At 47.8% G+C, this 57,671-nt stretch carries 45 protein-coding genes, 1 other RNA gene, 1 pseudogene and 1 riboswitch (1 of these 48 only partly in view); of the genes and pseudogenes, 21 read left to right on the top strand and 26 right to left on the bottom strand.

Going from position 1 to position 57,671, the window contains the following annotated elements:
- Together Q4488_RS00260 and Q4488_RS00265 are read right to left on the bottom strand one after the other, a co-directional pair.
- Positions 1–562 carry the 5' portion of a M18 family aminopeptidase gene (locus Q4488_RS00260; protein ID WP_303578655.1) on the bottom strand. Its footprint begins 734 nt before the window's first position, so only the first 562 of its 1,296 coding nucleotides appear in the window; its start codon is at positions 560–562; its stop codon lies beyond the left edge, outside the window.
- Positions 562–1,086 carry an FKBP-type peptidyl-prolyl cis-trans isomerase gene (locus Q4488_RS00265; protein ID WP_303578437.1) on the bottom strand — a complete coding sequence of 175 codons (525 nt, stop codon included), beginning with the start codon at positions 1,084–1,086 and terminating at the stop codon, positions 562–564. Before Q4488_RS00265 ends, Q4488_RS00260 begins: the two co-directional genes overlap by 1 nt.
- 164 nt (positions 1,087–1,250) lie before the next feature.
- Here Q4488_RS00265 and Q4488_RS00270 point away from each other — a divergent pair, with 164 nt between their 5' ends.
- Positions 1,251–3,335: a carboxy terminal-processing peptidase gene (locus tag Q4488_RS00270; protein ID WP_303578438.1), complete on the top strand. Its 2,085-nt coding sequence runs from the start codon at positions 1,251–1,253 to the stop codon at positions 3,333–3,335.
- A 19-nt stretch (positions 3,336–3,354) separates the two neighbouring features.
- On the top strand, positions 3,355–4,119 hold the full coding sequence (locus Q4488_RS00275; RefSeq protein ID WP_303578439.1) for a hypothetical protein: 765 nt from the start codon (positions 3,355–3,357) through the stop codon (positions 4,117–4,119).
- 224 nt (positions 4,120–4,343) lie between these two features.
- Here the strand turns inward: Q4488_RS00275 and Q4488_RS00280 are convergent, their stop codons facing one another.
- From Q4488_RS00280 to dnaX, 6 genes are all read right to left on the bottom strand, one after another.
- On the bottom strand, positions 4,344–4,784 hold the full coding sequence (locus Q4488_RS00280) for a YcgN family cysteine cluster protein (protein ID WP_303578440.1): 441 nt from the start codon (positions 4,782–4,784) through the stop codon (positions 4,344–4,346).
- Positions 4,784–5,074 carry a YcgL domain-containing protein gene (locus Q4488_RS00285; RefSeq protein ID WP_303578441.1) on the bottom strand — a complete coding sequence of 97 codons (291 nt, stop codon included), beginning with the start codon at positions 5,072–5,074 and terminating at the stop codon, positions 4,784–4,786. The genes Q4488_RS00280 and Q4488_RS00285 overlap by 1 nt, the downstream gene beginning before the upstream one ends.
- Before the next feature lie 31 nt (positions 5,075–5,105).
- Complete coding sequence (rnd, locus tag Q4488_RS00290; RefSeq protein ID WP_303578442.1) at positions 5,106–6,278, bottom strand: ribonuclease D; 1,173 nt, start codon at positions 6,276–6,278, stop codon at positions 5,106–5,108.
- A 7-nt stretch (positions 6,279–6,285) separates the two neighbouring features.
- Positions 6,286–6,885 carry a recombination mediator RecR gene (gene recR, locus Q4488_RS00295; protein WP_303578443.1) on the bottom strand — a complete coding sequence of 200 codons (600 nt, stop codon included), beginning with the start codon at positions 6,883–6,885 and terminating at the stop codon, positions 6,286–6,288.
- Positions 6,886–6,898: 13 nt separating this feature from the next.
- Positions 6,899–7,225: a YbaB/EbfC family nucleoid-associated protein gene (locus Q4488_RS00300; protein ID WP_303578444.1), complete on the bottom strand. Its 327-nt coding sequence runs from the start codon at positions 7,223–7,225 to the stop codon at positions 6,899–6,901.
- Positions 7,226–7,291: 66 nt separating this feature from the next.
- The gene (gene dnaX / locus Q4488_RS00305) at positions 7,292–9,337 is read right to left on the bottom strand and encodes a DNA polymerase III subunit gamma/tau (RefSeq protein ID WP_303578445.1); all 2,046 of its coding nucleotides are present in this window, start codon (positions 9,335–9,337) and stop codon (positions 7,292–7,294) included.
- Positions 9,338–9,552: 215 nt separating this feature from the next.
- Between dnaX and Q4488_RS00310 the strand changes: the two genes are divergently transcribed.
- Entirely contained in the window at positions 9,553–9,735 is a 183-nt protein-coding gene (locus Q4488_RS00310) for a hypothetical protein (protein ID WP_303578446.1), read from the top strand.
- A 254-nt stretch (positions 9,736–9,989) separates the two neighbouring features.
- On the opposite strand, the gene Q4488_RS00315 is transcribed toward Q4488_RS00310, so the two are convergent.
- Complete coding sequence (locus Q4488_RS00315) at positions 9,990–10,544, bottom strand: porin family protein (protein ID WP_303578447.1); 555 nt, start codon at positions 10,542–10,544, stop codon at positions 9,990–9,992.
- 288 nt (positions 10,545–10,832) lie between these two features.
- Here Q4488_RS00315 and Q4488_RS00320 point away from each other — a divergent pair, with 288 nt between their 5' ends.
- From Q4488_RS00320 to Q4488_RS00350, 7 genes are all read left to right on the top strand, one after another.
- Positions 10,833–12,281 (top strand): COG3014 family protein, encoded by a 1,449-nt coding sequence (locus Q4488_RS00320; protein ID WP_303578448.1) that lies wholly within the window; start codon positions 10,833–10,835, stop codon positions 12,279–12,281.
- Between the two features lie 14 nt (positions 12,282–12,295).
- Positions 12,296–12,709, top strand: coding sequence for a DUF1425 domain-containing protein (locus Q4488_RS00325; protein WP_303578449.1), 414 nt, complete (start codon positions 12,296–12,298; stop codon positions 12,707–12,709).
- Positions 12,706–13,329 (top strand): penicillin-binding protein activator LpoB, encoded by a 624-nt coding sequence (gene lpoB / locus Q4488_RS00330; protein ID WP_303578450.1) that lies wholly within the window; start codon positions 12,706–12,708, stop codon positions 13,327–13,329. The genes Q4488_RS00325 and lpoB overlap by 4 nt, the downstream gene beginning before the upstream one ends.
- Before the next feature lie 18 nt (positions 13,330–13,347).
- Positions 13,348–14,796 (top strand): DUF6844 domain-containing protein, encoded by a 1,449-nt coding sequence (locus Q4488_RS00335; RefSeq protein ID WP_303578451.1) that lies wholly within the window; start codon positions 13,348–13,350, stop codon positions 14,794–14,796.
- Between the two features lie 10 nt (positions 14,797–14,806).
- Positions 14,807–16,000: a hypothetical protein gene (locus Q4488_RS00340; RefSeq protein ID WP_303578452.1), complete on the top strand. Its 1,194-nt coding sequence runs from the start codon at positions 14,807–14,809 to the stop codon at positions 15,998–16,000.
- Between the two features lie 341 nt (positions 16,001–16,341).
- Positions 16,342–17,532, top strand: coding sequence for a L,D-transpeptidase family protein (locus Q4488_RS00345; RefSeq protein ID WP_303578453.1), 1,191 nt, complete (start codon positions 16,342–16,344; stop codon positions 17,530–17,532).
- Positions 17,533–17,782: 250 nt separating this feature from the next.
- Positions 17,783–18,238, top strand: coding sequence for a DUF882 domain-containing protein (locus tag Q4488_RS00350; RefSeq protein WP_303578454.1), 456 nt, complete (start codon positions 17,783–17,785; stop codon positions 18,236–18,238).
- Positions 18,239–18,428: 190 nt separating this feature from the next.
- On the opposite strand, the gene Q4488_RS00355 is transcribed toward Q4488_RS00350, so the two are convergent.
- The 6 genes from Q4488_RS00355 to Q4488_RS00380 form a co-directional block, all read right to left on the bottom strand.
- A complete protein-coding gene (locus tag Q4488_RS00355; protein WP_303578455.1) occupies positions 18,429–20,819 on the bottom strand; it encodes a plasma-membrane proton-efflux P-type ATPase in 2,391 nt (796 codons plus the stop codon).
- A gap of 11 nt (positions 20,820–20,830) precedes the next feature.
- Positions 20,831–22,537, bottom strand: a complete 1,707-nt coding sequence (locus tag Q4488_RS00360; protein ID WP_368411561.1) for a PHA/PHB synthase family protein — start codon at positions 22,535–22,537, stop codon at positions 20,831–20,833.
- 486 nt (positions 22,538–23,023) lie between these two features.
- On the bottom strand, positions 23,024–24,148 hold the full coding sequence (locus Q4488_RS00365) for an ABC transporter permease (RefSeq protein ID WP_303578457.1): 1,125 nt from the start codon (positions 24,146–24,148) through the stop codon (positions 23,024–23,026).
- Positions 24,149–24,151: 3 nt separating this feature from the next.
- Positions 24,152–27,010 carry a ribosome-associated ATPase/putative transporter RbbA gene (gene rbbA / locus Q4488_RS00370; RefSeq protein WP_303578458.1) on the bottom strand — a complete coding sequence of 953 codons (2,859 nt, stop codon included), beginning with the start codon at positions 27,008–27,010 and terminating at the stop codon, positions 24,152–24,154.
- A gap of 16 nt (positions 27,011–27,026) precedes the next feature.
- Positions 27,027–28,061: an HlyD family secretion protein gene (locus tag Q4488_RS00375; protein WP_303578459.1), complete on the bottom strand. Its 1,035-nt coding sequence runs from the start codon at positions 28,059–28,061 to the stop codon at positions 27,027–27,029.
- A 317-nt stretch (positions 28,062–28,378) separates the two neighbouring features.
- Positions 28,379–29,617: a diguanylate cyclase gene (locus Q4488_RS00380; RefSeq protein ID WP_303578460.1), complete on the bottom strand. Its 1,239-nt coding sequence runs from the start codon at positions 29,615–29,617 to the stop codon at positions 28,379–28,381.
- A gap of 437 nt (positions 29,618–30,054) precedes the next feature.
- On the opposite strand from Q4488_RS00380, the gene Q4488_RS00385 reads away from it, so the two are divergent.
- The 3 genes and pseudogenes from Q4488_RS00385 to Q4488_RS00395 all read left to right on the top strand — a co-directional run bounded on the left by Q4488_RS00385 (position 30,055) and on the right by Q4488_RS00395 (position 32,946).
- A complete protein-coding gene (locus Q4488_RS00385) occupies positions 30,055–30,213 on the top strand; it encodes a YqaE/Pmp3 family membrane protein (protein ID WP_303578461.1) in 159 nt (52 codons plus the stop codon).
- 236 nt (positions 30,214–30,449) lie between these two features.
- Positions 30,450–31,632, top strand: a pseudogene (locus Q4488_RS00390) (DUF2254 domain-containing protein).
- Positions 31,633–31,953: 321 nt separating this feature from the next.
- Positions 31,954–32,946: an endonuclease/exonuclease/phosphatase family protein gene (locus tag Q4488_RS00395; protein ID WP_303578462.1), complete on the top strand. Its 993-nt coding sequence runs from the start codon at positions 31,954–31,956 to the stop codon at positions 32,944–32,946.
- Between the two features lie 388 nt (positions 32,947–33,334).
- On the opposite strand, the gene ffs is transcribed toward Q4488_RS00395, so the two are convergent.
- Positions 33,335–33,431: signal recognition particle sRNA small type (ffs, locus tag Q4488_RS00400), an RNA gene on the bottom strand.
- Positions 33,432–34,013: 582 nt separating this feature from the next.
- Here ffs and Q4488_RS00405 point away from each other — a divergent pair.
- From Q4488_RS00405 to Q4488_RS00415, 3 genes are all read left to right on the top strand, one after another.
- Complete coding sequence (locus Q4488_RS00405; protein WP_303578463.1) at positions 34,014–34,517, top strand: TIGR02281 family clan AA aspartic protease; 504 nt, start codon at positions 34,014–34,016, stop codon at positions 34,515–34,517.
- A 163-nt stretch (positions 34,518–34,680) separates the two neighbouring features.
- Positions 34,681–34,797: riboswitch (SAM-I-IV-variant riboswitch) on the top strand.
- Between the two features lie 42 nt (positions 34,798–34,839).
- A complete protein-coding gene (locus Q4488_RS00410) occupies positions 34,840–35,169 on the top strand; it encodes a hypothetical protein (protein ID WP_303578464.1) in 330 nt (109 codons plus the stop codon).
- A gap of 185 nt (positions 35,170–35,354) precedes the next feature.
- The gene (locus tag Q4488_RS00415; RefSeq protein WP_303578465.1) at positions 35,355–36,383 is read left to right on the top strand and encodes an ion transporter; all 1,029 of its coding nucleotides are present in this window, start codon (positions 35,355–35,357) and stop codon (positions 36,381–36,383) included.
- Positions 36,384–36,457: 74 nt separating this feature from the next.
- Here the strand turns inward: Q4488_RS00415 and Q4488_RS00420 are convergent, their stop codons facing one another.
- Positions 36,458–36,997 (bottom strand): VOC family protein, encoded by a 540-nt coding sequence (locus Q4488_RS00420; protein ID WP_303578466.1) that lies wholly within the window; start codon positions 36,995–36,997, stop codon positions 36,458–36,460.
- Positions 36,998–37,354: 357 nt separating this feature from the next.
- Between Q4488_RS00420 and Q4488_RS00425 the strand changes: the two genes are divergently transcribed.
- Positions 37,355–37,522: a hypothetical protein gene (locus Q4488_RS00425; protein ID WP_303578467.1), complete on the top strand. Its 168-nt coding sequence runs from the start codon at positions 37,355–37,357 to the stop codon at positions 37,520–37,522.
- Between the two features lie 38 nt (positions 37,523–37,560).
- Here the strand turns inward: Q4488_RS00425 and Q4488_RS00430 are convergent, their stop codons facing one another.
- From Q4488_RS00430 to Q4488_RS00440, 3 genes are all read right to left on the bottom strand, one after another.
- Positions 37,561–38,790 carry a bifunctional alpha/beta hydrolase/OsmC family protein gene (locus Q4488_RS00430; protein ID WP_303578468.1) on the bottom strand — a complete coding sequence of 410 codons (1,230 nt, stop codon included), beginning with the start codon at positions 38,788–38,790 and terminating at the stop codon, positions 37,561–37,563.
- Between the two features lie 227 nt (positions 38,791–39,017).
- On the bottom strand, positions 39,018–39,500 hold the full coding sequence (locus Q4488_RS00435; RefSeq protein WP_303578469.1) for a peptidylprolyl isomerase: 483 nt from the start codon (positions 39,498–39,500) through the stop codon (positions 39,018–39,020).
- Between the two features lie 68 nt (positions 39,501–39,568).
- The gene (locus Q4488_RS00440; protein WP_303578470.1) at positions 39,569–40,039 is read right to left on the bottom strand and encodes a transcription elongation factor GreAB; all 471 of its coding nucleotides are present in this window, start codon (positions 40,037–40,039) and stop codon (positions 39,569–39,571) included.
- 143 nt (positions 40,040–40,182) lie between these two features.
- On the opposite strand from Q4488_RS00440, the gene Q4488_RS00445 reads away from it, so the two are divergent.
- On the top strand, positions 40,183–41,778 hold the full coding sequence (locus tag Q4488_RS00445) for an ABC-F family ATPase (RefSeq protein WP_303578471.1): 1,596 nt from the start codon (positions 40,183–40,185) through the stop codon (positions 41,776–41,778).
- Positions 41,779–41,994: 216 nt separating this feature from the next.
- Here the strand turns inward: Q4488_RS00445 and Q4488_RS00450 are convergent, their stop codons facing one another.
- From Q4488_RS00450 to rapA, 3 genes are all read right to left on the bottom strand, one after another.
- Entirely contained in the window at positions 41,995–44,997 is a 3,003-nt protein-coding gene (locus Q4488_RS00450) for an EAL domain-containing protein (protein ID WP_303578472.1), read from the bottom strand.
- Positions 44,998–45,580: 583 nt separating this feature from the next.
- On the bottom strand, positions 45,581–46,909 hold the full coding sequence (locus Q4488_RS00455; protein WP_303578473.1) for a DEAD/DEAH box helicase: 1,329 nt from the start codon (positions 46,907–46,909) through the stop codon (positions 45,581–45,583).
- A 45-nt stretch (positions 46,910–46,954) separates the two neighbouring features.
- Positions 46,955–49,828 (bottom strand): RNA polymerase-associated protein RapA, encoded by a 2,874-nt coding sequence (gene rapA / locus Q4488_RS00460; protein WP_303578474.1) that lies wholly within the window; start codon positions 49,826–49,828, stop codon positions 46,955–46,957.
- 279 nt (positions 49,829–50,107) lie between these two features.
- Here rapA and Q4488_RS00465 point away from each other — a divergent pair, with 279 nt between their 5' ends.
- Positions 50,108–51,406 (top strand): DEAD/DEAH box helicase, encoded by a 1,299-nt coding sequence (locus Q4488_RS00465; protein ID WP_303578475.1) that lies wholly within the window; start codon positions 50,108–50,110, stop codon positions 51,404–51,406.
- 143 nt (positions 51,407–51,549) lie between these two features.
- Here the strand turns inward: Q4488_RS00465 and Q4488_RS00470 are convergent, their stop codons facing one another.
- Both Q4488_RS00470 and Q4488_RS00475 read right to left on the bottom strand, forming a co-directional pair.
- Positions 51,550–53,178 (bottom strand): MFS transporter, encoded by a 1,629-nt coding sequence (locus Q4488_RS00470; protein ID WP_303578476.1) that lies wholly within the window; start codon positions 53,176–53,178, stop codon positions 51,550–51,552.
- A gap of 190 nt (positions 53,179–53,368) precedes the next feature.
- A complete protein-coding gene (locus Q4488_RS00475; RefSeq protein ID WP_303578477.1) occupies positions 53,369–54,103 on the bottom strand; it encodes a helix-turn-helix domain-containing protein in 735 nt (244 codons plus the stop codon).
- Between the two features lie 132 nt (positions 54,104–54,235).
- Between Q4488_RS00475 and Q4488_RS00480 the strand changes: the two genes are divergently transcribed.
- Positions 54,236–54,670 (top strand): GFA family protein, encoded by a 435-nt coding sequence (locus Q4488_RS00480; protein ID WP_303578478.1) that lies wholly within the window; start codon positions 54,236–54,238, stop codon positions 54,668–54,670.
- A gap of 63 nt (positions 54,671–54,733) precedes the next feature.
- Entirely contained in the window at positions 54,734–55,681 is a 948-nt protein-coding gene (locus Q4488_RS00485; protein ID WP_303578479.1) for a carbon-nitrogen hydrolase family protein, read from the top strand.
- Between the two features lie 90 nt (positions 55,682–55,771).
- Here the strand turns inward: Q4488_RS00485 and leuA are convergent, their stop codons facing one another.
- Positions 55,772–57,430, bottom strand: a complete 1,659-nt coding sequence (gene leuA, locus Q4488_RS00490) for a 2-isopropylmalate synthase (protein WP_303578480.1) — start codon at positions 57,428–57,430, stop codon at positions 55,772–55,774.
- Positions 57,431–57,671: the final 241 nt, after the last annotated feature.

A 57,671-nucleotide genomic window follows, 5' to 3' on the forward strand; every position in this document is an offset into this window, starting at 1 on the left:
TAGTATCCCCCTGCAACTGAGCCATAATAGGCGGAAGATCCGTTTGTGGGTTAACATTCAACCCTTGATTCACCTCTCGATTAAGGTGAATCGCTAAATTAGGAATGACCGCGATCGGCCGTTTAAAATTGATCAGTTCGCTGCAAATACTGCCGTCTGTGCTGAGATAGTTAACGCGACCCGCTAATGAAAGATCACGATCAAACCAAGGATTGAGCAACGCGCCACCATACACTTCAACGCCTATTTTTAGACATCCTTGACTTTCAATTTCAGGATTCGGCTTAACTTTTAAGCAAGGGCTATCGGTATGGGCACCAACCATTCGCATGCCGGAATGCATTAAGTCGGCATGCACGCCCATATTCCAGGCAATGATGGATGACTCATTACGTACGATAAAATAACGACCACCGGGCCTCACATTCCAGATATCCTGCTCTTGAAGCTCGATATAACCCGCTTCCTGTAAGCGCCCCCGCATTTCATACACGGCATGAAATGGCGTGGGTGACGCGGCCAAAAATTCAAATAATTGCTGATTAAACTCATGTTTTTGCATCATTGATCGGCCTTTTCCTCAGGCAGGATTTCTAACAACTCAATTTCAAAAATAAGTGCCGAATTAGCGGGCACCATTCCACCAGGGCTGCGCGCACCATAAGCTAACTCCGAAGGCAGGTAAACTTTCCAGCGTGCTCCCGGCGACATCTTAAGTAACGCTAATCGCCACCCCTTGATAACTTTGTTCAGCGTAAACATAGGGTATTCAGTTTGCGATGCCGAACTTTCAAACACTTCGCCATCGACGGTCCAGCCGGTATAATTGACTCGCACTCGATCGAATACACGCGGTTTAGGCCCTTCTGCGGCAACTAATATCTCATACTGCAACCCGCTATCCGTCACAACAACGTCATCGCGCTGAGCATTCTCAGCTAAAAAGCGATTACCCATCTGTTTCGTTTCATCATTCAGGGCTTTGTCCAGCAACTGCTGATGAAACTGCTTTTCCTCTTCAGTTTTACCACAACCGGTGATTATGCTGACGATTAGCGACAACAATAAAATCTTAATACCCAGCATAATCACAATAGTAGTACCCGCTTCAATTTATAAACAAGAGTTAAGCTGTTGATTTTACATCAGCACGCGACAAGACTACACTCAGATTTTCTGAGTTACGGAACCAAGCGGGTTATTTGTCTGTCTCAGACTTTATATGTAGTAGCAAAACAGGAACATACAGTTTGATATACACACGCCCATTACGCCGCTTGCTCACCACCTCACTGGCTTTGAGTTTGCTGATAGCACTGCCCGTCAGCGCTATAACCAATACTGTTTTGCAACCTGCTCCCATTCATAAGCAGACAATCACCGATATTGTCACCTCATTGAATCAGGATCACTATAACAATATCGTACTGAATGACGCACTCTCCAGTAAAGTACTCGATCAATATCTAGATAGCCTCGATCCATCAAAGGTGTTCTTCTATCAATCGGATATCGATGAGTTTGAGCAATATCGCACTCAGATTGATAATGAGATCCGAAACAGCGATTTAACCGCGGCATACGCTATTTTTAACCGTTACCTTCAACGCTCTCAAACGCGTCTAGAAAAACTCATTGCAACCTTAGAAAGCCCCGATTATCAAGTTGACTTCAATATTGACGAGACCATTGAAACGGATCGTGAAGACAGTCAATGGCCCGTCGATGCAGCCGCCATGGATGAGCTTTGGCGTAAGCGGCTTAAGAGCGCGCTACTAACATTAAAGATCGCTGATAAAGATATCGATGCAGCCAAACAACTGTTAAGCAAACGCTATAAGAGTCAATTGAAGCGAACCACACAAACCAATAATGAAGACGTATTTCAAAATTTTGCTAATGCGTTGACCAAGCAGTTTGATCCACATACGCAATACTTCTCACCTCGCCTGTCTGAGAATTTCAATATCAACATGAGCCTCTCGCTAGAGGGTATTGGCGCGGTATTACAGAGCGAGAATGAAAACACTAAGGTGGTGCGTCTAGTGCCTGCAGGCCCTGCCGATAAGGCGGGCCAATTAAAGCCTGCTGATTTAATTATTGGCGTTGGTCAGGGTGAAGATGGCGATATTGAAGACGTCGTCGGCTGGCGTCTTGATGAAGTGGTTGATCTCATCCGCGGCCCTAAAGATAGCGTTGTCAGACTCAATATCATTCCCTCCGATGGGGACGATAGCCATCAAAAAATCATTAAAATCACACGCAATAAAGTCAAACTGGAAGAGCAAGCCGCGCAAAGCAAAGTTATTGAGCTACAACATGGCGGTAAGCCCTATAAACTCGGTGTCATTAGTATTCCCGCCTTTTATATCGACTTTGCCGCCTTACAACGCGGCGATAGAGATTACAAAAGTACCACCCGGGATACCGCGCAGTTGATTAATGAACTGAAGCAAGAGGATATCGATGGCCTGATTATTGACTTACGTAATAACGGTGGCGGTTCACTGCGTGAAGCCAACGAGTTGGTTGGCCTGTTTATCAGCCGAGGTCCGACGGTACAGATCAGAGATCCGCTCAATCGCGTCAACATTCAAGCCGACCTTGACCCTCGAGTGGCTTACAATGGCCCGATGGCGGTATTGGTTAACCGCCTCAGCGCATCCGCTTCAGAGATATTTGCCGGCGCCATACAAGATTATCAGCGAGGCATCATCGTCGGCAGTCAAACGTTCGGCAAAGGTACCGTACAGACACTATCACCGCTGCATCACGGACAGATCAAACTGACGCACGCTAAGTTTTATCGCATTTCGGGTGAAAGTACGCAGCATAAGGGGGTTATCCCAGATATTAGTCTACCAACGATCTATGACACCGATCAGATCGGCGAGAGCGCCTTAGAGGGAGCCCTGCCTTGGGATACCGTGTCTGAAATTCCTCATCAACGCTATCTTAACTTGAGCGCGATTCTGCCAACCTTGAGTCGTCGCCATACCTTACGGACGCAGTTTAATCCAGACTTCCTGTTCATGGACGCGCAGATTAAACGTATGCAGGAAAACAAGCAGGATAAAACCATATCACTCAATGAAACGACGCTTAAAAACGAACGTGCCACCTCTGAGCAATGGTTACTCGATCAGGAAAACACACGCCGCATCGCTAAAGATCTACCGACTGTCAGCGCCTTAGCTGAATTAGATGACCTATTAGAGAAAGATTCACAAGGACGTATTATTAGCCCTGAACAGGAAGCACTGCTAACCGAAACCGGCAATGTCTTATTGGATATGATTGAACTGACGAATAACTATATCGCCATTAAAAACTGAGCCATCAAAGGTTGATGCAATGCCGTTAAGTAAGCTAAAACTGACACTTTTGATTGGCGTACCGTTGTTACTGATTGTTGCCGCGCTAACCGGCTATATCATCTATACCGCTGTGAGCGCACAACAGGCTGAAAATCGCGAAAAAGTGGAGAACTTCGGCGAACTGATCATTCCATTGGATTCAACCCTGTCACAATCGGCGACCAACCTTAACCCAACCATCAATCAAGAAGGTTTGTCGCCAACTCAGCGGATTATCATGACACTCAAGGATGAGCGCAGTAAGCTAATTGAAGAAGCCGTATCGATGCGTGAAGAGATCAGCAGTCTGCAAGCTCAGGTGGCCGACTTAAACAGATATAAGCTAACCAACGAACGCTATGCGCCACATACCTTCAATGAAGAGGTCTCCACTGTTCATACCCGCATGAAACAAATATTGGCCAGCCAAGAAGAATCGAAACGTTTCACCTATACACAGTTAAAAGGTATGGCCGCCGCCGCGGCACAGGAATACCGCCGCTATCTCACCATGCATAAGCTATTACTGGATAAAAACGACATCGATACGGTAGTGAATAATCACCTGCCGGTGTATGCCTACTGTATTGGTGATGGGATGGATATCGCGGCTAACAACCGTATTGAAGAGCAGCAAGTGGTGGAATACTTTAAGACCAGCCGAACGGATCTGATGAGCGCTCGGCTCAAGAGTGATTTAAAAGCGATACTCAAGCCCTGTCAGGCATTACTAGCAGAGCGCCTCGCTTACTTAAGCCCCTAAACGAAACGCCCTATCTCTAAGCCGCAGCGCTATCGATCGCGATGCTTAACGCTGCTGCAGATCAACGATTGAGCGGCTTGCACCACTCAGCTGCTTTTCTATGCCAATCGATTACACGTCGACCATCATGCACTGAGTGCCCCGCTAAACAGGTATCAACGGGCACTGACAACCCTCAAGCAAGCCACAAGCGACTGCTCAAAGGCGTGCTTCAGTCGGCCACGTCAGTCCAATAGATAATCAAAGTACTCGTCATCGCTTTTCAACTTGTCATCAGTCACTTCATACCAATTCAGTACCGATGCGCCCGCCTCTTTAACCGATTCACGACGCCCACTGACTAAAGGATGCCATTCAGGCAGGTCTTTACCTTCATGCACGAGACGATAAGCACAGCTCGGTGGCAACCAATGAAATTCCTGCACATCCTCAGGGTGTAATTTGACACACTGAGGCACCAATGAGCAGCGCTTCTCATACTGCGTACAATACAGCGTTTCCATATCCAGTAGATGACATACCACACTGGTATAATGTACCTGCCCCGTATCTTCATCTTCTAGCTTATGTAAACAGCAGAGTGAACAACCATCACAGAGAGATTCCCACTCGGGCTCCGACATCTGCTGCAGGCTTTTAGAGCGCCAAAATACCTGATCAGCCACTAACGTACACCTGTTTGCGGACGATCCTGATATAGATCTAGCAGATAATCATCTTTTGGCGGCGGCATTTGCAAGAAATAGCCCTTTTCGGCAATATCTGCCAATACCTGCGCTGCATCGGCCCGTGACAACGCTTTATCTGGCGTTAACAACATATCAAACACATGAATCGGAGCACCAAACATCTCTTTTAATGGATCAGGCACTCGCTCTAACTTTTCAGTTTTATCGACATAAAGATACATCTCATCTTTTTTCGAACTGCGATACACACTACAAATTTTTTTCATAGATACTCTGTTTACTATCTAAGGTTAACCGCTAGGGCTCAATATCTAGACGCTGCAATTTATCCAATAATGCATCGCCGATCACCTCTTTACGCCAACCGGATAGGCTAGGCGGAAGGCTAAATTCACCCTGATGTTCAGTCCTGATCAGAGCATCGAGATCTTTCTTGCGCAAGAGTATTTCCGGCGCGATATTGAGCGCCTCGGCTTTATCACGCGCCATCGCTTTCAAGGCTTTCAACGGTTTATTCCATTGATAGCTTAACGGCCGTTGAATAGGGGCTGGAGGGTTTTCAACGGCAGACTGCGCGGCCGTTTGCAGATAACCCAAGATCACTTCACCATCTTGTTTTACCTGTTGCATCCTAACCTCGGCTACCCGAGCAAGCTCTCGAGTATCTTTGGGCCAACGATTAATGATTTCCAACAACGCATGATTTCTCAATACGCGATTTCGGGGTACATCTCGCTGACGCGAAATACGCTCTCGCCAAGCAGTCAAATCACGCAGCGCCGCCATTTTATGCGGCGGCAATTTCCACGCCTGACTAAAACGTTGGTAATAATGCATACCATCAGGATCATCATCCGCTATCGGCCGTAACAATAATGCTGTTTCCTCTTCAGCCCAAGCCGTCATACCGCGCTCGGCTAACTCAGCCATTTGTTGCTGACAGAGTACTGGCAGATAGGCGACATCCAGCGCAGCATAGTGCTCTTGTGAAGTCGTTAACGGACGCTGCAACCAATCCGATGTGGTCTCGCCTTTTTCAAGTGTGACCTGCAACGCATGTTCTACCAAACGCTGATAGCCCATCGAAAACCCCCAGCCCAAAAAGCCCGCAGCGATTTGAGTATCAAAGATAGGCGTGGGCATCTGACCGAGCATATACAGGAAAAGCTCTAAATCTTCATTGCCCGCATGCAATACTTTAAGCACCGAAGGGTTACGAAACAGTTGCACCAAGGGGGCATAATCTTCGATTTTAAGGGGATCAAGTAGATAACAGGCCTGATCATCAGCAATCTGAATCAACCCCGGTATGGGGTAAAAAGTATCGACGCGAATAAACTCAGTGTCTAGGGCAATCAGCGGCAGCGTTTGCCACTGCTGACAAAAGCGAGCCAGAGTCGCATCATCCGTAATCCAGATTGGCTGACCTGCAGCGGCTTCCAGTCGTTGCCAATTATATGCCTGTGTCATGATTCCCTCAATTCATCGACCGTCGACCGGCCATCGCATGAGCCAGTGTTCCGCCATCAACATATTCAAGCTCACCCCCTACGGGGACACCATGAGCGATACGGGTTATCCGAATATCAAGGTGCTTTATTTGTGCGGCAATAAAATGAGCGGTCGCCTCGCCTTCGACGGTTGGATTGGTGGCAAGAATCAACTCTTTCACCGCCCCAGATTCAAGCCGTTTAAACAGCTGATCTAAACCTAGATCATCCGGCCCGACACCATCGATAGGTGATAAATGCCCCATCAATACAAAATAGCCACCGTTAAATCCACCGGTCTGTTCGATCGCCAACATATCGACAGGGGATTCCAACACACAGATCTGACTTTCATCGCGACGATTGTCGGCACAAATGTCACACAGCTCATTCTCTGATAACGTCCGACAGCAGCGACAATGACCGACTTTATCCGCTGATCGCGTTAATGCAGCGGCGAGTGTATTAGCACCTTGACGATCCCGTTCCAGTAGGTGAAACGCCATCCGTTGAGCCGTTTTTGGACCCACTCCCGGTAACACCCGAAACGCATCAATTAAATCCTGAATCAGTGGACTAAACGACATAGTTTAAGTCGCCTCAAAACGGCATATTAAAGCCCGGTGGCATACCCATACCGCCGGTAATTTTAGCCATTCGCTCCTGCGTGGTGCTTTCGACCTTACGTACCGCATCATTAATCGCAGCCGCAATCAAATCTTCGAGGATCTCTTTATCTTCTTCCATCAAACTCTCATCGATGGCAACACTGCGCACATCATGACGGCCATTCATAACAATTTTTACCAGACCCGCACCCGATTCGCCATTGACTTCAGCCTTAGCGATCTCTTCTTGGGCTTTCTGCATATCCGCTTGCATTTTCTGAGCCTGCTTCATCAGGTTACCCATACCACCTTTCATCATACTATTCCTCGTCTGTATTAAAGATCGACAACATCATTGCCGATAACCAGGGTTTTTATCTTCGCGTTAATCGATCGGCTGAACCGACTCAATATCAATGCTGGCGGCAAACCGTTGAATCACAGTTTGCACCACCGAATCACTCTGAATTGAACTGACTGCGTCGGCCAAACGCTCGGCGCGCTTGCGATCACGATATTGGCTCGGCGTTTCACGGCTATAGCGGCCAAGGTTGAATTCTACCTCAACTGAGGTATTAAAATAATGACCAATCGATTCACGAATACGGCTGATATGCGTTTCATTCAGCATTGCTTTCTGTGCTTGCATATAGTGAAAACGCCAGCAATCACCGACGGATTCCAACGATGTATTCGCCGCAATGCTATACGTCATACCGCTCAGCCCAATGAGTTCGACTAATAACACCCATTGATCCGGCTTAAACTGAGCAATATCGTGACTCACATTGGCCGCCGGTTCGATTATCTCAGCCGCATCAACCTGCTGCGTAGCCGGTGACGGTGCAGCCCGCTCAGCTGGCTGTCGGTCAGCAACCGCGCTTGATTCACGCGATTTTTCCGCAGCAGGCTGAGGCTTATCCACGTTACCCTGAGGCGGCTGTTCAACGACCGGCTGATTATCTTCCCAAGGCAGATCAACGGCAGACGATGTCGCAGCCGTAGACGCCGCCACTGAGGACGGTGCTAAATCAGCGACGGGCTTTTTTTCTGGATAATCCTCATAGCCACCCTGAAGATAAGATTCATCATAATCCGGAGGCGAAGCTGAGTGTGGTGATGGATCATTTTGAATAACATTCGCTACACGCTGCTCAATCGGCTTTGCCAATACCGCGGCCTGTGACTCAACTGTTTCTGTTGGCTTCGCAGCGACTGACGCGGCGCTGTTTACCTCGGCGTCGATAGGTGCCGATACTTGAGCCGCTGTGATTTGGGCGGCTGAGGTTTGAGTAGCTGTGACTTGAGTCTCACCATCGGGCTGACTCAGACCACGGGGACTCACCGATACCGGCCGGAACGCCAGCATTCGCATGAGTGTCATCTCCAGCCCTTCGCGAGCATCCGGCACAAAGGGTAAGTCTTTACGCCCCATCAATGCCGTCTGATAAAACAACTGCACATCTTCAGCGGTTAACTTACCAGCTAAATCCAGTACTTGTTGTCGATCACCCAAGCCATTATCGACCGCCTCTGGCACGATTTGCGCCAGCGCAATCCGATGCATCAGACTAATTAAATCACCTAATACGGTATTATAATCCGGAGAATAACGCGCCAACTCATCGACGCTGGCTAACAGCGCACGGGCATCATGAGCCGCTAGATTACCCACCAAGCTGTAGACCAATCGCTGATCGATCGTTCCCAGCATGGCTCGTACATCAGACTCCACGACCTCACCGGCACCAAACGCAATCGCCTGATCCGTCAAACTTAATGCATCCCGCATCGAGCCATCTGCCGATCTCGCCAACAACCATAATGCCGGTTCTTCGTAGGGGATGGTTTCCGCCGTCAGTACCCGACACAGATGCTCAACGATCCGCTCGGGGATCATATTTTTCAGATTAAACTGTAAACAACGCGACAAAATCGTGACTGGCAACTTCTGTGGATCGGTAGTTGCCAATAAAAACTTAACGTGCGGCGGCGGCTCTTCTAGGGTTTTCAACAAGGCATTGAAGGAATGCGTCGACAGCATATGTACCTCATCGATGAGGTACACCTTAAAGCGACCGTGCGTCGGCGCATACTGCACATTTTCCATCAGTTCACGGGTATCTTCTACCTTCGTACGCGATGCCGCATCCACCTCAATCAGATCGACAAAGCGGCCTTCGCTTATCTCACGACAAGCCGAGCACTCACCACAAGGCGTTGAAGAGACGCCCTGCTCACAATTGAGCGACTTGGCAAATAACCGAGCAATCGATGTTTTACCAACTCCTCGGGTGCCGGTAAACAAATAAGCATGATGTAAGCGATTATCATCTAGCGCATTCACCAAGGCCTTGAGCACATGCTCTTGCCCAACCATTTCCTGAAACTTTGCGGGACGCCATTTACGCGCCAGTACCTGATAACTCATCGCTGTCGATCTATATGAAAGAGGGGATTATTCATGGGTACCAATGCTAACGGTAACCGCCAGATATCGCCAGCGAAACCCACTATTTAGTGCCAACTAAATAGCAATTCCCGAGACAAGACCAAATTTATATACAAACGTGACTTAGCCAAGGTGCGATTAATGATCTAACTTAAAAAGACAAGAATAATCTTCGCACCTCTGAGGACAAGAAGATGAAAACAGCAAACAGTGCCAATGAATATAGCGTCAAACACCACCGTCTGATCGAACACCATGAGATCATTCACTTTCAAGATCCACACTGCCCTATTCAGATCCTCACAGAAGAGGCAACCGGCTGGATAGCCACCAACAACATGTTGTCACTAGAACACAACGACCTTAACGCTCACTAAACGAGCGTTAAGCGCCACACACAGCACCGAAATAAGCCGATAAAGCTTAGCCTCGGTGCCTTATGCATTACAAACCAGTTTCAAATCAATAACTGCAGCCTATTCACACCAAGCGCATCAACCACTACACAGAGTGTGTACTCAGGGTTAAGTCGATATAAAAAGAGAAAAGGAACAACAAAAAACGAGGGAAAGGTACCCCATACAGAGATGAAGCACCCTAAAATCAAATAAAAATGCTGCTAAGACTAGCCTTAAAAATTAAGCGCAAGGCCAGCAGAGATCAGATCAACATCCACATCACCAAGATCGTAACGTTCAAACTCTGCACGGAAAGTCACACTGTCCATGGTGTAAGCAACGCCGAGACCATAACTACCATCGGTACCATCGTCTCCACCTGAGACCCCAACATTGCTAGATACATCATTACTCCAATGGAACATACCGACTTTAGCAAACAGATCCACCTGCTCAGTCACCGGTAAAAGCCCCACCAACGATACACCATATCCATCTATAGCGGCGTCAACGTTAACCGACCCACCTGTTAACTCGAGATCACCAAGGTCTGCATAATAACCTTCAACGGCAATATTTTTGTTAAAACGGTAGCCACCGAAAACCTTAAAACCCTGATCACTGTCATCTTTTACACTAAACCCTAAACTGTTCAAATCGGCACGCTCAGAGCTAGAAACATTAAATTCAGTACGTCCATATGAGCCACCTAAATAACCGCCCTCAGCACTGGCAACAGTAGGAGTCAATGCAGCCATGATGCCTAACGATAAAAGTGCTTTTTTCATGTATCTATTCCTTAGAGATGATTTTAAAAAACCGACTCAGAATACAATGGTAGATTTTTTTTGATATAAGATTTTCTCCTATTTTTATACCTTTCAACAATAAAGCACAGAAAAAACACCTAAAGACAGAATAAACACCTCATAAAAAATGACATTTTGGGTACTCAAAAGCTTAACCGTAGTAAAAGTAAGACTTTTTCCTATAGGCAGCCTTTATCGTTTTCTATACCCTCGCCGCAACTTAATTTATTGATATAAAAGCGCTTATTTTCATTAAAAGGAATTAACATGCCTCCTAAGGGATCATCAAAACCTGCTTCGCTGCTGTTTTTAACTATTTTATTAACCGGCTGTAACGCTATTCAAAACAAACAACAATCAGCTAATTTCAATCAGCAATTAGAATCGGGACACTTTCAGGCAGCCGCTGATACAGCATTGAGTGCAGGCAATATTACTCCCGATGGTGAATCCAGTAGTTTACTGTGGTCGCTTCAAAGTGGCACTGCCTTAAGCACTGTTGGACGGTATGAATTTAGTAATAAAGTATTTGATTCTGCTGAAGTGATGATGAAAACAGAAGATACGGAGAATATTGGCCGTAAAGGATTAGAAAAAGTTACCTCTGTTTTGGTCAATAATAGCCTAAACCGATATTCCCCCACCGTTTACGACGGTGTCATGACCAATACTTACAAAGCCGTTAATAACATTTTCTTACATGATTTTCAGAATGCTCGCATCGAGTTTAACCGTGCCGCTGATCGTCAGCGACGCGCAGAAGAAACCTTCAAGAAAAAACTAACGGAAAAACAGCAAGAGCTAGCTAAGCAAGAGGCCGAGGCCACCACTGACTCAACCAATAAAAAAAGCCCCATTGATTACCAAAAAAGTGCTGAACAGTCTGAATCAGCCGTTTATGAGCAATATCCCGAGTTGAAAGAGTGGCAAGCCTACCCTGATTATGTCAACCCCTATACCGATTACCTGCATGGTCTCTATTTCATGCTCTCTAGCCAAGACAAATCTGATCTGAGTAAAGCCCGTACCTCGATGCGCAGAGTCGCTGGTATGAATCCTGATAATCCTGCGGTCAAAACAGATCTAAAAGTAGTGGATAATTTACGCCGAGGTGTATGGAGTAAAAAACGGCTAAGCCCAGCGGTCTGGGTGATTTTTGAAAATGGCCTCGCCCCTACTGTAAAAGAAACGCTGATTCCTATTCCTCTTTTTCTCGTAAGCGATAAAGTCGACTACGCGCAGGTCGCATTACCAAAACTCAATCATAGAACTAAAGCCTACCCTTACCTTGAAATTTTTGATGGTCATAAGTCTTTGGGTAAAACCTCTCAATTAGCCGATATCGATCGCGTTGTACAAACTGAATTTAAAAAAGAGTTCCCGCTAAAAGTAACAGAAGCGATTAGTAGTTCATTAGTCAAAGCGCTTATCCAATATAAAGCACAAAAAGACGGAGGGCCTATGGGTGGACTAGTGGCCGCCTTATATCAGGCAGCCACCACTCACGCGGATACGCGTAGTTGGAGCTCGTTACCCAAAGAAGTCCAGCTCGCGAGAATTAGAAAACCGAAAAGCAATAGCTTAAGCATCAACGCACCCGGTTTTTCAGCCCCTTTAAAAATAGATCTACCCGACGGTCGCTTCACTGTTATTTATGTCAAAGCTACTACTCCGGGGAGCGTACCCGCCTATAAGCTCACCAGTTTCGACGCCTAATAAGAAGGTTTTATATGAACAAATTAATGCTGATAATATTGCTTCCACTGCTGCTCTTAACCGGTTGCCAAACACAGCAGGTTAAATCGCCCGACTACCCTCAACTCGTTTTTGGTCAAGGGGCTAGCCATTTTTTAGCCATTGAGTCTGTCACCGATGGGTATACTGCTGGGCACTTACTAAAGGTCTCTATTCAAGCCTTCAATCGATCCAATAGCAGCAAAACCCTACGCTATAAATTCACATGGTTTGATGCAGCAGGCTTTGAAATAAAAGGGCTAACCTCGCGTTGGGAAGCCCTTAAAACAGAGCCAAAAGAACCGATATTGATCAATCGTATTGCGACCAGCCCTGAAGCGGTCTCCTATCAAGTATTTCTCTCTGATGCTTACGCCTCATCCACTCAACCTCAAGGAAACGACCGATGAGAACAAAACTCTCAGCTCAAACCTCTAAAGCGATTGCACTCTCCGCTTTTGTACTCATTATCAGTGGCTGTACACCGCAAACTCAAATGCTAACACCTGGCGCAACCGATGAGCCCATTACCATGGGCTTAAGCGGAACTGACTTTGCACAAGCGTCAGTCGATGCTGTGCAATCTATGCTGACATCGGGAGCCGTTGATCGTAACGATGGTAAAAAGAACATCATGGTGGTCTCTTCGATTATTAACGACACCATGCAACGTATCGACACCGATCAACTGGTTAAGAAAATCCGCATTGAATTATTAAGAAGCGGCAAGGTTATGACAACAACAGCCATTGGTCTGCACGGTGCTGAAGACAAAATGAATTCGGTCTACAGTGAATTAAGCCAATCAAAAAAAGTTGATCGTAACAGCGTTGTTAAACAAGCCTTGACCGCACCAAACATGAGCCTTTCTGGCAAGATTATTCAACGTAATAATCGCGTCGACGATGGCCGTCAACTGGTCGAGTATTACTTCCAACTATCACTTACAGATCTCAAACATGGCCTGGCCGTATGGGAAGGCGAAACACCGATTCGCAAAATTGGTAGCGCTAAAGGAACCTCTTGGTAAGTAATGTAAAGGAATACGATGATGAAAGTACTATTCAAACAAACCGCACTAGCACTGGCAATTAGTGGCATAGCGATCGTGACTCAAGCACAAACCGACTCTCACCAACCAGAAGCCGAAACCATAACACCAGTAGCATCCGCACCTTCAACGGATCAGGCTGAAGCAATTGATCTTGCAGTGGCTGAAGCGGCTGCACTTGCACCGGTCGACCCAGGCATGATGCTGATGGAACAGATCGAAGAGTGGAAACAAGGTGCAGGCGCGGGTTTGACTAAACGGGCTGAAAATGGGGGGATTTTTATGGCGGAAGGGATCTCCTTTGTAAAAGTCACACCGGATGCTGCTGACTGGGCTGACCACCGACTATTGGCTTATAAAGAAGCGCTGATGCATGCACAAGCACAATTTATCGAGTTTGAAGGTATCAGCTCTCGAGCCGAAACCCTCAGTAAATTCTTTGAAGATAAGAACCAAATGCCGTCATTCTCGCCTGATGAATTACAAAGTTCGAACAAGCTCGAAGAAGTGCTTAATAAAGCAGTCGCATTAGCCGGCGGTAAACTGGACGAGCAACTTAATGAACTGGGTATAAATCCAGATGAATTTAATACCGCGCCTCCCGCGAAACGTGCCCGCCTTTTTGAGAACTCCATCAGCGAACAAATTACAACGCGAGCACGTGCTAGCTTGACAGGCCTAGTACCGGTTAAAACCTTTGAAGCCAATGATACCGAAGGCCGTCATGCGATCGCGGTGATGGTGGTTGCCTCAGATAAGATGCGCCAATTTATTTATGATATGACACAAAGCAAAGGTGACTTAGCCCCTAACCCTAAAAAAGTGGGCGGGCTATCTCTGCGTGAGCGCTTCACAGAGAACAAAGCGGCCCTCATTAATGAGTTCGGCATCCGTAAAATATATGATGAAAACGGCTATCCTGTGTTGGTATCCTTCGGTCAATCAGGAACGGGTTATAACGGTTCCGACTTCAACCGTAAGATGAATGCCCGTAAAGGAGCCTTTTTATATGCAAAAGCCGATGCTTACGCCAACTTTGCTTACCTACTGAATGCCGTCGGCAATGCTAAATCCAGCACCAGCAAAAAAAGCACGGATGTAACTGAAGGTATCGTGCAAGCTGAAAAAGATGGCCTGATGACATCTGAAGAAAATCGTATTGAGATGGTAAAAACGATCAACAATGAGATTTCAGCCCGCGCCAGCATCTCAGATCTAGCAGGCACCCGTCAGCTACTGCGCTGGACCGCTAAGCACCCTCAATACGGTAACGAAATCAACGGTGTTATCTATGTCTGGCACCCAGTTTCAGAGCAAAACGCGCGCGATATGCGTAATTTCAAACCCAAGCGCCAAGAACAGGCTAAGTCTCAGGAACACAACAGTAAGGCTCACACAACTGGCACGGCTCAAAGTCGCGACCTAATGTCGGCCGATGATTTCTAAGGACAGAAGAATGCACTCATTACTGAAAACACTACTGACATTAACCGCCCTGCTCTGGAGCTGTTGCGGCTACTCAGCAGAACAAGTTGTCGATACCGTAGGTTATGGCAACAATCGCAATCAGGCGATCAGCGATGCATTAGTACAAGGCCTGCGACAAGCGACCGGTGTCAGTATCGATAGCCATGAGGTTATGCAAACCTTATCGGGTCGTACCCACAGCAGCAACAATCAAGGCGAGCAGTTCAACAGCTCGTTCGAGGTCGCTCATCGTGGCGATCTCAGTCTTAAAACCAAGGGGCTAATATCACGCTATGATGTTCATTCAGTAGAGCAAGAAGCGGATGGCAGCTACCGCGCTGATGTTAGCCTGTATGTACTCAAGTACGATAAACCGGGTCTGCCCACTGATAGTCGTCGCACACTCGCGATAATGCCCTTTCACAGCGATAAGAGTAGCTACTCACTCTTGGGTGATCGCACCTCTGCGGTCAAAATTGAATCGGAGCTGCGTAACCGCGCGTTGGATCAGTTTATTCAGTCCCGCAAGATGAACGTGTTGGATCGCGAGTTTGGTGCCGAGTTTCAACAGGAGAAAGCGCTCTGGCTCAGTGATGATGCTGCGTTGGCTGAAAAAGCCAAGACCGGTAACGTCTTAGGGGCCGACTATATCGTTGTGGGGAATATCCGCAATGTACGCAGTACTAGGCATACAAAAACCCTTCAGTTAACCGGTGAAACCATCGTCAACTATAATGGTAGTGCACAGTTGGACTACAAAATCATTCTAGCCTCTACCCGCCAAGTAAAATGGTCTGATACCATCAACCTAAAGTTCAGCGATCACGACATCCGCACTATGTTGAAAAAATATGGTTCATCCCAAGCGGGTATCACTGCTGAACTGGCTGAACAATTAGCACAACAAGCCTTAGCTAACATTTACCCGATGCGAGTAGTAGCCGTTAAAGGCAAAACAGTGGTTATCAATCAAGGCGGAAAAACCTTAAAAAAAGGTGATTCCTTGAACGTATTCCTACTAGGCGATGAGATGTTTGATCCTTATACACAGGAATCACTTGGACAGCTAGAAGAGCAAATTGCGACAGTTAAAGTGTTAAGAACAACCGCAAAAATATCTTATGCAACCATCATCACAGGAGAAGCTGCGCTAATTGAGCCCAATTTTATACTTCGTCGTTAAAATTAACGCGTTGAAATAAAGCTACTGACTTAGGAAGGTGTGAATAAGTCAATTACGCCTCTGGCTTTCGCGTATCTGGCCATTCTAATGTCCGCAGAGAACATAACGGACTTATTCGCACCTTCCCTTAATTAACGCCGTGCCACTTTGCTATAAAACCTGCTGGTTCTTGATATAGAGTCTAATAACCGGCAGGTTTTATTAAAAAACAGCGTAGGCTGTTGTCTTAGATAGCATTGCCAGAATCTCACCATAGTCCTTAGTTTGGTTGATTTTTCCCTATTTAGGAACTGTACTTAGGTCATCTAGGTTTCTCTTTTAGCGAACCTAGAGGAGTGTATATGATTAAGTTTCACTGGCTTCGTTATTGCTGCGCCTTGTGCATTTTTTGTGGCAGCCCTCTGCTATCCGCAGTGGAGCATCCTCTCATACATTCAACCCTGATGAATGCCCATCAGACTGATACGTCTTTGCCAAACACTCGTTTCAATAGCCTTGAAGAAGCTCTTTATTTTTATCAACAACTCGATCAGCAAGTACAATGGCCGCAACTCAAACCGGGGCCCCTGCTGCGTCAAGGCGATCGACATTCTCAGGTCATGATTCTGCGACAACAATTAATGTTGCTAGGGGATTATCGAGGCTTAACGTCAGCCACCCGAGACGAACAACTGTTTGACTCGGCTTTACATCAGGCATTGCTACGTTTCCAACGCCGTCATGGTGCCAAAGTGGATGGGATACTTGGCCCGCAGAGTCGTCAATTACTGAATATGACTCCGTCTTCGCGAATCCAACAGTTGCACGTGAATCAGCAGCGTATCAAGCAATTCAAATCACACGTCAGTGAGCGCTTTATTCAGGTCAACATTCCTGAATTCAAATTACGACTCATCAATCAGGGCGATATTGTGTTGCAGGTAAAAACCATTGTGGGTCGAGAAGAGCGTCAAACGCCCGAGTTTACAACAGACATTAAGGCACTGCTGATCAATCCCTCGTGGACAGTACCCAAAAGCATCGGTTGGAAAGATATTATTCCCGCTTGGCAACTCGATCCGGACTATTTAGAGAAAAAAAATCTCAACATTGCTCAAGGCTTGGGTGAGCAGCGAGTCTTATTCGCGGCTCAGGAAGTGACACCTGAGATGATGTATTCAGGCAGCGAGTATCGTTATTTCTGGGAAGCGCCAGGACCCGGCAATACCCTAGGGCGAATCAAGTTTATGTCTCACAGCCGCTATGCCATATATCTACATGATACATCGGCTCAAGGGTTATTTAAATCACACCGACGAGACTTCAGTTCTGGCTGTATCCGAGTTGAGCAAGCCAATGAATTAGCACAGCAGTTGTTACGGTTAGACAGCCCGTGGCAATTACCACAGTTGCAACAAACGCTAACCACAGAACAAACACAGGAAATATATCTTAAGCAGCCTGTTCCGGTACATATCACTTATTGGACCGCTTGGGTGGATCAACAGGGCATACTGCATTTCCGTGATGATATCTATCATCGTGATCCTTAACAACAACGCTTGACCACTGCTCAACCTAAAACAACCTACAGCAAACACTAATGATTAAAATATATACAAAAAGGCACCATTTATGCATAATGCTGACTGAATTTTAACCAGACAAATATACCTTGCCTCAATGACGATAAAAAAACCCTCACGCAGACACTTTTTACGTAAACTTGCTCTTCTATCCGCGGGTGTGTCACTACCCTCAAGCTTGCTTGCCAATCAAACCATAGCGACTCATGCGGATCTCATGCCGACTGACATGTCGATTGCTTTCAATAATTTACATACCGGGGAGAAACTTCACACCACTTTCTATCATCAAGGTAACTTCATACCGCAAAGTATGCATGAGATTAACCACTTACTACGAGACCATCGTAATGATGAAATCGGTACTATAAGCCCCGACTTGATGGTCCTGCTCTATGATCTACAAAAAACTCTCGGCGCTAATCATGCGTTTGAAGTTATCTCCGGTTTTCGCTCTGCTGAAACGAATGCGATGCTCAGTCAGCGGAGTAACAAAGTCGCGAAAAAGAGCTTACATATGCAAGGAAAAGCCATTGATATTCGTCTACCAGGTACCTCGTTGACTCACTTACATCGGGCTGCACGTCAAATCAATAGAGGCGGCGTTGGCCTTTACAGCGGCAGTCAATTTATCCACTTAGATACCGGTCGACCTCGGTTTTGGGGCAGTTAACAACGGTTTATCCGATTGATGATATGAAGCCAGCCGATCGATAGGAGCGATGACATAAAGTAGCTAAACCAGACAGACCACAGAAACGATGCTGACCCAATGGTTTAACCGTTTTATGCTCGCCCTTATTGCACATTCACACCACAACCCGCACCGATATCTCGGCATTAAAGTCAGCCGATATCGCCCTCTAACGATCACCGTTACCCATCAGGTGATCTATCACCAGCCGCTTCAGCATATTATTAATCACAAACCAAACCAACGCATAACCCCAAACAAGCAGCGCTAATGACCAGCCGATCGGTTCAACAAACCAGCCATAAACAGCAGCAAATGTACCTGCCACTTGTGTGAACTCCGTGGTAATAAACAACTTCAAGCTAGGCAGTGGACGATCCCAGAAATGCCCATCGTTACGCGTCAGATAAATAGTCAAATGACCGGCAACGAGCAGTTTGAGGAAGATCAATGTTTGAATAGTCGGGCGTGGCAGCTCCCAGATCGATTCGGCAATCCAGAACATTCCGAAACTAGAGATAACGCCTAAACTCCCGAGCACACTCGACAGAATAAGCACTCGGCGCATATCCCAACGTACCGGTCGTGGCGCAGGCCGAGCGTTATCATAGGCGATCATCATGATAGGAAAATCATTCAACAGCGCCAATAACACAATCATCGCCGCGGTGACCGGATAAAAATCAAACACCAGAATCGATAGCGTCATAAACAACAACACGCGCACCGTTTCACTGATACGAAAGATAGCATACGCCGTCATACGTTCAAAAATACGTCGCGCTTCTTCCACCGCATGCTGAATAACCCCCAAGCCAGGCTCAGTTAACACCAAGTCTGCGGCGGCCCTCGCGGCATCCGTTGCACCACTCACCGCAATACCAACATCCGCCTGACGTAACGCAGGGGCATCGTTAACGCCATCTCCCGTCATACCGACGAGATGATCACTAGCCTGAAGGGTGGCGACAATTTCAAACTTATGTTCGGGAAAAACCTGAGCATAACCATCTCGCTCAAGAATGTCGCTGGCGGTCATTTTATCTGTTGTGCCAAAGGCTTTATCTGCGGTGACAAAATTGCGGCCTATGTTCAACTGTTCGGCAATTTGACGGGCGATCGCGATATGATCACCGGTCACCATTTTCACCGCCACCCCCTGCTTGCTGAGTGCAGCAACCGTGGCCGCACTATCCTCCCGCGGAGGGTCGTAAAGTGGCAGTAAACCTAACACTTCAGCAGGCTGATCACCGATTCGCTCAGCGACCGCCAAAGCGCGATAACCATCGGTGGCAAATGTCTCAATCTGCGTTTCAACGGCGGCTTGAGTCGCCGATGATGCATTAGCCCAGGCTAAAATAGACTGCGGTGCTCCCTTAGCAATATAGCGAGCACTGCCATCCAGTCTCACCTCGACTTCGGCGATTTTACTCACTGGATCGAAGGGGATGAACTTATCAATCTGAGCGCTGGCTAAGTTATCCACCCCCTCAAGGGCAGCCAAAATCGAGCGATCGATAGGATCGTTACTTTGTCGCTCGCAAGCCAAAGCCGCAGCCAATAACACCTGTTCCGAATCCTGTGCTTCGATTAGTGCGGGAGCGCCCACCACCAATCGGTTCTGCGTCAAGGTGCCGGTTTTATCCGAACACAGCACATCGATCCCCGCCAGCTCTTCAATGGCAGCCAAGTGTGAGACGATGGCGCCTAGGCGACTCAAGGTCGTCGCCCCCACTGCTAACGTCACCGATAACACCGCCGGTAACGCCACAGGGATCGCAGCAATGGTTAAAATGAGTGCGAATTGCACCGTTTCCAATAGCGGATCACCTCGCCACCAGCCATAAACTAAAATAATCGCCACCAGTATCAAGGTAGCGATGATTAAAGCGTTACCAATTTTCAATACCGCTTGCTGAAAATGCGATGGGGCTCCGGCCCGTTCGACCAGTGCCGCGGTCTGACCAAAATAAGTCTTCATTCCGGTTGCCGTGACTACCGCCGTCATCTCCCCGAGACGAACAATGGAACCGGAATAAGCCGAGTCAGTTGCCTTTTTTTCCACCGGTAGTGATTCACCGGTCAACGCTGATTGATCGATGGACAAGCCTGAGCCTTTCAATAACTCAACATCGGCGGGGACTACATCACCGAGTTTTAAGTGGATAATATCACCTGATACCAGCTCTCGAGCCGGCAGATCCTGCCACCGACCCTCACGCAATACTCGAGCACGTGTCGCGAGTTTTTTCTTCAGTAATTCAACCGCATTGTCAGCCTTACGCTCCTGCCAAAAGGCCACGCCAGCATTGACGGCCAACATCGTCAGAATAATAAAGAAATCAGGCCAATCTCGAGCGAGTGCTGATAACACCGCTGCCGCTTCTATCATCCAAGGGATTGGCCCCCAGAAATAGGAAGCAATCTTCTGCAGCGGGCTCTCTCGTTGCTCGATAATCTCATTAGCCCCCTGCTCTTTCAGCAGCGTTGCGGCGTCCTCAGATGAGAGCCCGCTATCGCGCTGTTCGGGGTCAGGGCCTAGATTCACATCATTAAGCATGTTTGATCCCCTCACTCCTGCAAGACATAGGTTCCCGGCGCATCACAGAGAGGGGGATGCCGATTATTAGTGACGCTCAACGGCGCGACGGATTGATCACCCGAGCGCTGTTTTAACCAATCGACAAGTGCTGGCCACCATGAGCCATCCTGTACTGCGTTATTGACGAACCAAGTATCAGGATCCTGATAGCGATCATCATGTTGTCGCGTCGCTATACGGTAGTGACGGCGAGGATGGCCTATCTCAGAGACAATCCCAGCATTGTGTCCACCACTGGTGAGCAAGAAAGTCACATCGGTATCGGCCAGCAAATTTAGCTTGTAAACCGAGCGCCATGGCGCCACATGATCTCGCTCGGTGCCAACGGCGAAGATCGGCGCGCGAATATCCGATACGGTAATCGCTCGACCATCGACCCTATAGCGGCCTTCAGCCAAGGCATTATTTAGAAACAGTTGACGTAAATATTCCGAATGCATTTTGTACGGCATGCGAGTCGCATCACTGTTCCACGCCATCAAATCATTCAGCTTAGCCCGCTCGCCCATTAAATAATCATGCACCATGCGTGACCAAATCAAATCGTTAGATCGCAGCAACTGAAAGGCACCGGCCATCTGTTTAGTATCTAAAAAGCCCTGTTCCCACATCATGTCTTCGAGGAAGGTGACCTGACTCTCATTAATAAACAACATCAACTCACCGGCTTCGGTGAAATCTGTTTGCGCCGCCAACATTGAAAGTGATTTTAAGCGTTCATCGCCATCACGCGCCATCGTTGCCGCGGCAATCGATAACAGCGTACCGCCCAAGCAATAACCCACGCCATGCACCTTTTCTCCACCGGTTATGGTCTCAATCGTATCGAGGGAACTCATAATGCCGAGGCGGCGATAATCATCCATGCCGAGATCACGGTCTTCAATGTCTGGGTTTTTCCATGACACCATAAACACCGTAAAACCCTGCTCGGTGAGGTATTTGACCAGCGATTTTTCAGGCGATAGATCGAGAATGTAGTATTTCATAATCCAAGCCGGCACGATTAGAATCGGTTCAGGATGGACCTTATCCGTCACCGGCGCATACTGAATCAATTCGATCAGACGATTACGATAGACCACCTTACCCGGGGTCACCGCTAGATTTTTACCGACTTGAAACGCCTCACTACCGGCCGGTTTTTGACCGTTAATCGTGCGTTGCCAATCCTCGATAAAGTTTTGCATGCCTCGCTGTAAATTTTGCCCCCTTTCTTTTTGCGTCTGCTCAAGTAGCTCTGGATTTGTTAGTAGGTAGTTGGATGGTGAAAACAGATCCAATACCTGTCGGGAGGCAAACTCAACGACATTTTCATGTTGCTGCGTGACGCCGCGAACCCCCGTGGTCGCGTTAAACCACCATTGTTGATTCAGCAGAAAAGATTGATATAGCAAATTATACGGCCAGCGCTGCCAAGCCTCACCGCTAAAACGTTTATCTTGAGGCAATGGATCGATACAAGGCGATGACACATCTGGCACAATTCCGCTAGCACAACAGCCTGCATAATTCGCCAAGCGCACGGCTTTCTTAAGCGCCTTTTCGATCAGTTGTGTCTGCTTTCCCGGTGCCGTAGCCAAATGCACAGCCCAATCGGTATAGGCATCGGCTAAACCACTAGGAGACAGGCCACCGGTAAAACGCGATATCATCGCGTTGACACTCTTATCCATGGTTTCTTGCAGAGAAATCGGGGCATATGAGCCCTGTTCCAACAGCTGATTAAAATAATGCACGGCGCTTACCGGCCCCCAATCATCAGGGCGATGCACCTTCTCCGCTGCCGTAACGCCATCACCCAGTGGTGTTGATGAGGCTGATAACTCATGACTGTCCGCTGTATCATCTGATGGTTGATGAGTGCGGTTTGATAAGGCTTGCGATTCCATCCTAAGTCCCTCTCATAGTGTTACAAACTTCTTATTGCAGACTTTGCCCTTTTTACTAGCTCAAGTGTAGCGCGAATACTGCAGTGCAGCATTGATTTGGATTACGCCATAACGGCTTATTACGGCCGCTAATAGCGATTAATTGAGCAGCAATCGATTACGGTCAAGCTCATGTCAATCCGATGCGAATGAAACCTTATAGCCCTACCGCCTGTTCATTCAGTAACATCCTAAAACTCAAGACGGATAGCATTCGTTATTGTTATCGCCTTAATGACTAACGGCAATAGACCGTCGAAACAGCCCAAGACTCGCACTAAAAAAGATGCCACCCAGCGCAACCATGATCAGCAGTTGTGGCCAAATAATATCGATACCCGCGCCACGGAAAACCACGGCCTGAGCAAATGCCATATAGTGACGCGAAGGCAGAAACCACGTCACCGGCTGAATAATCTCAGGCTGACTCTCTATCGGCGTCAAACCACCGGATAGCATCGTTATCGGGATGATCACCATGATCATCAATAACGCAAACTGCCCCATGGTTCGGGCTATCGTGCCTAAAAAAATACCGATAGCGGCGGCAGCAAACAGATAAAGGGTCGTGCCTGCCACTAACAATAAGCGCGAGCCATTTATCGGCACCTCTAAAATCACCTCCACCACCAACAACATCGATACACTAAAGGCGATTAAAATAATCAAGCCATTCGCCCAAACCTTAGACATCACAATCTGAAACGAACTCAGCGGCATCACCAGTAAATGCTCAATCGTGCCATGTTCCCGCTCACGCAGTAGCGCTGCACCGGTAAGAATAATGGTAATCATTGAGATCTGATTAATTAACGCATTAATCGCGCCAAACCACATACCCGTACCATTCGGGTTAAAAGCACGCCGCTGCACCAATGTGACCGGGTAGTCTGTGGTTGCATCAGAACGATTAATGAAGTGATTCACCTCATTAACGATGATGTTCTGAATATAGCTATTACCGAGACTCGCCTGAGTGACCGCTGTCGCATCGATATTGATCTGCACACTGGGCTGATGACCACGTCGCACATCCTCTTCAAAGGCTGGCGGAATCTCGATAACAAACATAAAACGATCCCGATCCATCGCCTGATCAACCTCATCGGTAGATACCAGCACTGGGGTTTTAAAATAAGGCGGATAGAGTGCGTTGGCGATCGCTCGGGATAAGGTTGAGTGATCTTCATCGACAATCGCAATCGAAGCGTTATTGACCGACTCACTGGTTGCCGTAGCTTGTGCATAGATCGCTAAACTAAACGAATAGACGATAAGCACAACCATCACGCCATCACTAAACACGCTGCGTAGCTCTTTAATACCCAGCCAGAAGATATTGATCCACGTGTTCATCAATCAAGCCTCCTGCTTTTTCAGCAACGTAGCCGCGATGATGACCAGAGCCGGCCCAAACAACGTCAGCAAAACAATATCGCCCAACAGGTCAGTAAAGCTCAGCCCTTTGGTAAAAGCGGCAACACTGAGGTGCATATAATAAGTCGCAGGCCATACTTGACCGATAAGATATCCGCCGCCTTCCATCGTCGATGTGGGCTGAATCAACCCTGAGAAACTGAGCGTTGGCATAATCGATAAAATGGCCGTTGCAAACACCGCTGCCACCTGAGACTGCGTCACCGATGACACCAGCAAGCCTAGACTGGTGGCGGCAAAAACATACAGCAAAGCCCCTAAAGACAAACCCAACAAGCTGCCTTTTAACGGCACCCCCAGCAAGAAAATAACCAGTAATGTGAGGATAACAAAGTTAACCATGCCGATGAGAATATAGGGCAATTGCTTACCGAGTAAAAATTCAAAGCGACTGGTTGGCGTCACATAAAAATTGATGATGGTGCCTATCTCCTTCTCCCTCGCCATACTCACGGCCATCAAGATCGCGGGGAACAGTAACAGCAACATCGCCGGCGTTTTCGGGCCCATCGAATAAATAGTCTCGAAGGTCGGGTTATAACGATAGCGAGGTTCTAACACCACCTTCGAGGTCGCACTGACATTGACGCCCGCCTTGGTAGCCAGCGCGGTCAGATAGTGAATATGGGCACCACTCACATAGCCCGCGATCGTGCCGGCTCGGGTGGTATTCGCGCCATCAATCCACGCCGAGACACTGGGTGTTTCACCCTTTTTCAAGTTGCGACCGAAACCCGATGGAATTTCAATCGCGAGGGTAATCTCATTTGCTTGCAGACGACGTTCTAAATCGTCCTTACTCTGTAATTCAGACTGTCGACTAAAATAACGCGAGCCTTCAAAATTACTCAAATATTCTCGACTCTCAGGCGAGCGATCATTATCGAGCACCGCATAGGTTAAGTCCTCTACATCGAGCGAGATACCGTAGGCAATCACAATCAGTAACAGCGCACTCCCCAGAAAGGCAAATGTTAGCCGCACAGGATCACGCATCACTTCCATTATTTCGCGATAGCTATAAGCCAAGAGTCGATTAAGACTGAAACCCTGAGGATTTCCAGCCCTCCTCGATGCGTCTGACGACTCATTCTCTTGACTTAAGGCGGACGCCTTCGTCTGATGTTTCTCGGGTTGCTCTATCACACGGTTATTGTGCGACTGATGTTCAAGCCGTTCGTTATCGATTTCGCTGCGCTGATCGGCACGTTTAGTCTCATGATCGGTGCTGCTCTTGACATCCGCATCATCGATCGCCGCTTCAAGGTAGCGGATAAACGCCTCTTCTAATGAGGCAGCAGCTTGCACCTCAACCAGATGCTGTGGCTCATCGTAGACCAACACTCGCCCGGCATGCATCAGTGAAATACGATCGCAGCGCAGCGCTTCATTCATAAAGTGAGTTGAGATAAAGATGGTCACCTTATCTTTGCGCGATAGCTCAACCAACAACTCCCAAAAGCTATCCCGAGCGACCGGATCAACACCAGAAGTGGGCTCATCAAGAATCAGCATTTCCGGTTCATGAATCACCGCGACCGCCAACGAAAGCCGTTGACGCATTCCTAAGGGTAGCGATGAGGCCAAGGCATCCTGATATTCGCCTAGGCTAAAGCGCTCGATAAGGACAGCAATACGTTGAGTGGTTTTTTCCGCTGAGAGATGAAATAGACGGGCATGCAGGATTAAATTTTGCATCACGCTCAGCTCACCATAGAGCGAAAAAGCCTGCGTCATAAAACCCACCCGCTTACGGGTCTCTAAGTCCCCCGCATCTACTGGTTTACCAAACAGAAAAGCTTCGCCATCCGATACCGGTAGCAGACCGGTCAACATCTTCATGGTGGTGGTTTTGCCACAACCATTCGAGCCAAGAAAGCCGAATATTTCGCCAGCCTGAATCTCAAAGCTGACGTGATCGACCGCGGTAAAATCACCAAAACGTCGGGTTAAGCCTTTAGCAACAATCGCCGTTGCCTCGCTTTTTTCCAACGGCGGAATCACCAGCTCGGTCATATCACCTCGCTTAGCCTCAGGCAGCAAGCGCACAAATGCCGCTTCCAAATCACTCGCGCCGGTGCGGGCTTTCAACTCATCTGGGGTACCGCTATCCAGTACTTGCCCAGCATCCATCGCCACCAACCAATCAAACCCTTCAGCCTCGTCCATATAGGCGGTGGATACCAACACACTCATACGGGGTCGATCGGCACGAATAGTCGCGATCAATTGCCAAAACTGACGTCGCGACAAGGGATCAACACCGGTGGTTGGCTCATCTAATATCAACAGATCAGGATCATGAATCAACGAACAGCAGAGCCCTAGTTTTTGCTTCATGCCACCGGATAACTGACCCGCAGGGCGTGCCAGAAATGGATGTAGCCCCGTAGCCTTGGTTAAACGATCAATACGCGTCTGACGCTCTCGCCTTGACTGACCAAACAATTTAGCAAAAAAATCGAGATTTTCTGCAACACTCAATTCTGCGTAGAGATTCTTACCCAACCCTTGCGGCATATACGCAATCTTTGGACCGACGGCATGACGATGACGCGCCGATGCCATATCACCGCCCAAGACGTCGAGGCGTCCCTGTTGCAGCTTACGCGCACCCGATATCAGCCCCATTAACGTCGATTTACCGACACCGTCAGGCCCTAATAGACCCACCATCAAACCGGCAGGGATATCTAAGGTAATATGATCGACCGCACACACCTGTTGATAGCGATGCGTCACCGCCTCAATACGGGCAACGGGGTAATCTTGTTTAGCCATGATCAGACCCGCTATTCTATTGCTGACTAATGTTGCCAGGATCAGTCGACTTTAAAGCCGGTTCCAGCTTCGGCGGTAGCTTTTGCAGAAATTCAGGCCAAGGGGATGACTCCTCGCCGGGCATTGCCGCCAAGCGAATATAAGCGACACCGCGAATCCCGGTTTTAACACGATCGATATAGGCCAACACCAACGCTTCCGGCACCCTTACTTTGACACGGAACATCAGTTTTTCTCGCTCGCTCGCCGTTTCAACTTCTTTCGGCGTAAACTGAGATTCGGGCGACACAAAACTGACAGTCGCAGGAATCGCCACATCAAGAATATCCATTTTCACGCGCGCCTCCGCTCCGATCGCGACACGATGAGCCTGAGAGGACGGGAGAAACGTTTCCATATAAACATCTGATAGATCAAGCAGTGTCACCACTTTACCACCGCTACCCAGCACCTCGCCCGGCTCCGCTAAGCGATACAGCACTCGACCAATACTCGGCGAAACCAGCGTGGCATCATCAATCTGAGTCTGCACACCCTGTAAATCGGCCTGCACCGCATCGACATTCCGCTGCTGAGAAACGAGCATCGCCTGTGCGGCACTGACATCCGCCTTAGCAACAGCGACTTCGCTCACCTTAGTATCGAAAGCCTCTTTGCTGGCATGTCCTTTTTTAAGTAATGCTTGTGTCCGTGTCAGCTCTTGTTGCGCCAAAACCAGCTTGGCCTTGGTTTGCGCTATCGCAGCTTCAGCCGCCGCCACCTGACTCTCAGCACTCGCAATATTGGCTTCTGCTCGCAGTCGCTGCGCTCGCAACTGAGCCGTATCAATCTCAGCAACGACATCACCCGGCTGCAGCAAATCCCCCTCTTTCACTAACACTGACGCGACACGACCCGCAATCTTAGTGGAGATATCAACCTGCACCGCCTCGATACGGCCATTGCCCGACGCAATCCCCGAGGGCAACTCCGAGGTTTGCAAGGCTTGCCACAACAACCCGCTAGCGACAATCGTCAGTATTAACACGATGCCAATCATAACTCGTTTCACACTGTTCTCCATTTCGAAAAATTAATCCATTCATGAGTGACTTATGCCGCCTTATTTCAGCATACCGATAGCGCACGTCGTGTTAGCTCACCAACAACGTCTTATTATAAGATCAAATCAACGGTGATAACGATCGTCTTGATGCTTTCATCTTAAAAGCAGCCAAACACCACAGCCCAAGTAAATACGCTGATATTAAAGTGTAAGACACTCTAAGGAAGGTACGAATAAGTCCGTTATATTCTCTGTAAGCCAGAGGCGTAATTGACTTATTCGCACCTTCCCTAACATCCCAAATGGCGCCATGATTTTTCACTCTACTCAGTAGAAGGCACCATTATTTGATCACGTCCTAGGGCTTTACCTGCCAACAAACGCTCATCGGCTCGGCGGATTAACGCGGTGTAATCATTACCATCAACAGGCACCGCTGCAATCCCGATTGTCACCGTTACATGGCTTGAGGCGACCTGCGGTGCCTCAATGGAAATATGTTTAATCTTTGCAACGATACGCTGCGCAACCTCATCCGCTTCCTGAGCATGTGCGGTGGGTAATACAACGAGAAATTCATCACCGCCATAGCGAAATGCTCTATCGCCTTCCCGCAATGAGCTTTGTATCTCTTTGGCGATACCGGCAATAACATTATCACCCACTATATGACCATAAGTATCATTAACGGATTTAAAATGATCTATATCAATCAGCAAAACACTTCCCGATCTCAGCTGTTGCGTATTCGGAAACATCTCATCTAACGCCCGCCTATTGAACAAGCCCGATAAATAATCCCTCATTGACTGATGACAGGCGACTTCATATTTCTCACGATAGGTCAGCAGATCAAACAAATCCTTCAGCTTTGTAGAATTCTGAGGCCAACTAAAACCAAAGGTACGATGCAACATCGCTAATGCGAAAACCATGGCAGGAATAAACATCAATTTGCCAATAATATTGGCAAATAAAACGTCCCAATAATAAGGCTTTTCAACAAAAGCACCAGTGACAAACATTAAGCTATCCAATACCTGAATAACAGATAAGCTTAGAAAAATCCGTAAGGCAAAGCTTCTCAATCGATGCAACAGTTCATAAAGTAGAATGATCAGTAGCGTATCAATAAACAGGGCTACCGTGCCGACCATCAACACACGCGGGTTGAGCTGAAATATTTCTGCGGGTATCTCAAGAAAGGGACGATAGTTTAAGGACGTATAATGCAAACCAACAAGCGCCGTGAGTAGACTAAGAATCCCATTGGCAAGGATTAACCCATAGATTAAACGTCGCGCACCGGAAGCATCATCAACGATATAAATTAATAAAACCGACAATAATGTTCCGGAAAAATAAACCGTAGATCCGCCGTTAATGACGATCCCAGGATACACCTCAACATAGACCCCCAAGGCAAGAATCACTTGTAAATATTGAAGAATTCCAACGGTCAGGTATAAAGGCACACGGCCCAGCCATGGATTGAGTCGCAAAAGAATATACAAGAGAGCACCTAACACAAAAGCTTCTACTTGAAAGAGGATGAAATTCAATATTGCCACCTAATCAGTGAAATAAAATCTCGAAATGCATTAAAAATGTCAGTAATCCTGTACAAACGCTGGCAACACTATAACCCATTCAATAGTATTTTTATTCATTCAGCAATCACTTCAAACTAGACTTTCAGCTTATGCGACCCCTCGATGACGCTGGACATCGTCACTGACCTCAGTCACTAGACTTTAAACACGCTCTGTACAAGCCTGCAGTCGCCGACATTTGTCATCAGAAACGCCATACATCCAGTAGTCCACGGCGAGTAGCTTAAGCAGACAAGCCGCAGGGCATTATGTCGAAGCAGCGCTTGTCGATGAACTTTAATTCATCTTGATCGATTGAGTTTTTATGCTAGGTTGAATAGGTAAAACTGATCTTTGTCGTTATAACTTTGTCGTTATAGCTATGTAGTTACGATCGAGGAAACCTTATGGATATCATCCGCATTATCATCGCTATTCTATTGCCGCCACTCGGTGTATTTTTGCAAGTCGGTATAGGCAAACATTTTTGGATCAATATTATTCTCACCCTATGTGGATATTTACCGGGCATTATCCATGCGGTATATATTATCGCCAAAAAGTAACCGCGAAATAAACCTCGCCAATACAAATACTTAACCAAAAAAGTACAGGGCCAGTAAGCGCCTTGAAACAAAAAGTGCAGCTGCAGCTGATAATACTTTGACTCAATGGTCAACGGGCGCTATTGAATAGACAATAGAATGATTTTTTTGCGACGTAACATCCGCTGCTAACCTTTATTTTCACTGGTATCTAAATTAAGTAGGACAGGCACGCCTCAATCCAGGAATAAAAAATAGTGAACAAAAAGATCTGTTTTTTTATCAGCCGTTTGCGCGAACGACTCTGGGTAAAACCCTTAGTAAGCAGCCTGCTATCCATTGCTGTAGCCCTGTTCGCGCGTATCGCAGATAGCTATTATCCGCATGCAGCGGTCATCAGGCTGAGCAGTGACTCATTGGAAACCTTATTAACTATCATATCGGCAAGCATGCTGGTGATGGCGGTATTTGCTGTCGGCTCAATGCTCTCAGCTTACGCCTCTGTCAGCAGTGCGGCAACGCCGAGAGCTTTTGCCATTGTGATTACCGATGATGTATCACAATATGCTTTATCTGTTTTTGTCGGCGCCTTCATCTTCAGTATTATCGGGCTGGTTGGTTTGATGAACGGGTTTTATCAAGATACCGGTCGACTTGTGTTATTTTTAATAACCATGCTGGTTTTTATTATCGTTATTCTCAGCTTTGTTCGCTGGGTTGATAATATCGCTCGACTCGGCAGTCTCGGGAATACAATTGCCAAGGTTGAAGCCGTTGCTCTGACGGCTTTAATGCGTAACCGAAAGCTCCCGAGACATGGCGGTATCAAAAGCCCGGACAAGGTGACCGGCAGAGTGCTTTACGCGGATACTGTAGGTTATTTGCAACGCGTTGATATGAGACAGCTGCAAGCCACTGCTGAAGCGTATCAGTTGATCGTCAATGTAAAGGCTATGGTTGGTGCCCGGTGAACCATTAGCCTATTTGATAGGTGATACTAGCGACGCTAATACTGACTTGCCGGACAATGAAATCAGGCGTGCATTTGTCATTGGTAACCAGCGCACTTTTGATGAAGACCCGCGTTTTGGATTAGTGGTTTTATCCGAGATTGCTAGCCGTGCATTATCTCCAGCAGTCAATGACCCAGGCACCGCGATGGATATTATTGGCTCGTTGGTACGTCTGTTTAATAACTGGGCAGACACGCCGATAGCGGAAGATACAACCGTGGTGCAGTTTGATCGTATCGCGATGCCTGAATTACTACTTGACGATATGTTTGACGATGCATTCAATGCGATCGCCCGAGACGGGGCCGGCGTCATTGAAGTGATGCTGAGGTTGCAGAAGGCCCTTCAGTCTTTAGGAACGATTGATGACGCCTTTGCGCGGGCGGCTGCTCGCCATATCAAGATTACCTATCGATACGCCGAGTAAGGCTTGATCTTGCCGGAGGAACTCAAGCTACTAAAGGGGAAAGGGCAAAACTGATATCGATTCACGTTGAGTTTACACCAAGAGCTGGCCGCTTCGTATCGCTGAGTCCGGCTAAACACCTGTTGGCGGGCACCGATGAATACTAGCTCACTGTGGCCTGTGCAACGATCTGTCCGGCAATATCGATTTCTATGATGCTCTAAACATAACACGTCAACGTTGGATCTAATGATGCTCACAGTGCTTATTTGTTTAACCTTGTTACTTATTTTAGCGACACTGCTGCCGTTATCGCGACATCCACATTGGATCGTCAGGGGAATGGATTTTCCCCGTTTACAAATTGCTGTAATTGCCGCTGTTTTATTACTCGCCGATTTAATTTTTCTCGATCTTCAAGCGCTAATCGCATGGGCACTCATCAGCGCAACAACGCTATGCTTGCTGTGGCAATTATGGTGGATATTGCCCTATACGCCTTGCTGGCCTAAGGAAGTAAAAACGGCCACAGAAAGCAGCCAGGAGCGGCAGATCAGTATTCTCACCTCGAATGTGCTCACACCGAACCGTAACGCCGATGCCCTGATCAAGCTGATCCAACAGCATCAGCCTGATATTCTCGTGACACTGGAATCGGATCAGTGGTGGGAAGATCAACTTAATGCACTCGATACAGATATGCCCTTTAGCGTCAAATGCCCCTTAGATAACCTGTATGGCATGCATGTCTATTCAAAGCTGCCCCTAGAGGAGCCAGAGATCTGCTACCTCGTCGAGCAAGACGTACCATCGATACACGCATCGGTGGTGTTGAAAACGGGCGATAAGGTTCGTGTACATTTTATCCATCCAGCACCACCGAGCCCAACTGAAAATCCTGAGTCGGCAGAGCGAGATGCCGAGCTAATCGTGGTGGCTAAGAGTGTCGTCGATAGCGATCAACCGATCATTGTGACTGGCGATCTTAACGATGTTGCTTGGTCTGCCACAACCCGCCTTTTCCGTAAAATCAGTGGCTTATTAGACCCACGCGTGGGCAGAGGAATATACAACACCTTTCATGTTGACTATCCCTTTCTGCGCTGGCCTTTGGATCATCTGTTTCATAGCCGGCATTTTGTATTAATATCGATACAACGCCTACCTTCCATAGGGTCGGATCACTTCTCCCTATTCACGAAGCTGCTATTCATGCCTCAGCATGGTGAGGATCAAGCAGGCTTAGAGGCCGATGATGCAGACCATGAATGGTCAGAAGAGATTGTTGAAAAGCAGAACGTCAGTCAACACGATGTGCCTGAGCCGGGTAGATAAGTGCGAATACAGCCCCGCCCCTAATCTGTCGTTTTTGCGCGAACGAATAACACCCATTATAAAAAAGTACAGTAAACCGTTGCCAAAGACGCCGCCCCCTGCCATCTTCGGTCTACTCACCTACCCCTTCTTAACGCTGAGCACAATAGTCTTTCTCTAGCATAACAAACAGCTTTGGGCTGACTGCTTAAGGGTGGTTTCATCTATCAGATATCGTACGGTGTCTGCAACGTGAATACGCAAGTAATGAACTACGTTGCGGGAGTGCTGTGAATAAGCTGATGATCTAGCGACGTATTCCGCCTTATAACCCACTTCGGCGCACAACAGAAGCAACTAGAATAATCGTGTGAAAAATGAGAACAAAAGATGCGGTATTGGGTGGTAGCCCCACCAGCCACATCCCGGCACACGAATCCACCGCTGTGGCTGCTCCCTTCCGGGCCTGACCAGATTCACGGTTTATCGTTGCGGGAGGACCAATGGAGCCACCATAACGTGACCAACGAAGGTCGTCTCGAACGAGACAGGCGCGCAGTATAACAGCCTATCTCAAAGATGCAAATCGGATTACACGCTTAACAGAAACGAATCGCCCTTAATTGTTATATTTGCTCAGAAAACAATCACCACACAGCGTGTATAAACGCTTTGAATATGGGAAGTAGCGGTAACGAACGCGATAACATTCGGTGCAGATCATGAGCTACTTAAGCCGTGAATAAATGCATTCGGCGGCGCGCCAATCATCTGATGAGCTGTAACCGAGTTAATACCCCGCATCTACAGCCAAGCGCCAAGGCTCGACATGAATAGCATCAGTGACATTATTGATGTTATGCCGGGTTTATCGGCTAGAGGGTACGGATCAGTGATTGCCTCGCATGTCGCGCCCCGTAAGGCACGCAAACGCTCGTAATAAAAGTGCCTATGCCGTCCGCTTATGCTAAAACTAACAGTCAGCAGCGTATTCCTAGAGGAGATGGATGCAAGCATCATGAATAGCAATCCGTGCGCAAATTATCAGACTCAAACCGGTAGCGCAGCTCAAAATACACAGGAACATTATGCAACAGGATAGCAGCCAACGTTTTATCGCTCGCCTCTTTGCTCACCTGACGTGGATAATCATACTGGGATTGTTTTATCTGTTTTTTCAAGATAAATGGCAACAACAGCATGACCCAAATCATCATGTGATGACGACTACCAATACCTCAGTAGTGCTGCGACGTAACCGTCAAGGACACTACATTGCTCCGGGTCGCATCAACGGTTTGCCGGTACGCTTTTTACTCGATACCGGTGCAACGGATATCAGTATTCCAGGCGATTTAGCTGATACTCTGAAGCTCACCGCCGGCCGCGCATCCTATGCCCGCACCGCGAATGGCACGATTAAGGTTTATGCCACTCAACTCGACTCCGTTGCGCTTGGGGGGCTATCATTGCAACAGGTGTCTGCCCATATCAATCCACATATGCAGGGTGATACCGTATTACTGGGGATGAGCTTTTTACAACATCTCGAATTGATTCAAAAAGGCGATACATTGACACTCAAGCCCTAAGGAAGGTGCGAATAAGTCCGTTATGTTCTCGGCGGACAGAGACGTCATTGACTTAATCGCACCTTTCCTAATCATTGCTTTATTAGCCACTCTTTTTGCAGGACGTGTTGCGCCACAGCGATCATTATCTTAAAATATTGGCCTAATTCGTTTTTATACATTCTTTCAACATCAAGAGAAGGGCTGACGTCCTCGCCAACCTGCCTGCCTGGGTAAGGTGGTTGTTTTGCTGCTGATTATCGCAAAACGATGTGGTCATTACCGACAAAATCAGGTAACCCCCACGCACAACGTCAGCTCTCATGTAAATGGGAGCAGATCCATGTTTGAAGCACATATTTATACAGAAGCCGGCAATCCCGACGCAGGTTTGAATCATCAGTCGGTCAAACCGAATACATCAGCAAACTGTTGGCATACCCGCTATCAGTGCAATGTTCGCTACTGGCTGGCTGAAGGTAAACGGCAAACACGAGCGACATTATTTCTCTACATCGAATACTACAACAGAGATAATAGTCACGGGTATAAGCTCATTGAGATACCACAAAGCACGTTAACGGTTGATCAAGCTCAGCGTATTATTTCGCAAACACAGCTTAGCCCACAACTCGATCCCATCAAAACAGAGCAATGGTGTAAGACACTTTAACCGCGCTATCCCTAACGCTGCCTGATCAGCTCAGCAGGCAGCCTCTCGTTCACAATGTCATCATCGCATCGGGTTAATTGCTCAACCCTGAGTGACACCCGTTCTCATGCGCCAAAAAATGATCTTATAATCCCCCCCTTTTACCGATACTATGAATTATTCGCTCAGCAATCATCAGGTTAGTCATGCACGCTCTACGTAAACTGACATACGAAACTCTTGAGACCGGTAAAAATCATCATGGCTATGGAAATCTCATTCAGATTTTCCTGATTGTGCTGATATCACTCAACGTCCTCTGCGTCATTTTAGAAACGATGCCCAGCAATAATATCGAAGAACAATACTGGTTTACTCAGTTTGAGATCTTTTCGGTCATCGTCTTCAGTATTGAATATCTGGCCCGCGTATGGAGTAGTATCGAAAATGAAAAGATAAAAAAAGCTCACCCATTGTGGAGCCGACTACGCTATATGCTGACCCCGCTGGCACTGATCGATCTATTAGTCATTCTGCCGTTTTACCTCAGCATGATGATGGTGGTTGATCTACGTTTTATGCGGGTATTACGTTTACTGCGGGTCTTTAAGCTAACCCGCTACTCCGCCTCGATGGCCCTGTTATTACAGGTGTTACGGCGTGAAGCTCGCTCCATCGGCGCAGCTCTATTTGTGATTTTAATGCTAATGATTTTGGCTTCTAGCCTTATGTATTATGCAGAACACCAAGCTCAGCCCGATGTGTTTAGCAGCATTCCAGCCGCGATGTGGTGGGCGATTGTCACCATGACTACCCTCGGCTATGGCGATGTCATTCCCGTCACCGTGCTGGGTAAAGTGCTCGCCTCGATTATCAGCATCATGAGCTTAGGTATCGTCGCTCTCCCTGCCGGTATCCTCGCCTCAGGCTTTAACGAAGCCGTCCGTGAGCGTCGTACCACCTATGAAAAAATGGTTCATATGGCCATTCAGGATGGTCGTATTGATACCATCGAGCAAAAGGCTCTCAATCAGATGCGTGAAACGCTGGGGATTAGCAAAGAGGATGCTGCCAACATCCTCCATGCCAGCCTTAACCGAAATATGGAAAAAGATCTCGAGCGCGATATGGGCCGGTTACGCAATGAGATCGATTCGGTACTGCATGATCGCTGCCCTCACTGCAATTACCACGTCAAATGGCTTAAACGCGACAACAAAAGAAAGGATCGTTAAGAAAGGATCGTTAAGAAAGGATCCTTAAACAACAACGCGAATCACTGCTGCTTTATCGCCACGGTTTGCACACGCTAGCCGTTAAACTCGCTATCATGCAACCATGCGGCATGCTTGGGTGCTTTCTTGGTGCGCGACCATTCTTCCAACATTAATGGCGCTACTCTTTTTAATTCAGCCATCTGTGCAGCAGTGCCTTTGACGCAAGTTAGTTCGAGACGATGCCCATTTGGATCGAAAAAATAGATCGAGCGAATAATGCCATGCTCTGTCGGGCCGACAACATCAATCCCTTTTGCTTCAATTTCGGCTTTTGCCGCCATCAATGCAGCGTCATCTTTGACGCGAAAAGCGATATGTTGCACCCAGCTAGGCGTGTTGCGATCACGATCCATCTTCGGCTTCGTCGGCAGTTCAAAAAAAGCCAAAATATTGCCATTACCGGCATCCAGAAATAGATGCATATAAGGATCAGGCTCTTTGGTCGAGGGCACAAGGTCTTCTGCTATCGCAACCTGAAACTCCATATTCAAAACATTTTGATAAAACTCCACCGTCTCCTTGGCATCATTGCAACGATAAGCGACGTGATGAATCTGTTCAATTTCAATCATGGACTAACCCCATATTCCTAACACTATTGTTGTTATATAACCGATATCTTACTGTTGCTATCAAAGTAGCACTTCAGACTTTGCCAAGCTATATGGGTAATCTTTATCAGCTTGATGATGAATTCACCATCAATAATAAACTATTGTTTTAAATGGATTTTATATGAAAATAATGATTATTACGTAACAGGAATTTGTCTTTTTCGATGCTCTTTTTACGATAGTCTTTTTTACGATAGCCTTTTAGATCGTTTGATCGAATCATCGCGCGGCTAACACCTTCTCTCAGGTAAATCGACTCCGACACCACGAAGCACTATTGATAAACACGACTCACAAGCAAACTACTCACAAGCAATGATCGATTCCGCTCTGCAGCAGGGAACCCCCTATCAGCAATCCGATCAGCCATGGCCGCTGCATCATTTGATTCAGGCGCAATCACAACATCGACTCAGTCGCGCCCATAAACGCCTCAGCAAAGCCAAGACTGATAACAGCCGAATAATCAGCACTCATGAGTGAGATCATTCGACAGATGAGTTCTCCCGTTCAAACACAACCTAAGCGTCGACTGATTGCGTGAGACAGGTCACAATGCTGATCTCTCCTTCGAGTGTTCGGTGAACAGGGCAACGGTCAGCGATTTCAAGTAAACGTTGACGTTGAGCAGCGGTTAATGCACCGGTGAGTGTTATGCGTCGCTCAAACTGATCAACCTTGCCCTCGCGTTGCTCACAACTAGAGCAATCTTGTGCATGAACCTTGTCATGAGTGACATCCACTTGCACATGCTCCAACGGCAGCTTTTTCTGTCGAGCGTACATTCTAATCGTCATCGATGTACAAGCCCCTAAACCCGCCGCCATCAGTTGATAAGGGCTTAGCCCTAAGTCGTTACCACCATAGCTCATCGGCTCATCGGCGATCAGGTGATGACCTGCCGCACTAATATCCTGAGTAAAACTATCGGCGTCGGCTTCGCTGACACGGACGATACCTTCTGGCGCATGGCTATATTTCGGTAAAATGTGCACATCGATATAACGTTGCGCCCAGGTTGAAATTACTTCAGCGGCGTAATCCGCATCTTCCTGCCGACTCAACAGATGATCTGCAGAATCGAGGGTGACAAAGCTTTTCGGGTGTTTTGCCATTTGAAAAAGCCGCCCCGCATTGTCCAGCGGAACCGTCTCATCCAACGGCGCATGCATCACCAGTAACGCTTTACGTAGTCCTTTTACCGCCCCTTCAAGGGAAGCGGAAGAGATATCTTCGAGTAACTGACGCTTAATGGTAAAGGGTCTGCCGGCCAAGCAGACATTCGCCTCACCTTCACGACGGATGGTTTCCAATTGAGCATCAAAATGATGCAATAGATGTTGTGGGTCTGCCGGTGCACCAATCGTAACCACGGCTTTAGCTTCGGGCACCTGAGCGGCCATCGCTAACATCGCGGCACCACCAAATGAATGCCCAATCAGTAACTGAGGCGCGCGGTAATGTTGACGCAGAAAGCTAACTGCCTGCAGCAGATCCTGCATATTTGAGCGAAAGTCGGTATTGGCAAATTCGCCCTGCGAGTGACCCAAGCCGGTAAAATCGAAGCGTAATACCGCAATCCCCAATGACGCTAAACGCTGCGCAATACGGCGGGAGGCGGGTAAATCTTTGGAACAGGTAAAACAGTGCGCAAACAACGCATAGGCCGCCGGCTTACCCACCGGAAGATCGAGCCTTGCGGCCAATAACGAACCATCATGCCCAGTAAATTCTAAACGCTCAGTCTGCATCATATTCTCCTGAATTGGCTTCAGTACTGAGTATTGATCAGACCGCGCTGATGAGCTATTTATTTTTGACTATAAAACAGATTGCCAGGATAAATCAGATAGCGAATCGGCCCGTGATGATCGACTCGTTATCACTCGCAATGCGATGAAAAGAATCGAAAGGCCTGATAAGCGTAAACCGCCTTAGCATCCTAACGCGGTGTTCTAACGTCGATCATTCTGTGCGTTTAATGATGATGACCACCTACCCCATGAGCGTGACCGTGAGCGACCTCTTCCGCCGTTGCCTCTCGAATATCTAAAATTTCAATATCGAAGGTCAACTCTTTACCCGCCAATGGATGATTGTTATCAACCGTAACCATAAATCGTCCGACTTTAACCACGGTAACCTGACGCTGACCTTGCTCGGTCTGCACCGTGCCAACCATACCCGGCCGCCATTTCTTAGCACCTTGCAAATGCTTAACAGGAATACGCTGTTCACAATCCGGTAGCAACTCACCATAGGCATCTTTTGGTGCTAACGTAATCGAAAAAATATCGCCGACAGCCTTACCTTCCATCGCCTGCTCAAGGCCATTAATCATATTGTTATGACCGTGCAGATAGGCCATAGGTGAGCCACCTCGGGTCGTTTCTTCGATGGTCTTCTCGGCATCGCTCAAACTGTAATGAAACTGAACGACTTTATCTTTGGTAACACTCATGGTTATTCCTTCATTAATGGCAGCGAGATCGAGCACGCTATAAAACGATTAACGCTGATTATACGTCATCAACAGAGATCCGTAATCTCAAATTCTCCCTGCGGTAACGTCACGCGATCACCCACAAATCGGCCGATCAAAGCGGCGCCTAGCGGCGCTCTCGGGGTCACAACGATCACGCTATGATCGCGCCTCACAATCTTAATACCACCACCGGCAACACCAATAAACAGACACTTCTCACAACCCGCGCTATCTTCAAGGCTGACCAATGCCGATAATCCCACTGACATATCGGCGCTGAACTTCTTCAGCGGCATCTGCTGATAAGCAGCAATGTCGGCTTCCAGCGCTTGCACCCGCTGCGACTGCCCGTGCGCCAGATACGATGCTTCTAGACCTAACGTGTCGTATTGATTTTCCGCGACACTCTCTTCATGAGTAGCCGCTTCATGCGCCTCATTAGCAGCGGCGACATTCACCGCGAGATCGGCCTGCAGCTGTGCCACGATCTGAATAATTAGCTGTTGTTTATCCATACATCCACCTGAGATTCAAGCGTTGCAGTATCGCCATTTAATAATCAAAAAGAAACACGCTATTCACACACTTTAAGCACGATTTATGGGACAATGTGCCCGCTTTTTTTTAACCTTAACGTTTAAACTGATGGATTCCTGTTTTGCTGACTACCGCTAATATCACTATGCAGTTTGGTGCCAAACCGCTGTTCGAAAATATCTCTGTAAAGTTTGGTGAAGGTAACCGTTACGGTCTGATCGGAGCAAACGGTTGCGGTAAATCCACCCTGATGAAAATTCTGGGAGGCGATTTAGAAGCCTCTGCAGGTAACGTCAGCAAAGATCCGAATGAACGGATCGGTAAACTACGTCAGGATCAGTTCGCGTTTGAAGCATTCAGCGTGATTGATACGGTCATTATGGGCCATGCCGAACTTTGGGAGATCAAGCAGGAGCGGGATCGTATCTACAACCTGCCCGAAATGACAGAAGAAGACGGCATTAAAGTGGCTGAACTCGAAGTCGAATTTGCCGAACTAGACGGTTATACCGCCGAATCCCGTGCCGGTGAACTGTTACTTGGTCTCGATATCCCGACCGAACAGCATTTTGGCCCCATGAGCGAAGTCGCACCTGGCTGGAAGCTTCGCGTATTGCTGGCTCAGGCACTGTTTGCTGATCCTGACATTCTGCTGTTAGATGAGCCGACCAACAACTTGGATATTAATACGATCCGTTGGTTAGAAGGCGTCTTAAACGAACGCAACAGCACCATGGTTATCATCTCCCATGACCGTCACTTCCTCAACTCCGTCTGCACGCATATGGCCGATTTGGACTACGGTGAGCTACGGGTTTATCCGGGTAACTACGACGATTATATGATCGCCTCAACCGCGCTGCAGGAACGTTTGCAATCGGATAACGCCAAGAAAAAAGCGCAAATTGCTGAACTACGCAGTTTTGTTAGCCGTTTCTCAGCTAATGCCTCTAAAGCCAAACAGGCAACCTCTCGGGCTCGTCAGATTGAAAAAATCGAGCTGAATGATATCAAACCCTCAAGCCGTCAAAGCCCTTACATCCGCTTTGATCAAGAGAAGAAGCTACATCGCTTAGCACTGGAAGTGGAAGGCTTAACCAAAGGTTACGGCGATGCGCCGCTGATCAAAGATCTCAGCATGATGGTTGAAGTGGGCGAACGCATTGCCATCATCGGCCCTAACGGTATAGGTAAAACCACGCTCTTAAAAAGCCTTCAAGGCGAACTTGAGCTCGACAGTGGTGAAGTCAAATGGTCTGAAAACAGCAATATTGGCTATTATGCACAGGATCATGCTCACGACTTCGCCGATGAAACAAACCTGTTTGATTGGATGGCTCAGTGGACGAAGTCGGGGTCGGATGAGCAAGTCATACGCGCTTCTCTAGGCCGGATGTTGTTTTCTCAAAATGAGATTAAAAAATCCGTTAAGGTGCTTTCCGGAGGTGAAAAAGGCAGAATGCTGCTGGGTAAATTGATCCTGCAACAGCCGAACATTCTGCTGATGGATGAACCCACCAACCATATGGATATGGAATCCATCGAGGCACTCAACTTAGCCCTGGAAAACTTTGATGGCACCTTAATCTTTGTCAGCCATGACCGAGAGTTCGTCTCTTCACTGGCGACGCGCATTATCGATATGAAAGAAGACGGCCTAACCGACTTCCAAGGCGGTTATGAAGAGTATCTTAAGAAACAGGGCATCGCCGGTTAAGACCCTCTATTAGCCCTTACTCGCCGCACAGCATCGTGGACATTAACAAAAACCAGCCTCTCACCGGCTGGTTTTTCGTTTAAACGTCGCTCATCGCGACCACAACTAATCCTCGTGATACGCGATTCAGGCTCGCGCTATATTTCCCGATTCCTTCGAGCATTCAGCGGACAAACCAGCGCTTGCTCTGCAAACATAGACCTCAGAGTCACACTCTTAAGCCTTAACGGGATCGCAATTTAATTCAAGCCAGCTTTCAGCAAACGCCTCGGCCGGTAATGGGCGACCAAATAGATACCCCTGACAGTAATCACAATCGATATCTATTAATAGTTCCTTCTGTCGCTCCGTTTCCACGCCTTCCGCAATGACTTTAATACCCAACGTATGTGCCATCACAATGATCGCTTCACAGAGTACGAGATCCTGAGACTCGGCTGATAAGCTATCGACAAAGCTCTTATCTATTTTAAGATAATCAATATCAAACTGTTTCAAATAAGATAACGATGAATACCCCGTACCAAAATCATCCAACGCGACCTCAATACCATGATCCCTGAACTGCAGCAGTTTATCGGTAATACTGCTGCCAGCTTCCATCAGCAAGCCTTCCGTAATTTCGACACAAAGATTGGCAGGACTCAAGCCACTGGCCAACATACGACTAAACCAATCAGACGTAAAGCAGTTCTCATCCTGATACTGCACCGGTGAGGTGTTCACACCGATTTGAACATCCATATTAAATTGTTGCTTCCATTGGGACACCTGCTGCACCACATCATCAAACACCCAATTACCGATCTCGACAATCAGGCCGGTCTCCTCGGCCAGAGGAATAAAATCAATGGGCGGCACTTGCCCTTTAGGGTGATTCCAACGCAACAACGCTTCGGCTTTAACAAGCTGACCGCTCGCCAGATCAATAATCGGTTGATAGTAGACTTCTAACTGTCGCCGATCGATGGCTTCTCGTAACTCATTCAACATCCGGCTACGACGCTGCGCCGCCGCTTCCATCTCAGGAGTGAAATAATGAAATCGGTTGCGTCCAGCGGCTTTAGCAGCATACATGGCCTGATCGGCATTCTTCATTAACACTTCCAGCGACATCGCATCCACAGGATAAAGCGTAATACCAATACTCGCCGAGACAAATGCGCGATTATCATCCAGATCAAATGGCTCACTCAGTTGCGATAATATCGTTCTGGCAACACGTTCAACCACAGCCACTTCGCCAATATTGCCCAGAATCACCAAAAACTCATCACCCCCTAAACGGGCCACGGTATCGGTTTCCCTGACAGAGTCGGTGAGACGTTTAGCCGCCTCTTTGAGTAGCCGATCGCCATAATCATGTCCCAACGTGTCATTGACCTCTTTGAAGTTATCGAGATCAATCATCATCACCGCGACCTGCTCACCTTCGCGCCTAGAACTTTTCATCAACTGCTGCAAACGATCGGCAAAGGTTCGTCGATTGGGTAACTGTGTCAGTGAGTCATAATGCGCCAACTGAGTTAATTCCGCGCGTGCCCTTTTCTGCTCAACCAGATTTACATCAATACAATACATGTTTTGATGATGATCGGCGTCCTTGAGCATCACATGACTAGAAAACACCGGCACTAGGCTGCCATCTTTACAAAGTAATTCTAGCTCGGCGGCAGGAATAGGCACCCCGTCTTCTAACCAAGCTTTGTGATGCTCAATGAGCCCTTCACGCATATTGCTGGGAATAATAAGATCTTCCAAACGTTGCCCGATAACCTCTGCACGGGAAAACCCATACAGCGTTTCACTGGCATCGTTCCAATAGATCACGCGGCGTTCTTCATCATACCCCTGTACCGCAATCGCCGGCAGGCTCTCAATCAACTCACGGAATCGAGACTCGCTTCGCAACATCAATAATTCGGCATTTTTCTGATGCGTAATATCGAGCATCAACCCTCGTAGCCAGCGTGATCGTCCCCTTTCCTTTACCACCCTAACCATATCCCGAATCCAAGCAATCTCACCATTGGCTTTTAAGAATCGGTATTCAGACATATAGTCTTTCATGGCAGCCGCCTGAGCATGACTGTAGGTAATCACTCTGTCTCGATCATCAGGATGAATATGCTCTTGCCAAAAACCAGGTTCTAACCAACGCTCAACTGGATAACCTAAAATTCTAGCGACATTTTCACTCATGTAGACGATATTGTTAGTAGCATATTCAACTTCCCACATCATACCATCAGACGTTTTCACCAAATTTTTAAAGCGCTGTTCACTGAGTCGATACGCCGCTTCTGAACGACGCAGGCGAATGTTCCAATAGATAAACAAGAGAAAAATGACAAACACCACCGCACCAATCTTAACAAGCCTCTCTAAGGGGACCCCTTGAGGAAACTCCATGCCACTCCAGTGATCCTGTATCTCAATACGCTCTTGTTCAGTGATACTGCTTAAGGCTTTCTGAATAACCGCTAACAGTATCGTATTAGCCTGATTAACACCGATACGATAGGCGCTCTGATACTCCGTCTGTCCTGAAAAACTTAAATTATGAATACCCTCTTTTTTCATCACATAACTCGCTGCAGTCGCATCACCCACGAAGGCATCCGCGTCGCCCATTGACACCATTTCCAAGGCTTGCTGAAGCGTTGCCGTATTGATGATCGTTATCTCAGGATAATCGCGTTTGAGTAATTCATTGGTAAAGTGTCCCTTATGAATGGCAACGGTTTTCCCTTTCAACCGATCCAAGCTGCCGACATAGGGGCCCTGTAGACCAATAATAACCGCGAAACTGGTTATATAGGGCTCAGTGAAGTCAAGATATGTCTGTCGTTCGTCGGTTTTAACCAAACATGAGATTAGGTCATATTCACCATGACGAGCACCCTTGAGTACCTCATGCCATGACCGTTTATCGAGCTTCGGTACGAAAGCTATCCCCAGACGCTGCTCTAATAAGTGAAAATAATCGGCCGTAATACCAACGAAATCACCCGCTTCATTGATGCTCTCATAGGGCGCAAAGCTGGGGTCTATGCCTATTTCTAACTGAGGATGCTGTTCTAACCAAGTAATCTCTTCTGAGGTTAAGTGCTGATCTCGCCAAACAGAGAAATCCATCTCAGCTGCATAACTCATGATTGAGGCCATCACCCCAAAAAGACTCACAACAAGCGCTAGCCTAGGGACTATTTTTAACATCCATATCTCCAACAGCAAAAGGCGGTCTAATCTACATCCTGACACGTCACATAACCTGCAGATCACACTCTTTATGCTAAAACAAAATGAATAACACTGTCGCTTTATTAACATGGCTCATGCAGCGTTAAAACGAATAGTTTAAGCATAGATCTATTTTGTTTGAAAGGACTAAAAAAAACGCAGTTGTCTGCGTTAAACCAAGCCTATCACCGAAGGGTAAGCTAAGGAAGGTGCGAATAAGTCCGTTATATTCTCTGCGGACATTAGAATGGCCAGATACGCGAAAACCAGAGGCGTATTGACTTATTCGCACCTTCCCTAAACAACGCGACTTAATCTGCAACCCGATTGATAGATCAAGGTGACTTAGCTCACTTTCTTAACTCACTTACTTAATTCACTTACTTAATACGCTATAGCAGGGGATATTATAGATAACCAAACCCACAGTTCTCACTTTGCGAGGTTAAAGACTATCTGAGTCAAACTGACGTAGGCGGGCGCAGGGAGGTTTAACGCTAAAACACTTGAATGACAGATTAAAAAAACCAGCACGTGGCTGGTTTATCAGTAAAAAAACTTAGTCTGTTTTTTTCTTTTTCAATGGTGCCATACCATCATCAGACACGATCTGTCGATTTGCCTGTCGACGGTTTTTACGATCCTGCGGTGCTTTAACAACGCGCTTAGGCCGACTTTCACTTTGCGCCTTCTGAGGTTTTGCTTTAGCCACCGGTAGCGCTTTAATGCCCTTGAATTTACCCTTAAGTCCGTCCAATTCACTAAAGTTAACCGACTGCTGTAGAAACTGCTCCACCCGTCTGAACGCCTCCCAATCTTTCGGCCCAATCAGTGACACTGCCACGCCCTTTGCGCCAGCACGACCGGTTCGACCAATCCGATGAACATACTCCTCAGCCTGCTTCGGCATATCGAAGTTAATCACCAAAGAGACCTGTAACAGATCCAACCCTCGAGAGGCAACATCGGTGGTAATCAACACCTGCTGCTGTCCGCGACTAAAGCTATCCATAATTTTATTCCGATCGGCCTGACTCATATCGCCACTCAAGGCCGCGGTTTTCAGCGCTCTAGCCGATAGCAGTTGCGAAAGACGTTCAGTATCGGTTCGCGTCGCGGTGAAGATGATCACCTGCTGATAGGCTTCGGTTTCAAGAATCCGTTGCAGCAATGCCTGCTTATGATCCAAGTGATCCGCGAGATAAAAGCGCTTCTCAATATCCGCATGTTCCTCATTCGCCGCACCAATAGCGATCCGTTTAGGAGACTTCAGCAGCATTTGAGCCATATGATTAACCGCCGCATGCTCTAACGTAGCCGAAAACATCAGCGTCTGTCGTAAGCGATGGCTGGCAGTCTGATTAATACGCTGTAGCTGTTCAGCAAAACCCAAATCAAGCATCCGATCCGCTTCATCTAGGATTAACAACTCTAACCCTTCCAAAAACAGTGAGCGCTCTTGCAGATGGTTGACTAAGCGACCCGGCGTTGCTACCACAACGTGAGGATTTTTCGCCAACGCTTTCGCCTGATCATTGAAGTTTTCTCCGCCTAGCACCAACGCCACTTTATACGGCGTACCGCTAATCAGACTCCGCAGTTGCGCGTAAACCTGCTTTGCCAATTCGCGAGTGGGGGCCAGAATCAACACCCGTGGGTCCTTTTTACTCAAGGCTTTTTGACGCATCAACCGCTGCATAGCCGGCAGCAGATACGCCAGTGTTTTACCCGAGCCGGTTTTTGATGACGCAATCAAATCATGACCCGCCATCGCCGTTGGCACTGCGCGGGCCTGAATCTCGGTCGGCTGAGTAATCCCTTGATGATCGAGAATGGTGCTGAGCCGAGGATCAAGCCCTAGGTCAGTAAAGTTTTCAGCGTTGGACAAAGTCGGCTCCGGTTAGACTAAATTTATCGACATATGTTAGAAAGCTCAGGTAGCAACAATGACTCGAATGGCATCCAATTTCAGCGATGCCGTTTGCAGGTGTTGTTCCAATGCGGCTCGGTTTTGCGCCAAATAATCGATCTCTTCCTGACGAATATTCGGGTTCACTGTGGCTAAAGCCGTCAAACGTTGCTGTTCTGCACCCAACAAGGTCTCAACATTGTGCTTGGCCTGATCCAACATCGCCGGTAATTGAGTTTCAGCAATCCCTTCAACCCGCTTAACCATCTTATCGATATCAGGGCGAGTATGCTTAACGATTTCAACCGCCTGACGCCGTCCCACTCTTTCCGCTAAATTATTGATATGCGCTTCGGTGAGAATCTCGCTGAGATCGGTACCATTGGTATCGACGACGATCCGGCTCAGGGTTTGCGGCAGATAACGTTGTATTTGCAGCGATTTAGGGGCCGCACAATGGAGAATGTAGATCGCTTCCAGCAACAGTGTTCCCGGCTTCAACGGCGGCAACTTGATAGAGCAAACCGCGGTATTACCAAAATCACCATTAACCACGATATCCATCGTACCCTGCACCAGTGGGTGTTCCCAGGTCATAAACTGAATATCTTCCCGTCCCAGCGCTAAGCTACGGCTATAGGTCGCCGTCATACCGTCATTAGGTAAGCCCGGCAGGCTTTCATAGTGCATATGTTCGCCAGGGCTAAGGATAATACTCTGACTGCTATGCGCCTGTTGTTCGACCCCAAATTGATCAAACATGCGCTCCATATAACGGCTCAGCTCGATACTGTTGCCCGTCACTTCCATACTTTCAGCAATCGCTTGGGCTTTTTCCGGCTTGCAGGAGTTGAGCTCTAGTAACTGATCGCGACCCTGCTGAAGTTGTTCCAACAGACGATCGGCTTCAATACGTGTACTACCAATTAACGCCTCGATATTCGCTTCATCATACTCATCAAACAACGCTGGAATCAGCTGTTCAAGGAACTGATCAAACAATACCTGTCCTACCGGACAAGCCCGCTCAAAACAGTTTAAGCCGCGATGAAACCAATCTAACAAGGTCGATTGTGCGCTGAACTCATAGTGCGGCACATGAATCTGTACATCATTACGCTGACCAATACGATCAAGACGACCAATGCGCTGTTCCAGCAGATCAGGGTTGAGCGGTAGATCAAATAGAATCAGGTGACTGGCAAACTGAAAGTTACGCCCTTCACTGCCAATTTCAGAGCAGATTAATACCTGAGCGCTATCCTCTTCATCGGCAAAATAAGCCGCCGCACGGTCACGGTTAACCAAGCTCATACCTTCATGAAAAACCGATGATCGAACACCTTCATAAAGACGCAGATGCGCTTCCAAGGATTTCGCGGTATTGGCATACGCACAGATCACTAGGGCTTTTTCGTCACGATTGTCTTTTAGCCAATCGACTAACCACTGCACCCGTGGGTCCGCTTCTAGCCAACGGTCCGCCAAAATCAATTCGGGATGCAGGCGCTCTTCCAAACCGGCTTGCGCCATCAACTGCCGTTCGCTTTCCAGATAGAAGTCGGGCTCGGATAATGGATAGCTGTGCAAAATACGCTTAGGAAAGCCACTCACGCCATCACGGGTATTACGGAACAACACGCGGCCAGTGCCATGCTGATCGAGCAGGCTAGCGACGGCATCTTGAATCGCTTGTTCGAGAGAGTCGTTATGCAGTTCATCCTGCAGCTTCTGCGCCATCTCATCACCCAGATAGTGGCGCAACTGAGCAAACACCTCTGGCGCATCCTGTAATTGTTCCCGCGCACCTTCAGCCAATAACTGAGCCACCAACTGACTTACCGGCTGATAACTTTCTTCCTCAGAACGGAACTGTTCGAGACTGTAATAACGATCCGGATCGAGCAGGCGCAGGCGAGCGAAGTGACTATCCACGCCTAACTGCTCCGGCGTTGCCGTTAACAGCAATAAGCCTTTGACTTCACGCGCCAAGGCTTCGATACAGATATATTCGGGACTGGATTCCTCTTCTGACCAGACCAAATGATGGGCTTCATCGACCACCAGCATATCCCAGCCAGCATCCAGTGCCTGTACTAACCGATCTGGATTCGATTTGAGGAAAGACAAGTTACAGAGCACCAGTTGAGCCGTTTCGAACGGGTTAACGCCCTCATCAGAAAGCTCCAGTGCTTCGCAGCGTAACTCATCCAAAATAGTAAACCGCAAATTGAAACGGCGTAACATCTCGATCAGCCATTGATGCACCAGACTATCGGGCACCACAATCAGCGCCCGAGACGCTTTACCGCTAATCAACTGCTGATGCAGAATCAGCCCAGCCTCGATGGTTTTACCCAAGCCTACTTCATCGGCGAGCAATACCCGAGGCGCAAACCGCTGTGCTACCTGCTGAGCGATATACAACTGATGCGGCAAAAGCTGTACGCGAGGCCCCAACAAACCATAGCTTTCAGATTGCAGATGATTAAACTGATTTTTTAGGGTTTCAACTCGCAATTTAAATTGCGTGATTTTATCAACTTGTCCGGCGAACAGACGATCGTGAGGCTTACTAAAATGCACGGCACTGTCGAGATCTCGCTCTTCCAATACCAACACGTCACCCTGTGCATCTTCGACCTGATAGACCATATAGCCATTCAGTGCTTGCTGCGCTGTAATGGTCACATTAACGCCAGCGGCATTTCGGACTTGTTCACCTACCGGATAGATCACACGACTCAGCGGTGCATTATCAACCGCATAGGTGCGTTCTTCTGCAACGGCAGGAAACAACATTTCAACACGACGATTCGATACGCTGGTTACTAACCCCAGCCCCAGATTTGATTCGGTATTACTGATCCAGCGTTGGCCGGGAATAAATTCAGACAAAAGACAGCTCTCAAACAGAAAACGATAGAAACGACACCCGTGAAACTACTATAGTCGAAATAGAAGCACCTATTTCAAAACAATAGCCAATTATAATCGGTCAGCGCGGAATGATAGGCGTTGTCGCGGTCTACCTCAAGACACAATCTCAATCACTGGCAAATATCGGAAAATATTCTTCAATTAGTCGCCATAAAGGCTCGATTCAGCGCCCAGCAAAATATCCGCATTGGCAAAAATAAGGTATGCTTGCGCCTTTAAATCTGTGAGTACTCTTCGATGTTCTTTATCGACCTAAACCTGGATCTTGATATTCTGGGCCCATTGGCTGACAACAACTTCCTCAGCCCCCGTCCGATTCAGCAACAGGCAATCCCTGTGGCGCTGGAAGGTTTTGATCTGCTGGCATCAGCGCCCACGGGCACAGGCAAGACGCTCGCCTTTGTTTTGCCTGCGCTACAGAAAGTATTCGATAGCGATGCAGACCGTAGCAGTGCGCCACAGATATTAATACTGGCACCGACGCGAGAGCTCGCCAAACAGATCTATCAGGTGATTGAGCAACAAACTCAGCATAACCGTATCAAAAGCTGCCTGATTGTCGGCGGTGTGCCGTTTGGGATGCAAAAAGCGATGCTCGCCGAACCGATTGATATTATGATTGCTACTCCCGGACGGCTGCTAGAGCTTAACGCTCAAGAGTGGTTAGATCTGTCGTTAGTCGATATGCTGGTCATCGATGAAGCCGACCGCATGTTGGACCTAGGTTTCATCCACGATATCAAACAGATTGCCGACGTACTGCCCTTGAAGCGTCAAACATTGATGTTTTCGGCCACCCTTGAGGGTGAAAAAATTCAACAGTTCGCCGCTGATCTACTCAATGAAGACTCACAGATTGTCGCCGTCGAACAACCTCGACATATCCCCGTCAACATTGAGCAAAGTGTCTATCGCGCAGACAATGAACAACATAAAGAATATTTGCTTAAAGCACTGATTCATCAACCCGAACTGAAGCAAGGCATTATCTTCGTTAATAGCCGTAAACAGGTTGAGCAGTGGCTGACGATTATTCGCAATGCAGGCATGCTCTGCTATGGCCTTCACGGTGATATGCGTCAAAGTGAGCGTACTCAGCGAATCAAAGAGATGCGCCGCGGTCGAATTAAACTGATCATCGCGACCGATGTGGTGGGTCGAGGGCTCGATCTGCCCGATCTAACCCATGTCATCAATCTATATCTACCACAGAAAGCCGATAGCTACGTTCATCGCGCCGGTCGTTCCGGGCGTGACGGCGCTAAAGGCACCGTTTGGTCAATTGTCGAGCCATTAGACTGGGATTCTCTCGGTAAGATTGAACGCTTTTTGGGGGATAAACTGCCGAGAGCGACATTCCCTGGCCTAACACCGAAAAAACCCGAGCCGGGAAAAGGCGGTGGTAAAGCCAAACCCAAAAAACCCAAAGTAAAGAACAAAAAAGCGCTCGCCAAAGCGGCAGCTAAAAAAGCCTCTTCACAGAAAAAATCGCCGAAGAAGCGGGTTGGCCGCGGCCCCAAAAAGCCCAAAGCATAAGCGCTAGGCTTCCATCAGCCGATGGTTTATCGATAAAGCCACCTTGCCGGTGGCTTTAGGTTATCAAACGATGTTATACCGCTAACAGCACGCGTGACTCAACGCTGATGCTGTATCAATAGCGCGTGCTAGCGTCTTCTCATTCAGGCCGATTGAGATGCAACCTGAACATCCTCTGCATCGCACTCTCGGATAATATCCGCCATCATCGTCTCAATCTCATCGCGCTCACTGGCATCGGCCCCCTCAATTAAAGCCTCCTGAAGCATGGCATTGATCCGCTCTTTTCGCAGGATAAACAAGTCGCGCAGGGAGTGTGCAATCACCAAACGATCATCGGGAAACAGCTGTACCAAAATAGAGATCAGCTCACCGGAGCGTTTCGGTAATGCTAAGACCATATGAATCGCGACATCCTGAGGCTTCAGTGAAGAACCTTCCAACGCGGTACTGATGAGAATGCCTGGGTCTTTGGGCTGCTGTCCTAAGGCGACCAACAGCAGTTTCAATTCAGGATCGCCAAGCTCCGCCAAGTTATAACTCAGTTGAGGCTCAAGCACCGAAGAGCCAACCGAGGTCTGCATACTGATCTGATATTTAGAGTGACTCTCGAGTGTCTCTGTGCGCACATAAAGTTTACGCACAATCAGAAATACACCCACCAAGAGGTGCACCGCCACCAAGTAATAATATAACCAAATGAAATCGAATTGCGTCATCAACAGTCCCGCCACAATAGGCCCCAAGACGCCGCCACAGCCGAGTAAAATCTGCATCATACTGGTTGCGGACATCGCTTCTTTGAGATCAATGTGATCAAACACTTGCGTCACGGCCAACGGGAACAGCGCGACACCTGAGCCACCGGAAATCAAAAACAACACCACCAGCAGCTCTATCGGCATGGCGATAAAGTTTTCGGCAACAATCAGTAAATTACTGATCACCCCCAACAGCATCAGTCCTGCAGCAACCGAACGTTTATCATAGCGGTCGGCCAACCAGCCCACCGGATACTGAGTCAACAACCCGCCTAGTTGATAAGACCCCAATACCAATGATAACCAAATACCCGTGATACCATGATCATAGGCATACAGCGAAATCAGTGAAACACTCGCCGAGCTGATTAAGCCGGCACAAAAACACGACAGCGTACCCGATGGCGAGTAACGCCATAACCGTTTAGGCGACATCGCTCGAGGTCGCTCGGGCAGCTCCGGTAGGGGTAAACGACTCATCGACATAATAATCAAAGAGATACAGAGAAACACACCGATCAGCCCAAACAGTCGTGGGTCGTGCTCACTCGACAAACTAAACAGAAACGGCGCCGAGCCAAACCCTGTGGCAAAACAGATCTGATAGGTGCCAAACACTTTGCCTCGGTTACGCTTATCACTCAAAACATTGAGCCAGCTTTCGAGGGTAATAAAACTAGTGACAAAGCAGAAGCCAGCCACCATTCTTAAGCCACCGGTAATCCAGATATTGATAAAATAACTATGACACACTGACACAATCGACAGCATCGCGGCCATCGACGCAAATGCTCGAATATGCCCGACGCGAAGCACCGCCCGAGAACCTAACAGCCCCGCCATGATGGAGCCAACCGCGAACATACTCATCGCCATACCAATATCGGCAGACTCAAAGCCGCCCTCTTTAAGCCGAATAGGCAACATGACAAAAAACAAATTGTGACTCACGGCTACCGCAAAAATAGCAAAGAGAATCGGCTGAATACGAAGCAAGATATTCGTTTGCATGTGCTTTTAACCCGATCAAGAAAACTAAAGCAAAACAGCGCCGTGAAGGACGACAAACCTACTTTCTGATAGCGCCTCACTCCCTGAGGCTGATGACATATTTCTATCACCTTGCCACAAGGCGTTAGCCCAGAACCTTAAAGACTACCGATATAATGAGCTAGTAGCAAAAAACTATTGCAATAAACGACTACCGCTTCATGGCAACCTCTATCGAATCGCCTCCAATCGTACTACTTTCAACGAAGCCACTTTTAATCTTGGCAAAACCACTGAACATAAACCACTGCGGAAGGTTTTTAATCAACAGAGCCGCACCGCGAACATCCAATGTACCACTCGCCTCGGCGGCAGCCACCGACACATCGCCCAGCCATAGAGCCGTCATTGTTCTAAGATCACTCACAAAATCCACATCAGCATCAAATCCTGGATCATCAACACAAAGATCGATTTCGCCACCGTCAGCCAACATCCACCAATGCCGATAGCTTTTATCGAGATCCTTGAACTCAAAATGCAATACGGTGCGGTTATCCGGTAAAGCTGATCCGTTAATCGTGCGTCGCATATCCCACATCAGTAGTTCGACACTTAGATCTTCGTCGCTCATCTGACTACGGACCCAACGTGCCCCCCACTCACCTAACCCCATGACAATAGGCTCTAGCTCTAGACCCGCCTGAGTTAAATGATACTCCCTGCTTTTACTATCATCAGAGAGTTTCAATTCAACCAATCCCCGAGCCTGCAAAACACTCAATCGCTGAGACAGCATGGTCGGCGATATCAACGGCAGGCCCCGCTTAAAATCGTTATAACGATGACTACCGCATAAGAGTTCACGTATTAATAACAGCGTCCAGCGTTCCCCCAATGCTTCGCAAGCCTTGGCTATTGGGCAAAACTGTCCGTAACTTTTCATATAAGCGCTCCCGCAATCACTCAGTCGTTACTACAGATTTCGTACTTTAAGGTACGTTTTATGTACTTAACAAACTATAGCTCCTCTGCTGTACTTCATACACACACACCCTGAAAACACAGGAGAATTCACATGAACACCCAAGAGAAATACACCGGTAGCTGTTTTTGCGGAGCTGTTCAGTTTAGTGTCTCAACCCACCCCGTTTTAATGGCCTACTGCCACTGTGAGTCTTGCCGTCACTGGTCTGCAAGCCCCGTCAACGCCTTCACCTTATGGCAACCTGACACGTTAAAAATAACCCAAGGGGAAGAACAGATTAGCCGCTATGCTAAAAGTCCCGGCAGCATTCGCGCATGGTGTCGCTCATGCGGTGGACATCTGTTTATCGAACATCCTCAGATGGGTGTCATTGACCTCCCTGCCGCCATCATTCCTGACCTGAACTTTACCCCCTCTGTGCATGTGCACTATCAAGAAACCGTGCTGCCAATGATCGACGGTCTACCGAAAATGAAAGACCTCCCCTCTGATGCTGGAGGTTCTGGAGAGCAAATTCCGGAATAGCCGTAACTCGAGTAGCTATTCAAAATGGCGCAACCACGCTTGCGCTAAAGTGGAGTACACCTTATGAATATCAATATAGCGATTTCACAAAAACCACCGGTGCTGTTAGACCTAAAAGCATCGATCAAACTGGCCGTAAAAACCATTGAGGAGGTCGCCAAACAGAACACACAACTCCTCGTTTTTCCCGAAGCATTTCTGCCGGGTTATCCCACCTGGATCTGGCGCCTTAAACCCGGCGGTGATATGCCGTTAGGTAATCAGTTGCATACTCAGCTGCGCAATAATGCCGTCAATATTGCCCAGGGAGATCTAGATCCGATCTGCGAAGCGGCTGCTAAGCACCATCTGATTGTGGTGATCGGTATGCATGAGATCGATGCAACATTCAGCGGCTCAACCCTGTTTAATACCGTGGTTGTGATTGACGATAATGGCGTCATTTTGAATCGGCATCGAAAAATAATGCCCACCAACCCGGAGCGAATGGTCTGGGGATTTGGTGACGGCAGCGGTCTACGCGTTGTAGATACCCCCATAGGAAGAATCGGCTGTTTAATCTGTTGGGAAAATTATATGCCTTTGGCACGTTACGCCCTGTATGCTCAGAATATCGATATCTATATCGCGCCAACCTGGGATAGTGGGGACACTTGGATAGCCTCAATGAATCACATCGCCCGTGAAGGCGGTTGCTGGGTTTTAAGTACGGCCACCGCCCTACAGGGCAAAGATATCCCTGATTCGTTTCCTGAGCGCGACCAATTATTTCAACCAGAAGAGTGGATAAACCCCGGTGATGCGGTGGTAGTCAAACCTTTTGGGGGTGTCGTCGCCGGACCACTTCACAAGGAGAAAGGCATTTTGTTCGCTAATCTTGATCTAGAAGCGGCGCGGGAATCAAGGAAAGCGCTTGATGTTGCTGGACATTATAATCGTCCAGATATCTTTCACTTAGAGATCGACCGGCGTGAGATGCCACCCGTAACGTTTACCGATAAAACCAGCTAAAACGTCCACCGCTCTAGTAGAAAAACAGCCTGACACGGATTGTCAGGCTATTGCTTTGAAGATCTTCGTCCGCTGTCAATGCCTACTAGTTCAGGCGGCTTGAACCACCTCAAGACCGGTACGACTGAAGGCTGTCAACATCGCTTGCAGCGTGGCGGCCGAGGTATCACCGGCCACTGCAACGGCGTAATACGCCTCGCCATTGATCTGCACCGCAATCGACGCTTGCGCCTGAGCAGCGGTACCCCCACTGATGGCATGCTGATCAAACTGAATCACTTCAATCGTGCAGTTAAACGCCTGAGTCAGCGCCGAACACAACGCTTCAAGTGCACCGGCACCTTCACCATTAAACTGATGTTCGCCGATGTAAAAACGAGCATTCACATGATGTGCTTCGGTGTGTAGATCATAATCATCCAACTGCCATGTAGTTGGCACCGCGATAAAGTGCTCATCAAATAGCCGTTTAATATTCGTCGACGATACCTCGATACCGCTCTGCTCTGCGGCTCCCTGAACCACTCGACTGAGTGGAAAGTGTAGCCACTTCGGCAGGTTGATCGCATAATCACGCTCCAGCACCAGCGCGACGCCGCCTTTACCACTCTGCGAGTTAATCCGCACAACTTCTTCATATTCACGGCCGATATCACGTGGATCGATCGGCAGATAAGCCACATCCCAATGTTGCTGATTATGTTCAGTGTGATAATTAACCGATTTACGAATCGCATCCTGATGGCTACCGGAGAATGCGGTATACACCAATTCGCCGGCCCATGGGTGACGTACTCCCACCGGAATCTCGGTGCAGCTTTCCACCACCTTATTAATCTCTACGATATTAGAAAAATCCAGCTTCGGATCGATTCCTTGAGAATACAGATTCATCCCCATGGTAATCACATCCATATTCCCGGTGCGCTCACCATTACCCATCAACGTACCTTCGACACGGTCGGCACCGGCCAACACGCCAAGCTCTGCCGCCGCCACCGCACAGCCTCGATCATTATGGGTATGCAGACTCACACGCACATAGCGACGATTAACCAGATGACGACAGAAATATTCAACCTGATCGGCAAAGCCATTTGGCGTAGACATCTCCACCGTGGCCGGCAGATTAATAATGATGTCGCGACCACTGTCAGGCTGCCACTGCTCAATCACGGCATCACAGACCTCGATGGCATAATCCATCTCCGTGCCACTAAAACTTTCCGGTGAGTATTGAAACGCCCACTCGGTATCGGGATGCTGTTGAGCATACTGCTGCACCCACTTGGCACCCTGTACCGCGATCGCTTTAATCCCTTCACGCGATTGACCAAAGACCTGTTCACGCTGCACGGTGGAGGTTGAGTTATACACATGAATCACGGCTTTTTTAACCCCAGTCATCGCTTCATAGGTGCGTTTAATCAGCTCTTCTCGAGCCTGAGTCAACACCTGAATCGTGACATCCTCTGGAATCCGCTGTTCATCCACCAGCTTGCGAACAAAATCAAAATCAGGCTTCGAAGCCGAAGGAAAACCAACCTCAATCTCTTTAAAACCCAACTTAACTAATAGATCGAATAATCGCGTTTTCTGCTCAACACTCATCGGATTCACAAGCGCCTGATTACCATCCCGTAGATCAACACTGCACCAGTCGGGGGCCTGTGTGAGTGTATTATCTGGCCAAGTGCGGTCAGTCAATCGGATCGGTTCAAATGCCTTGTATTTACGATGATCGAACATAGTCTCGTCCTGCTAAGTCCCTGCCAGCGGCAGTCTTGGGTTTATAAATGATCAGCCATTACATCGGTTATCAATATTGAAATCCCGCGCGATAAGGCGCGGGAGCAAATCGGTCGTTCACATACTTTTGGTACGCATCATTCAGCTCGGTAAACTGACGCTTAAACCTGAATAAACACTTTTGGTGTTGTCATCCACATCCGCTGATAACGGTATGCTTGAATGGCTCTCAGCAAGTTTG

The organism is Amphritea sp. 1_MG-2023, assembly GCF_030547545.1.
Taxonomy (GTDB): domain Bacteria; phylum Pseudomonadota; class Gammaproteobacteria; order Pseudomonadales; family Balneatricaceae; genus Amphritea.

What these genes read in the sequence shown, in the direction of transcription:
- Q4488_RS00265 (WP_303578437.1), bottom strand. Translation starts at nt 1,086, where the DNA reads ATGCTGGGTATTAAGATTTTATTGTTGTCGCTAATCGTCAGCATAATC.
- Q4488_RS00275 (WP_303578439.1), top strand. Translation starts at nt 3,355, where the DNA reads ATGCCGTTAAGTAAGCTAAAACTGACACTTTTGATTGGCGTACCGTTG.
- Q4488_RS00285 (WP_303578441.1), bottom strand. Translation starts at nt 5,074, where the DNA reads ATGAAAAAAATTTGTAGTGTGTATCGCAGTTCGAAAAAAGATGAGATG.
- rnd (WP_303578442.1), bottom strand. Translation starts at nt 6,278, where the DNA reads ATGACACAGGCATATAATTGGCAACGACTGGAAGCCGCTGCAGGTCAG.
- recR (WP_303578443.1), bottom strand. Translation starts at nt 6,885, where the DNA reads ATGTCGTTTAGTCCACTGATTCAGGATTTAATTGATGCGTTTCGGGTG.
- Q4488_RS00300 (WP_303578444.1), bottom strand. Translation starts at nt 7,225, where the DNA reads ATGATGAAAGGTGGTATGGGTAACCTGATGAAGCAGGCTCAGAAAATG.
- dnaX (WP_303578445.1), bottom strand. Translation starts at nt 9,337, where the DNA reads ATGAGTTATCAGGTACTGGCGCGTAAATGGCGTCCCGCAAAGTTTCAG.
- Q4488_RS00310 (WP_303578446.1), top strand. Translation starts at nt 9,553, where the DNA reads ATGAAAACAGCAAACAGTGCCAATGAATATAGCGTCAAACACCACCGT.
- Q4488_RS00315 (WP_303578447.1), bottom strand. Translation starts at nt 10,544, where the DNA reads ATGAAAAAAGCACTTTTATCGTTAGGCATCATGGCTGCATTGACTCCT.
- Q4488_RS00320 (WP_303578448.1), top strand. Translation starts at nt 10,833, where the DNA reads ATGCCTCCTAAGGGATCATCAAAACCTGCTTCGCTGCTGTTTTTAACT.
- Q4488_RS00325 (WP_303578449.1), top strand. Translation starts at nt 12,296, where the DNA reads ATGAACAAATTAATGCTGATAATATTGCTTCCACTGCTGCTCTTAACC.
- lpoB (WP_303578450.1), top strand. Translation starts at nt 12,706, where the DNA reads ATGAGAACAAAACTCTCAGCTCAAACCTCTAAAGCGATTGCACTCTCC.
- Q4488_RS00335 (WP_303578451.1), top strand. Translation starts at nt 13,348, where the DNA reads ATGATGAAAGTACTATTCAAACAAACCGCACTAGCACTGGCAATTAGT.
- Q4488_RS00340 (WP_303578452.1), top strand. Translation starts at nt 14,807, where the DNA reads ATGCACTCATTACTGAAAACACTACTGACATTAACCGCCCTGCTCTGG.
- Q4488_RS00345 (WP_303578453.1), top strand. Translation starts at nt 16,342, where the DNA reads ATGATTAAGTTTCACTGGCTTCGTTATTGCTGCGCCTTGTGCATTTTT.
- Q4488_RS00350 (WP_303578454.1), top strand. Translation starts at nt 17,783, where the DNA reads ATGCCGACTGACATGTCGATTGCTTTCAATAATTTACATACCGGGGAG.
- Q4488_RS00355 (WP_303578455.1), bottom strand. Translation starts at nt 20,819, where the DNA reads ATGCTTAATGATGTGAATCTAGGCCCTGACCCCGAACAGCGCGATAGC.
- Q4488_RS00360 (WP_368411561.1), bottom strand. Translation starts at nt 22,537, where the DNA reads ATGGATAAGAGTGTCAACGCGATGATATCGCGTTTTACCGGTGGCCTG.
- Q4488_RS00365 (WP_303578457.1), bottom strand. Translation starts at nt 24,148, where the DNA reads ATGAACACGTGGATCAATATCTTCTGGCTGGGTATTAAAGAGCTACGC.
- rbbA (WP_303578458.1), bottom strand. Translation starts at nt 27,010, where the DNA reads ATGGCTAAACAAGATTACCCCGTTGCCCGTATTGAGGCGGTGACGCAT.
- Q4488_RS00385 (WP_303578461.1), top strand. Translation starts at nt 30,055, where the DNA reads ATGGATATCATCCGCATTATCATCGCTATTCTATTGCCGCCACTCGGT.
- Q4488_RS00395 (WP_303578462.1), top strand. Translation starts at nt 31,954, where the DNA reads ATGGATTTTCCCCGTTTACAAATTGCTGTAATTGCCGCTGTTTTATTA.
- Q4488_RS00405 (WP_303578463.1), top strand. Translation starts at nt 34,014, where the DNA reads ATGCAACAGGATAGCAGCCAACGTTTTATCGCTCGCCTCTTTGCTCAC.
- Q4488_RS00410 (WP_303578464.1), top strand. Translation starts at nt 34,840, where the DNA reads ATGTTTGAAGCACATATTTATACAGAAGCCGGCAATCCCGACGCAGGT.
- Q4488_RS00415 (WP_303578465.1), top strand. Translation starts at nt 35,355, where the DNA reads ATGCACGCTCTACGTAAACTGACATACGAAACTCTTGAGACCGGTAAA.
- Q4488_RS00420 (WP_303578466.1), bottom strand. Translation starts at nt 36,997, where the DNA reads ATGATTGAAATTGAACAGATTCATCACGTCGCTTATCGTTGCAATGAT.
- Q4488_RS00425 (WP_303578467.1), top strand. Translation starts at nt 37,355, where the DNA reads ATGATCGATTCCGCTCTGCAGCAGGGAACCCCCTATCAGCAATCCGAT.
- Q4488_RS00430 (WP_303578468.1), bottom strand. Translation starts at nt 38,790, where the DNA reads ATGCAGACTGAGCGTTTAGAATTTACTGGGCATGATGGTTCGTTATTG.
- Q4488_RS00435 (WP_303578469.1), bottom strand. Translation starts at nt 39,500, where the DNA reads ATGAGTGTTACCAAAGATAAAGTCGTTCAGTTTCATTACAGTTTGAGC.
- Q4488_RS00440 (WP_303578470.1), bottom strand. Translation starts at nt 40,039, where the DNA reads ATGGATAAACAACAGCTAATTATTCAGATCGTGGCACAGCTGCAGGCC.
- Q4488_RS00450 (WP_303578472.1), bottom strand. Translation starts at nt 44,997, where the DNA reads ATGTTAAAAATAGTCCCTAGGCTAGCGCTTGTTGTGAGTCTTTTTGGG.
- Q4488_RS00465 (WP_303578475.1), top strand. Translation starts at nt 50,108, where the DNA reads ATGTTCTTTATCGACCTAAACCTGGATCTTGATATTCTGGGCCCATTG.
- Q4488_RS00470 (WP_303578476.1), bottom strand. Translation starts at nt 53,178, where the DNA reads ATGCAAACGAATATCTTGCTTCGTATTCAGCCGATTCTCTTTGCTATT.
- Q4488_RS00475 (WP_303578477.1), bottom strand. Translation starts at nt 54,103, where the DNA reads ATGAAAAGTTACGGACAGTTTTGCCCAATAGCCAAGGCTTGCGAAGCA.
- Q4488_RS00480 (WP_303578478.1), top strand. Translation starts at nt 54,236, where the DNA reads ATGAACACCCAAGAGAAATACACCGGTAGCTGTTTTTGCGGAGCTGTT.
- Q4488_RS00485 (WP_303578479.1), top strand. Translation starts at nt 54,734, where the DNA reads ATGAATATCAATATAGCGATTTCACAAAAACCACCGGTGCTGTTAGAC.
- leuA (WP_303578480.1), bottom strand. Translation starts at nt 57,430, where the DNA reads ATGTTCGATCATCGTAAATACAAGGCATTTGAACCGATCCGATTGACT.